Source organism: Comamonas sp. MYb396 (assembly GCF_037479555.1).
Lineage (GTDB): Bacteria > Pseudomonadota > Gammaproteobacteria > Burkholderiales > Burkholderiaceae_C > Comamonas.
Window position 1 is genome coordinate 425,970 of the sequence record NZ_JBBGYU010000004.1, and the last position, 55,962, is coordinate 481,931.

The following is a 55,962-nucleotide window of genomic DNA, read 5'->3' on the forward strand; positions in this document are numbered from 1 at the left end:
GGTCGTTGCCGGCCGCTGCCAACGGGTATTGCGCGGCAGCGGCGCAGCGGCTGGCCTCTGTAACGCCCTCGCGCAGGCCTGATTTTTAGGCCTCGAAATCCTCTCCCAGACCTTCCGGCGCCCCAGCGACAGGCGCTGCAAACGTCCGCTGGCAGCCCTGGCGCAGCCGGTAGCGGTTGCTATACTTCCCGCGATATATGCCGCCTTGTGCAGCGCTAATGCGGTGCATGCCTGGGCGGCAAAGTGCAGACCAAACAAAGCACAAGGGATGAGGGATGGGGGAAAAAAATCCGCGATGGGCTCTGGGCCTGTTGTTGGCGGTGGGGTGGCTGGGCGCTCACCGCTTTTATCTGGGACGCTATGCAAGCGCCGTGGCGCAACTGGGCTTAAGCCTACTGTGCGCGGTGCTGTGGCTATGGGGAGGCCCCCTTGCACGCTACGCGCCTTACCTGCTCGGGCCGGTGGTCTTTTGGCTGCTGCGGGACGGCTTTTGGCTGTTCGACTACTTTCGGGTCGAAGAAGACATGGATTCGCGCCTGTCCGCCTTTGCGCAGTCCCAGCTCGATGCGCAGGCATCGCAGCCAGCAGCCAGCGCGCAGGCTGCCGCAGCGCCGGCGCTTGCCCCTGTGGCCCAGGCCTTGGGAGCCGCAGCCGTCTTGCCGGACGCCAGGTCGCAGCCCGTAGTGGATCTGCAGGCCGACAAAAAGTCGCTGGCCATCCAGATGGCGCAAAAGCATATTGGCGATGCGCTGGCACACCGGGATGTGCAGACCGCGCATGCCGAGGCGGACACCTTGGTCAGGTACCTGGCCCAGCGCAGCCGCAAACCGCAAAGCGATCCCCATTTGGCAATGGCCTATCTGCTGCAGGGGATGACCTTCTACCAAACCGAACACCTCGATGCCGCTCGCAAAAAGCTGCAGATGGGTGTGCATCTGGGCGTGGCTTTTGCCGAGCTGGCGCAACCGGTGCAGCAGGCGCAAGCCTGCTTGCAGCGCCTGCGCTCGCCCAAGATGGCGCCGGGCGCCGCTGCCACCCCTGCACTGCAGCCAGGGCAGTACCCGCTGCTGATGCAAGCGCAGGACTGGGCCCAGGCATTGGCACTGTGTGAGCAGACCATTGCCTTGCAGGCCGCCCAGAGCGGCGATCTGACCGATCTGGCGCAGCACCACCTGCATGCGATGGAGATGGCCCAGCATCTGGGCGATACGGCGCGCCAACGTGGGCATGGCCAGGCCTTGCTGGCGCTGGCCGCGCGCGAGGGGGCTGCTGTGCCCGCCACGCTGCGGCGCCAGGCGCTGGAACGCCTGGGCGATGGATACCAGGCGGAGGCCGACCACCAGCGTGCTGTGCAGCACTATGCGCAAGCGCAGGCCCTGGTCGATGTGCGCAGCGGGGGCAACGCCGCAGCCCAGGCCCTGGCACTGTGCGCGCTGTTGCAGCGCATGGCCGCCAGCCATGCAGCGCTGGGCGAGACGGCGCAGGCGCTGCAATGCTGGCAGCGGCTGGCGCTGTACCTGGACAGCTTTGACCGGCTGGACCAGCAAGGCCAGCGCATGCCCGATCCGGAGGCGGTGTCTGTCATGCTGGCCGGCTACGCCGCGTTTGCCATCCGCCACCAGCCCGCGCGGGTCAAGCCCCTGGTGCAGCAGGCCTTGCGCATACAGCAGCGCAGTTGCCGGGGTTACTCGCTGGCAGCAGCGCGGGCCTATGAGGTGTTTGCCGCATTTCTGGCGGTGCATGGGCAGACCGATGCCCGCCGCAGCTACCTGAAAAAAGCGCTGCTGCTGGTGCAGATCTGTGACCCGGATAACGCCTTGCATCTGCAGCAGTTAAAAACAGCGATCAGGGAGGCGGTATGAGCGTGCAAGGACTTTTTTATGCGCTGCCGCGCCATGGCCTGCGGGGCTTGCTGGTCGAGCCTTCGGCGATGGATGACTACCTGCAGCGCAGTGCTGCGCAAGGCGGGCCGCTCGCCATGATGGACCAGGGCAGCCTGTGGCAGCAGGACATGCAGCGCCTGCCCGAGATCGAGCCCGGTGTGGCGGTGGAGGGCACCTTGGCCCAGCAGTGCTGGGCCTGGCCGGCCGACCTGGTGACGGACAGTGCGCAAAGGCTGGCCGCCATCAGCGCGGCCCAGCTGGTGCAGCGCATGCATGCCTGGCAAAAGGCGCAGGATGGCAGCGCGCCCGATCTGGAAGCCCTGCGGCTGTGGGTGCGCCGGCAGGCCGCGTTGCGCGGCTTTTGGCAGGCAGCGGCCCAGCGGCGTGATGCCGTGCTGCTGTATGTGGTGTAGCGCGGGCCGCGCTTAGCCCATCAGCGCCATCAAGTCGGCGGCTGCGGCCTCGGGCTTGTCCGCGTTGACGATGGCGCGCACCACGGCAATCGATCCAACACCGCTCTCGCGCACCTGCGCAAACTCCGCTGCCGAGATGCCGCCAATGGCGACCTGGGGGTAGCTGCGCGTCAAGGCGGCATAGCGCTCCAGGCGCGCCAAGCCTTGCGGGACGGTGGCCATTTTCTTCAAGGTGGTCGGAAAGACCGCCCCCATCGCGATATAGCTGGGCTGCGCCTGGCTGGCACGCACCATCTCGGCATAGCCATGGGTGCTGACACCCAGGCGCACGCCGCTGGCGCGCAGCTCGGCCAGCTCTGCTGCGCCGAGCGCATCCAGGTCTTCCTGGCCCAGGTGCACGCCATAGCTGCCCGCTGCAATCGCCTGGCGCCAGTGGTCGTTGATAAAGAGCAGGGCGCCGGTTCCGTCAACGGCGGCCACGGCAGCGGCGATCTCTGCAGCAATGGCCTGGGCATCGTCGGATTTGAAGCGCAGCTGCACCGTCGGCACGCCTGCGCGCGCCAGACGGCCCACCCATTCGGCCGTTGGCAGCACGGCATAGAGGCCCAGCCGCTGGGGGCAGGGTGCAAAGGCCTCGGGCCCGCCGCTGGTCAGCAGGCCAAAATCGGCGGCTTGCGTGGGCCAGGCTTGGGGATCGAACTGGCCGGTGCGGGCAGTCTGCGCGCTCCAGGCGCTGGCCAGACATTCAGCATCGATAGCGATAAAGCCCAGTGCGCTGCAAGCGGCCAAGGCGCCGGCATAGACGGCATCGTGCTGGCGGCCTGCGGGCAGCGCAGGCGTGGGTTGCTGCGGAAAGCTGGCAAAGGCGGCCTGGTGGGCCGCTGTGATGGCCTCTGCGATCTGGGCTGGGGTGGTGGCCGTGGTGGTGGGCTGCATGGGCATGGCCTTTTAGTTGCTCTGGTGCCAGAACGGCGTGCCCAGCACCGGGGTGCTGGGTTGGGCCATGTCCTGCGCCTGCATCGCGCCGGCGCGGAAGGCGGCGTGGCCGGCGGCGGTGGCATCGGCAAAGGCGCCGGCCATGGCAACCGGGTCTTGCGACAGCGCGACGGCCGTGTTGAGCAGCACGCCATCAAAGCCCCATTCCATCACCTGGCAGGCATGGCTGGGCAGGCCCAGGCCCGCGTCACAGATCAGCGGCACATCCAGGCGCTCGCGCAAGGTCTGCATCGCGTACGGGTTGACGGGGCCACGGCCCGTGCCAATGGGGGCAGCCCAGGGCATGACGGCCTGGCAGCCCACATCGACCAGGCGCTGGCAGAGCACCAGGTCCTCGGTGCAGTAGGGCAGCACCTGAAAACCGTCCTTGATCAGGATGGAGGCGGCCTCCACCAGATTCAAGGTATCGGGCTGCAAGGTGTAGTCGTCGCCAATCAGCTCCAGCTTGATCCAGGGCGTCTCGAACACCTCGCGCGCCATTTGCGCGGTGGTGATGGCCTCTTGCAGGCGCATGCATCCGGCGGTGTTGGGCAGCACCGGCACATTCAGGCGCTTGAGCAGCGCCCAGAAATCGCTGCCGGTCTCGGCGGCATTGCTGCCCTGGCGGCGCAGCGATGCGGTGACCATGGCCGGCTGGGCGCGGGCGACGGCTGCTTCCAGCACGGCGGGCGATGGATAGCGCGAGGTGCCCAGCAGCAAGCGGCTTTGAAAACGCTGGCCATAGAGCACCAGGGCGTTGTCGGAGGAGGGGGTGGCGTTCATGGCAAAGGCCTTGGGTAAATACGGGTCAGGGGCGCTGGCGAGGTAGCCCGGGCAGATGGCGCGCGAGCTCAGCCGCCGGTGACAGGCGAGATGACTTCGAGCTTGTCGCCTGCCTGCAGCTGGCGGCTGTCGTACTGTCCCTTGGGTACAAATTCGGTGTTGACGGCCACGGCAAAAGGCGGGCGCGGCTGCAGCTGGGCCAGCGCCACCGCAATGGTCGCGCCTTCGGGCAAAGCTGTGGCCTGGTTGTTCAAGAGGATCTGTATCGTCATCATTCAAGGCTCATCATAGGGCTGCGGGCCATCAGGCCGTCGCGAGCAGGCGCACATCCATGCCAAAGCGTGCTGCCAGGGGGGCCTCGCCCGTCAGCAGCAACTCGACCGCGCAGTCCAGCACGGCGGGCGAGATCATGAAGCCGTGGCGGTAGAGGCCATTGACCTCCAGCACCCGGGGCCGCACCTGGCGGATGGCTGGCAGATTATCGGGCAAAGTCGGGCGGCACTGGGCGTTGATCTCCAGGATGCGCGCCTCGGCAAAGCCGCTGTGCACGGTATAGGCGGCGCTCAGCAGCTCCATCGCCGAGCGCACGCTGGCCGGGGACATGTCGTCGGACTCGATCTCGGTGGCGCCAATGACAAAGTGGTGGTCCTGCTTGGGCGCGATATAGATCGGGTAGCGCGGGTGCATCAGGCGGGTGGGGCAGCGCAGCTGCACCTCGGGCGCATGTACGCGCAGCACTTCGCCACGTACGCCGCGCAGCTGGCTCCACTGCGGTTTGGCACCCAGGCCACGTGTGTCGATCAGCAGATCGGGCTGGCCCTGCGTGCCGGGCGCAAAGTCATTCAGCTCACGCGCTTGCTGCCAGTGCAGGCGCACGCCCCGCGCCTGCAGTGCAGGCACCAGCGCAGCCAGCAGCTGGCGGTTGTCCAGCTGGCCTTCGCCTGGCAGGTAGTAGGCGGCTTGAAAATGTCCGGCCAGCGCTGGCTCCAGCTCGGCGATCTGGGGGCCACTCAGCGTTTGCAAAGGCGGCAGCTCGGGGATGGCCGCCTGCGTGCGCTGCAAGATGCCATGGAAGCGCTGGGCTTCCGCCGCATCCTGGCGGTGCCAGACCACCATGGTGCCGGCCTGCTGCAAAAACACCGGCGCCTCCAGCTGCGCAAGCAACGCGGGCCAGCGCTGCAGCCCATACTGGCCCATGCGCACCACGCCATGCTCGGTCACGGCCGATTCGGCCAGCGGCGCGAGCATGGCGGCGGCCACACGTGCTGCGGCATGCTCGGCATCCGGCCCGCCCCGGTCATACAGATCGATGGAGAAGCCCCGGCCCGACAGCTCCAGCGCCATCAGCCGGCCCAGCAGGCCAGCGCCCAGAATGGTGATACGGGATTGGGGAGAAATGAAGGGCTGAGAGGGCATGTTTTGTAGTTGGCAATAGACAAAACAGTGCGCGCAGCTGCCGAAAACTCCCCACGCCAGCATGACCTGGATCGGGTTGCGGAGCGCTGCCACGGTGGCGCGCTCCAGGGTCTGATCTCAGTCGCGCTGCAGCCAAACTGCTGCAGGGACACCCCTGTTTCGTCTCAGGCTGCATTAAAGCACAGCGCTGCGCCGGGGGCATGGGGCTGCGTCAAGCCGTCTTCACAATCGTGGATAATTTTGCCCAGGCCGGGCCAGTGTTGCCCGGCATTGTTTTTGGACTGCAGCCATGGCCTTACTGAACCCCTCTTCTCCCGTCTCCTTGCCGCGCTATGCCCGGGTGCTGTCGATTGCCGGCTCCGACAGCGGCGGGGGGGCCGGTATCCAGGCCGATCTGAAGACCATGTCGGCGCTGGGCTGCTTTGGCATGACCGCGATCACGGCGCTGACCGCGCAAAACACGCAAGGGGTGCGCTCCATCCATGGCGTGCCACCGGTATTTCTGCAAGAGCAGCTCGATGCGGTGTTGGAGGACATCGGCTGCGATGCCGTCAAGATCGGCATGCTGCATGCGCCCGAGATTGTCGCCGTGGTGGCCTCGGCGATTGACCGCTATGCCTTGCCCCATGTGGTGCTGGACCCGGTGATGGTCGCCACCAGCGGTGACCGGCTGATTGCCGAGGCCACCGTGGCTGAGCTGGTGCGCGAGCTGTTTCCGCGCGCTGCGCTCATCACCCCGAACCTGGACGAAGCGGGTTTGCTGCTGGGCCGCAGCCTGGTGCATGCCGACCAGCTCGAGCAGGCCGCGCAGGATTTGCTGGCCCTGGGCGCCAAGGCCGTGCTGATCAAGGGCGGCCATCTGCCCGGCAATGAGGTGGTGGACCTGCTGGCCACTGCCGACGGCGCGCGCCTGCGCCTGGCTTCCACCCGCATCCACACCCATAACGGCCATGGCACGGGCTGCACCCTGTCATCGGCCATTGCCTGTCAGCTGGCCCTGGGGCAGCCGCTGCCGGCCGCCGTCAGCCTGGCACGGCAGTACATTCTGGGCGCCATTGAATCGGGCGCCGATGTGCATACCGGCCAGGGCCATGGCCCGCTGAACCATGGTTGGAACCCGCAAAAGCAGGTGATTGTGCGTTGAACACCTGCGTTTGGCGGGTTCTGTAAGCAGCGGTCAGGGTGGCTAGGTAGCCGATTTTTCGTCCGTATTTACGTCTAAATGGCTAGATAATTTTCTATTTGAAATCGAAATGACCTGAAATTTGTCGATGTTACGACGAAATGCAATATTTATTGAACATCAAATGGCGTTGCTGTTAATTTAAGTTACTTTCTACGTTTACGATTTAAGCCAATGATATATATCAATAACATGCGAAAAATGTAGCTTGATTCAAGCTTTTGATACATTTTCCAGTGTTGTTTTTCATGGGTCAAATATATCTAGGTAAACCAAGTGTAAACATGCAAATTTCTGGGGCCTGCTGTCAACCGCCTCGTCAGCCCCGGCGTTGAACAGGCATCTTTAGGAGATTGTTCACATGACCACCGCAAATGTTTTCAGCATCTGGCCAGAAGACGAACGTGATCGCAAGCGCTAAGCACTGGCGCCAGTAGCTCTTTTTTTCCTGCTTGCCGATACTGAAACCGGCAACCCACCCCAGTAGACGGCTCCTCCATGGAGCCGTTACTTGCGAATAGGGCGCGGAAGCTGCACATTCCCGCCCGGGATGGCCCAAAGACCGTCCATCCCCTCTCAACATGCACCTCGCTTTCGGGCCATCTGGCTGTAGAAAGGCGGGGTGTTTGTTTTTGTGCCGCAGTTTTGGGAGACCAGCCCTCAGACCAGCGCGCCTGGCGCGCTGGTTGGGCCTTTGCAATGGGGTTTATGCGGCAGAGCTGGCCCTGCTGCGGCTTGGCTGGCCCAGCAGGCTACGCGCTTCCTGGCCTGCATGGGCACGTGAGGCCGACAGGCGCAGCAGGCGCTCCAGCGCCCGGTCCTGGATACCCCGGCTTTTGAGGGCGGTGTAGGTGGACTCGGCGTAATCCAAGGTGGTGCCATAGATGCCGCAGGACTGGGCAAAGATGCGGCGGTAGTCTTCTTCGCTCAAGGTGCCCGTGCAGCGCGGGCTGGATTTGGACAGCGTAAAGGCCAGCGCCTTGACGGGGCCGTCTTCGGTCTGGCAATCGAGCCACTTGGGATCGTAGGAGTCGGTGGCCATTTCGCGCTGCCACAGGCGAGGCATCATCTCGGGCACATGCTGGCGGGCGATGCGAAAGGCCATGCCTCGGCAACTGCCACCCGAGAACATGCCAAACACCAGGCCGGGGCACTCGGGCGTGCCCCGGTTGATGTGGCTCCACATCTTGAGCGCGCGGTGCCAGCCAAAGACCCGCGCGTGGCGGCATTCCAGAAATTCGAACTCCGGGCGCCAGATCAGCGAGCCGTAGGCAAATACCCAGAGGTCCTCCGCTCCTCCCCATTCCTGCATGGTTTGCGCCAACATCTGTTGTGGGCAACGACTGCGGGATGGAGCGACCAAATTCGTCATAGTGCTATCAACCAACAAAGCAAAGTAACAAGCAATTGTTATAGCGCTCGGCGTGAGCCAGCGCTAGCGTTGCAGCGCCCCAGCATCTAAATTTGCGTTGAAAGCAACAGTCTGGCGGGCGCTGTACGCACAGTGCACAACGCAGGAGGCAGCCGGAGCGATGACAGCGGCCAGGCACGGGTCTGTGCAAAGATTTGCATAGCAGCCGGCGGCATCGATGGCCGCTGCCGCCAGGTGATCGCTGTTGCAGCCTTGTCGCCCGCTGGCGGGCATGGCAGAGTGCTGAGATTATTCAATGCTATGATGTTCATAGCTGATGCGGTACTCAGCGGTGCTCGGAAACCGGTTTTTCGGTGAATGTTGCCAGCGCGCGGCCGTGTACAGGGGGCTTGCGTGGGGCAAAGCCGCCTGGTTGGCGTTCGATGAGAATGGTCTTCCTATGAATATTGTGATCTTGGACGATTATCAGGATGCAGTGCGCAAACTGCAGTGTGCATCCGTTCTCGACGCCTATTCGGCCAAGGTCTATACCAATACGGTCAAGGGTCTGGGGCAGCTGTCGGTGCGTCTCAAGGATGCCGACATCATCGTGCTGATCCGCGAGCGCACCCATATCAACCGCCTGCTGCTCGACAAGCTCCCGCGTCTCAAACTGATTGCCCAAACCGGGCGCATCGGCTCCCATGTGGATTTGACAGCCTGCACCGAGCGCGGCGTGGCGGTGGCCGAGGGCGTGGGATCGCCCGTGGCGCCCGCCGAGCTGACCTGGGCGCTGATCATGGCCGCAGCGCGCCGCCTGCCGCAGTACATTGCCAACTTGAAGCATGGCGCCTGGCAGCAGTCGGGCTTCAAGGCGGCCAATATGCCGCCCAATTTTGGCCTGGGCACCGTGCTGCGCGGCCGCACTCTGGGTATCTGGGGCTATGGCCGCATTGGCCAGCTGATTGCCGGTTATGGCAAGGCCTTTGGCATGGAGGTGCTGGTCTGGGGCAGCGATGGCTCGCGCGCCAAGGCGCTGTCCGATGGCCACAAAGTGGCCTCGAGCAAGCAGTTTTTCTTTGCCAACAGCGATGTGCTGACCGTGCATTTACGCCTGAGCGAGCAGACCAAGGGCTGCATCAGCTTTGACGACCTGGCCCAGATGAAGCCCTCGGCCACCTTCGTCAACACCTCGCGGGCCGAGTTGGTGCAGCCCGATGCGCTGATTGCTGCGCTCAACCGGGGACGCCCCGGCATTGCGGCCGTCGATGTGTTCGAGAGCGAACCCATCCTGCAGGGCCATGCCTTGCTGCGGCTGGAGAACTGCATCTGCACGCCCCATATTGGCTATGTCGAGCAGGACAGCTACGAGCAGTACTTTGGCGTGGCCTTTGACAACGTGGTCAACTTCATCAGGGGCCGGCCGTCGAACATCGTCAACCCCGGCGCCTTGCAGGTGCGCCGCTGAAACTGTTTTAGTCACAGAAAAGGGCCCTGCGAGGGCCCTTGGTGTTGCAGCAGCGCGGGTATCACTCCAGCTGCAGTTTCTTTTTCGCAATCAAGGCGTTGTACATCTTGCGGTCGCTGCTGATGCGCGTTTGCAGCGCTGCGGGCGATGCGTCCTCCAAGGTCCAAGCCTGGCGCAGCAGCTGATCGCGGATATCGGCGGTGTTGAGCACCTTGAGCAAGGCCTCGCTCAGCTGGCTGCGGATGGCGGCAGGCATGCTGGCCGGGGCCATCAGCGCGTTCCAGACTTCGATATTCACATCCTGGGCGCCGATTTCGCGCATCGACGGCGTCTGCGGCATCAGCTGCGTACGCTGGGCCGAAGTGACGGCCAGGGCCGCCAGCTTGCCGCTTTGCACCAGCGGCAGCACCGACGAGATGGGCAGCAGCGCGCAGTCGAGCTGGCCGCCCATCAGCGCGCCGACAACACCGGGGGCACCGGTAAAGGGGATGTGCACGGCATCGAAATGCAGCGCATCTTTGAGCAGCTCCATGCCCAGATGGCCGCCCGAGCCCAGGCCGGTGGAGCCGTAGCTGGCGGCATTGCCTTTTTGGCGCAGGCTGGCGAGCGCCTTGTCGGTCTGCGCACCTGCACTGGCCGGCACCACCCAGGCCAGCGGCGATACGCCCACCAGGGCGAGCGGCGCAAAGTCCTTGACCGGGTCGTAGGGCAGCTTGGCATACAGCGCCTGCGACGAGGTCAGCGGGCCATTGCCCACAATGCCAAAGCTGTGGTCATCGCTCGCGCGGGCCACCTGGTCGGCGCCGATATTGCCGCTGGCACCAGGCCGGTTGTCGACCACCACGGGCTGGCCCAGGATCTGCGCCAGCGGCTGAGCGATCATGCGCGCCTGCATGTCGGGCGAGGAGCCCGCCGGGTACCCGACGATAAAGCGCAGGGGTTTGCTGGGCCAATGGGCTGGGGCAGCATGGGCGCTGGTCCAGCCCGCAGGCAGGGCGGCAGCAGCGGCAAATCCCGCCAGGGATTGCAGCAAATGGCGACGGTCGATGGTCATGAAAAACAGGGCAGGGTGATAACTGGCGGCCATCCTACCCCAGTCCAGCCCGCTCCCGGCAGCTCCCGCTGTCTGCCAGGCGGCTGCGGCCGGGCGCCCATGAAGCGCTACAAGCCCGCGCGCACAGGGCAGCGGCGTGGCCCGGGCCATGCCAGTATGATTTATGCTTTGTCACCGGCCGTCGCACAGTTTGCTTGCGTAGGCAAAAAATCCTGATCCATGAGCCGATTACGCACCCGACATCCAGATTCCTCCTCTTCAGCACAGCCCGCAGCTGCCGCGCCGCCGTCACCCTGGCCAGGCGCGCCACTGCCCGCTGGCGGCCCAGGGCCTGTGCGCTCGCCACCCGATGCCAGCCGGCGCACCACCTGGATGCTGCTCGCTCTCTGGATTGGCGTGATGTTCGCGATCTACCTGGTCACCGAGGTCTACCGCAAGCCCAGCGAAGGCAAGGTCATGGCCCATGGCGTGCTGGAGATTCCGCGCGACCGCGATGGCCATTTCCGTGTGGCGGGCTCGGTCAACGGCGTGCCGGTGCAGTTCATGGTGGATACCGGTGCCAGCCTGATCAGCATCACCGATGCGGTCGCCGAACGTGCCAACCTGGGCGAGGGCGTGCCCATCAGCTTTCAGACCGCCAATGGCGTGCGCCAGGGCATGATGAGCCGGGCCGAGCGTATCGAAGTGGGGCCGCTGGCCGTCAACGATTTGCGCGTCGGTACGGGCTATACCGGCGAGAGCGCGCGCGATGCGCTGCTGGGCCAGAACTTCTTGCGCTACTTTGATGTGAGCATCTCGGGTAACAGCATGGTGCTAAAGGCCCGCGACAGCGAGGCCATGCGCTAAATCCAGGGCGCTGGTTAGCCCATATCCGGCTTGCAGTCAAATGCGGCCTGCAGGCCATTGTTGCCATCGGGCAGGCGCACGGCGGCCGGTGATTCACTGGCCTCGTACAGGCCCACGCAGTGCTGGGCTGCCAGCGCACGCGCCAAGGCCAGCGCGGCCTTGGCCTGGGCCGGTTGCACGGCGACAAAAACAATATTGCGGCCAATGCTGTAGTCGGCCAGCAGGCTTTTGTCCTCGGGTGGGAGCTCTTCCCGGTAAGGGCCTGATCGGGGGGGAAAGCGCTGCATCATCTCCAGGCACCAGGCTTTGAGCGACAAGGTGGCAGCAGCCGGATCCTCGTAGTCGTGGTGCTCGGGCCATTCGGTCTGGGCCTGGAACCAGAGACCAAAGGCCGCCGCTTCCTTGGGCGCGGCGGAGGGCGCAAAAACCAGCAGATGGTAGCTCATGGTGTGGTCTCCCGGCAGTGATGCCCCGAAGGCCATTTAACCAAAGCTGCTGCATATTGGGTGTGCGATTTGTCCTACGCCCTTCCATGGGCCAGCCGCGGCGGCGTCGGACCTCGCATGCCCAGCGCGTGGTGGGCATGCGGTTTGGCTGGGCTTACTTGGTGCCGAAGATGCGGTCGCCCGCGTCGCCCAGGCCCGGCAGGATGTAGCCGTGGTCGTTGAGCTGGCGGTCCACGGCGGCCGTGTAGATGTCCACATCGGGGTGGGCGGCCTGCATGGTCTTGATGCCTTCAGGGGCTGCGAGCAGGCACATGAACTTGATCGACTTGGGCTGGCACTTGTCCTTGAGCTGCTGCACGGCGGCGGCGGCCGAGTTGCCGGTGGCCAGCATCGGGTCCACGACGATCACATCGCGCTCGCCCATATTGTCGGGCATCTTGAAGTAGTACTCGACGGGTTGCAGCGTTTCGGGGTCACGGTAGAGGCCGATGTGGCCGATACGGGCGCCGGGCACCACGTTGAGCATGCCGTCGAGAAAGCCATTGCCGGCGCGCAGGATGGAGACCAGGGCCAGTTTCTTGCCATCGATGACCTTGCCGACCATCTTTTCCATCGGGGTTTCGATCTCGAGATCCTGCAGCGGGAAGTCGCGCGTGATCTCATAGGCCATCAGGGTGGACAGTTCGCCGAGCATGCGGCGAAAGCTGTTGGTCGATGCCTCCTTGCGGCGCATCAGGGTGAGTTTGTGCTGGACCAGCGGGTGGTCGATGAGGTGAACGGTGCTCATGGTAGTTGCCAATGTCATTTTTGGCCGCAATGGTAGCAGTGCCGCCCTTTGGCCGTGCGCTGCTGGTGAATATATTTACCGAATGGTAGGCTTTAGCGCTGCAAATCGCCGCCCATTGCCGCTCAGGCGCTGCCCAGCAATTGCGCGTAGCGCCCCAGGTCCACATTGCCGCCGCTGATCAGCACGCCCACGCGGGCGCCCTGCAGATCAACGCCGCCAAATCGGGCCCCGGCCAGGCTTAGCGCGCCGGTGGGCTCGACCACCATCTTCATGCGCTCGGCATAAAAGCGCATGGAGTCCACCAGCTGCGGATCGCTGGCGGTGACGATATCGGTCACATCGCGGCGGATGATCGCATAGGTCAGATCGCCCAGTGCCTGGGTCTGCGCGCCATCGGCAATGGTGCGGGGCGTGGCGATCTTGACGATCTCACCCTTGCGCAGCGATTGCTGGGCATCATTGCCGGCCTCCGGCTCCACGCCATAGACCTTGCACTGGGGTGCCATGGCCTTGGCCGACAGCAGGCAGCCCGACAGCAGTCCGCCGCCGCCCAGGCAGACAAACAGGTAGTCGAGCTGGGGCACGTCCTGGAACAGTTCCATCGCGCTGGTGCCTTGGCCGGCAATCACATCGGCATGGTTGTAGGGCGGCACCAGGGTCATGCCGCGCTCCTGGGCAATGCGCTGGCTGATCGCCTCGCGGTCTTCGGTAAAACGGTCATAGGTGATGACCTCGGCGCCGTAGCCGCGCGTGGCATCAAGCTTGGCCGCCGGGGCATCTTCAGGCATCACGATGGCCGCAGGCATGCCCAGGATGCGGGCCGACAGCGCAATCGCCTGCGCATGGTTGCCTGACGAAAAGGCCAGCGCGCCGCGCTGCGCCTGCTGCGGCGAGAACTGGGCCAGCGCGTTGTAGCCGCCCCGGAACTTGAAGGCGCCCATGCGCTGGTAGTTCTCGCATTTGAAGAAGAACTCAGCCCCCGTCAATTTGTCGAGGGTGGACGAGCGCATCACTGGCGTGCGGTGGGCAACGCCTTGCAGGCGCTGGGCGGCGGCCTGCACATCATCGAAAGTGGGGAGCGGGGTGGCGGTGGCGGTGGCGGTGGCGTTCATGGTCGATCAGGGTGGCAGAGGCGTCGAGGGATTCATGGTAGTGGCTTTTTGGCGATTCGGTGTCGCTCTGGTGGTGCGCCTTGCGTGTGTTGCCTGCTGCGTTGCGGGTTGCTGCGCTGCCCGGCACCTGGCGGCTCAGGCTGGCTGACAAGCTTGTGCGCAATGCTTGCCGGGCGCTGGCGGGCTGGCTTTGACAGCTGTTGCCTATAGGCGTTTACGTATAATCGGCCGCTTGTATCGGCTTATGTTGCTAAAGGTTGGGGTATGTGGAACAAAAAATTTGCGCTGGCCATCGGTGCCGCAGCGGTCTCGGTGTTGGCAGCGGGCGCGGCGCAAGCGCAGGGCCGTGATCTGGTGGTGGCATCGAGCGCGACCTACGCACCTTTTGCGTTCGAGAACAAAGACAAGCAAATCGTCGGCTTTGACATCGACATCGTCAATGCCATCGCCAAGCAGCAGGGTATGAAGCTGCGCATCGTCAACACGCCGTTCAGCAGCATCTTTGCCTCGCTCAACAATGGCGATGTGGACTTTGTCATCTCCGGCGTCACCATCAACGACAAGCGCAAGCAGAGCTTTGATTTCTCCCAGCCTTACTTTGACGCCCGCCAGCTGATCGCCGTGCCCAAGGACAGCACGGTGGCCTCGCTCAAGGACCTCAAGGACAAGAAGGTGTCGGTGGTCAGCGGCTCCACCGGTGACGATGTGATGAGCCGCGAAGTGGGCAAGACCAGCGCCAATATCCGCCGCTTCGAGAGCACGCCGCTAATCATCTCCGAGCTGGCCACCGGTGGTGTCGATGCCGCCATTGGCGACAACGGTGTCATCGCCTACCGCGTCTCGCAGTACCCGGCGCTCAAGACCGTCGATGATGCGAGCTTCCCCAAGGAGCATTTCGGGATCGTCGTGCGCAAGGGCGACAAGGCCTTGCAAGACAAGATCAACGCCGGCTTGGCCGCCATCCGCGCCGATGGCAGCTACAACGTGATCTACAAGAAGTGGTTCAACCAGGACTACAAGCCCCAATAAGGCAAGGCTTTGCGCAGTTGCAATGACGGCCCTGTGGCCGTCATTTTGTTTGAAGGAATGGATTGATGGACAACAACACCCCCGTAGAGTGGTTCGGCTGGTTCCGGCCCGACATCCTCGTGGAATACAAGCAAATGTTCTGGCAGGGTGCCATGGTCACCGTCGGCATGACGGTGGCCTGCGTGATCATGGGTTGCGCGCTGGGCCTGATGCTGGCCCTGGCGCGCTTGGCCGACACGCGCCACCAGCCCTGGAAGGGCGTGTGCAAATACCTGCTGCGCTGGCCATCGACGGCGTATGTCAGCTTTTTCCGGGGCACGCCGCTCTTTGTGCAGATCTTGCTGATGCACTTTGCCGTGATGCCCTTGTTCGTGCACCCGGTCAACGGGCTGTTCATCAGCGGTGACCTGGCGCGCACGCTCAAGCAGGACCATGGCGCGCTGATGTCGGGGGTGGTGGCCTTGACGCTGAACTCGGCGGCCTATATCTCCGAAGTGTTCCGCGCCGGAATCCAGTCGATCGCGATGGGCCAGAAGCAGGCGGGCATGTCCCTGGGCATGACGCATGGCCAGATGATGCGCTATGTGGTGATTCCGCAAGCCTTTCGCCGCATGCTGCCGCCGCTGGGCAACAACATGATCTCGCTGCTCAAGGACACCTCGCTGGTCTCGGCCATCGGCCTGGCCGAGATGGCCTATGCCGCGCGCACCGTGGCCGGCGCCTATGGCCGCTACTGGGAGCCCTACCTGGCCGTGGCGCTCGCCTATTGGCTGATGACCTTTATGCTGACCCTGGGCCTGCGGGCGCTGGAAAACCATCTGGCACGCACCGATCGCACTTGATTGCGCAGTGCATAAGCGAAAAAGCCGGCAATTGAACTGCCGGCTTTTTCTTTGCGGTGCCTCTCAAGCTACTTCTTGCCGCCCATGATGCTGCCCAGCACGCCGCGCAGAATCTGGTTGCCCAGCTTGGTGCCAAAGGAGCGGGCCGTGGACTTGGCCATGGACTGCACGATGCCGTCCTTCTTGCCGCCACGCGGGCCGGTGGTGCCAAACAGGATGTCGTTGATGCTGCCCATCAGGCCGCCATCCTCAGGGGCTGCAGCGCCACCTGCAGCGCCCGCACCGGCCTTGCCGCCTTGTGCCTCGGTGGCCTGGCCGGCGCGCGCCTTCAGGATCTCGTAGGCCGACTCGCGGTCCACCGGCGTGTCATAGACGCCAGCGACCAGCGAGTTCTTCAGCAAGGCCTGGCGCTGCTCGGTGCTGATAGGGCCGATCTGGCTGCCGGGCGGCAGCACATAGACGCGTTCGGTCACGCTGGGGCGGCCTTTTTCGTCGAGAAAGCTGACAAGCGCCTCACCGACTGCCAGCTCGGTGATGGCCGCTTCGATGTTCAGGCCCGGGTTGGCACGCATCGTGGTCGCGGTCGCCTTGACGGCCTTCTGGTCGCGCGGCGTGAAGGCGCGCAGCGCATGCTGCACGCGGTTGCCCAACTGGGCGAGCACGCTGTCGGGAATATCCAGCGGGTTTTGCGTGACGAAATACACGCCCACGCCCTTGGAGCGCACCAGGCGCACGACCAGCTCAATGCGCTCTTGCAGCACCTTGGGCGCGTCATTGAACAAGAGGTGGGCCTCGTCAAAGAAGAAGACCAGCTTGGGCTTGTCCGGGTCGCCAATTTCCGGCAGTTTTTCGTACAGATCGGACAGCATCCACAGCAAAAAGGTGGAATACAGGCGCGGCGAATTCATCAGCTTGTCGGCCGCCAGGATGTTGATCACCCCTTGTGTGCCCACGGTCTGCATCATGTCCTCGATGTTGAGCATGGGCTCGCCAAAGAAGCTGCCGCCGCCTTGCTGCTCGATCTGCAGCAGGCCGCGCTGGATGGCGCCCACGCTGGCCGAGCTGATGTTGCCGTAATCGGTGGTGAACTGCTTGGCATTCTCGCCCACGTAGGACAGCATGGCGCGCAGGTCCTTCAAGTCCAGCAGCAGCATGCCGTTGTCATCGGCGATCTTGAAGACCAGGTTGAGCACGCCCATCTGCGTGTCGTTCAGGTCCAGCATGCGGCCCAGCAGCAGCGGGCCCATGTCCGAGATGGTGGCGCGCACCGCGTGGCCTTGTTCGCCAAACACATCCCACAAGGTGGTGGGGCAGGCCTTGGGCGTGGGCAGGTCAATACCACGGTCCTGCAAGGTGCCGGCCAGCTTGCCGCCAATCTGGCCCACCTGGCTGATGCCGGTCAAATCGCCCTTGATATCGGCCATGAACACCGGCACGCCAATGCCCGAGAATCCCTCGGCCAATGTCTGAAGGGTTACAGTCTTGCCCGTGCCGGTCGCGCCGGTGATCAGCCCGTGGCGGTTGGCGAGGCCAGGAAGTAAAAAACACTCCGTTGTGCCATTTTTGGCAACCAGTAGGGGTTCAGCCATCGTAGGTTTCCTCTCCAGCATCAAAGTCAAAAGTAAAATCGCAGTCTAGCTAGATAAAACAATAGCAAAGGAAATTCTGTGGCAGGACACAGCAAATGGGCCAATATTCAACACCGCAAGGGTCGTCAGGACGAAAAACGCGGCAAGGTATGGACCCGCATCATTCGTGAAATTATGGTCGCTGCGCGGCAGGGCGGGGCGGATTTGAGCGCCAACCCGCGTCTGCGTCTGGCGATTGACAAGGCCAAGGCGGCCAACATGCCGGCCGACAACATCAAGCGCAACATCGACAAGGCCACTGGCAACCTCGAAGGCGTGACCTACGAGGAAATCCGCTATGAAGGCTATGGCATCGGTGGCGCGGCCATCATTGTTGACACCATGACGGACAACCGCGTGCGCACGGTGGCCGATGTACGCCATGCGTTCAGCAAGCACGGCGGCAACATGGGCACCGAAGGCTCGGTGTCCTTCCAGTTCCGCAACCTGGGGCAGCTGGTGTTTGCCCCTGGCGCTGACGAGGACAAGATCATGGAAGTGGCGCTCGAAGCGGGCGCCGAGGATGTGATCACCGACGAGGAGGGCGCCGTCGAAGTGCTGACGCCCCCGTCAGAATTTGAAGCGGTGCGCAATGCGCTGGAGGCAGCGGGTTTCAAGCCCGAAGTGGCCGAGGTGACGATGCGCCCCGAAAATACCGTAGATCTGGATGAGGAAGGTGCGGCCAAGATGCAAAAGTTGCTGGACGCACTGGAAGATCTGGATGATGTTCAAGATGTTTACCATAACGCGGCGCTATGAAGGTACTTGTGATTGGTGGCGGCGGCCGTGAACACGCAATGGCCTGGAAGTTGGCGCAATCGCCCAAGGTCTCCAAGGTCTATGTAGCCCCGGGTAACGCAGGCACCGCACGCGACAAGCGTCTGGAAAACCTGCCGATCACCGATGTGGTCCAACTGCGCGAATGGGCGCAGGACAACAGTGTGCAGCTGTCCGTCGTGGGCCCCGAGGCGCCTTTGGCCGCCGGCGTGGTGGACGAGTTCCGCGCGCATGGCATGAAGATCTTTGGCCCGACCAAGGCTGCCGCGCAGCTGGAAAGCTCCAAGGCTTTCTCCAAGGATTTCATGGCACGCCATGGCATCCCGACGGCGCAGTACGAGACCTTCAGCGACCCGGTGGCGGCCCATGCCTACATCGACAAGCTGGGCGCGCCCATCGTCGTCAAGGCCGACGGCCTGGCTGCCGGCAAGGGCGTGGTGGTGGCCACCACCGCCCAGGAAGCGCACGATGCCGTGGACTTCATGCTGGTGGACAACAAGTACGGCGTTGCCCATAACGACGGCGGCGCCCGCGTGGTGATCGAGGAGTTCCTCGACGGCGAAGAGGCCAGCTTCATCGTGCTGTGCGATGGCAAGAGTGTGGCGGCCATGGCGACCAGCCAGGACCACAAGCGCCTCAAAGACGGCGACCAGGGCCCCAACACCGGCGGCATGGGTGCCTACTCGCCCGCCCCAGTGGTGACGGCTGATGTGCATGCCCGCGCGATGCGCGAGATCATTCTGCCCACCATCCGTGGCATGGAAAAAGACGGCATTCCCTACACCGGCTTCTTGTACGCGGGCCTGATGATCGACAAGGCGGGGCACCCCAAGACCTTGGAGTTCAACTGCCGCATGGGTGACCCGGAAACCCAGCCGATCATGATGCGCCTCAAGAGCGATCTGGTCGATGTGATGCAGGCTGCCACCGACGGCAAGCTCGACCAGATCGAGCTGCAGTGGGACCGCCGCACCGCGCTGGGCGTGGTGATGGCCGCCCATGGCTACCCGGACGCTCCCCGCAAGGGCGATGTGATCACCGGCCTGCCCGAGGACGAAGAAGAAGTGATGGTCTTCCACGCCGGCACCACAGTGCAGGATGGCAAGCCCGTCACCAGCGGTGGCCGCGTGCTGTGTGTGACCGCCTTGGCCGACAACGTCAAGCAGGCGCAGCAGCGCGTGTATGCCGCTGCAGCGCAAGTGCATTTCGATGGTGCGCAATACCGCCACGACATCGGCTACCGCGCGGTCAAGTGACTGCCCGCAAGCCCACAGAGAGCCAGGCCCGTGCTGTCCTCGTCCGTTGACCAACTGAACGCCGGGGCCCAGGCCCAGGCGGTGGCCGCCTACCTCCAGTCGCTGCAGGCCTCGATCACCGAGGCCGTTGAAGCACTGGAGCAGGGGGCGGGCAGCTCCGTGCGCTTTCTGGCCGATGCCTGGCACAAGGCGCCCGGTGAGAAGCTGCAAGGCCAGGGTCTGACCAAGATCCTCGAAGGCGGAGCGGTGTTTGAGCGCGCAGGCGTGGGCTTCTCGCAAGTGCGGGGCCCGCAGTTGCCACCCTCGGCCACCCAACACCGGCCCGAGCTGGCAGGTGCCCCTTTCACGGCCATGGGCGTGTCCTTGGTCTTCCATCCGCGCAACCCCTATGTGCCCACGGTGCACATGAATGTGCGCATGATTGCAGCAGGCCACCCCGGCCAGCCCGCCACCTGTTGGTTTGGTGGCGGTATGGACCTGACGCCGTTCTACCCGTTTGCGCAGGACGCGCAGCATTTTCACCAGGTTTGCCACGATGCGGTGGCGCCTTTTGGTGCTGACTTGTACCCGCGCTTCAAGCAGTGGTGCGACAGCTATTTTTTCCTCAAGCACCGCAATGAGGCGCGTGGCATCGGCGGCATCTTCTTTGATGATTTCTCCGAGCTGGGCTTTGAGGGCGGCTTTGCAATGCTGCAGTCGGTGGGCGATGCCTTTTTGCAGGCCTATCTGCCCATCGTGCAGCGCCGCAAGGACGAGGTCTATGGCGAGCGCGAGCGGGACTTTCAGCTCTACCGGCGCGGGCGCTATGTGGAGTTCAACCTGGTTTGGGACCGGGGCACCCACTTTGGTCTGCAGTCGGGTGGGCGAACGGAGTCGATCCTGCTGTCGATGCCGCCGCTGGCGAGCTGGAGCTACCAGCGCCAGGACCCTGAGGGCTCGCCCGAAGCGCGTTTGCTGGCGGACTTTTTGCAGCCGCGTGATTGGCTGTAAATACCGGGCCCCTCGGGCTGCCGGTGCCCTTGTGCTGCGGCTTGGCGAGGGCCTCCGTCTGCGCTGCAAGGCCCTACCGGGGCGCCATTTGGCGCAGCTTGCGTATAATTGACTTTCCGCTGACCGTATTCATGCCCCATCGCAGGCTGTGCGGCAGTATCTCTTGAAGGCCTTGCCCTTTTGCCACGGCGTGTTGACGCGATCAACAATAACTGCAACACGCGCTATAGTACAAACACTTTCATCCATCACCGACTGATGACCACCGCCAAAAAATCCGAATCCACTGCCAAGAAATCTGTGCAATTGCTGCAGCGTGCCATCGTTGATGGGCTGGAAGATGTGAAAGCACAAGATATCCAGGTTTTCAATACCGAGCACCTCTCGCCGCTGTTTGAGCGCGTGATCGTGGCCGCAGGTACCTCGAACCGCCAGACCAAGGCCTTGGCTGCCAGCGTCAAGGACGCCGTCAAGGAAGCGGGCTTTCCCAAGCCACGCACCGAAGGCGAAGACAACGGCGAATGGATCATTGTCGACTGCGGCCCGGTTGTGGCCCACATCATGCAGCCGATGATCCGCCAGTACTACCGCCTCGAAGAGATGTGGGGCGATACGCCCGTGCGCGTCAAGCTGGGCGCTGCCAAGCCCAAGGCCGCCAAGCCGGCCAAGGCCAAACCAGAAGCCGCTGCCGACACCGCTGCTGACAGCAAGAAGAAGCCCGCTGCACGCAAGCCTGCTGCTGCCAGCGCTGCCGATGCACCGGTGAAGAAGACCGCTGCGAAGAAGCCAGCGGTCAAGAAGATCTCGGGCACCGTGGCCAAAAAGCCTGCGGCCAAGAAGACCAGCGCTGCTGCCACCGTCAAGACCGTCGTGGTCAACAAGCCCAAGGCCAGCAAGCCCGCAGCCAAGTCGGCCGTCGCCAAGCCTGCAGCCAAGAAGCCAGCGGCTAAGCGCGCGACCAGCAAGGCCAAGTAACACCCCCCTCAACCTGCGGGTTGCAAAGAGCTGTACTGCCAGGCAGGACAGCTCTTTTTCATTGGAGATTTCAGATGAAGATTTTCATTGTTGCGGTGGGCCAGCATGTACCCGATTGGGCGCAGACCGCCTATGACGACTATGCCAAGCGCTTCCCGCCCGAGCTGAAGGTGGAGCTCAAGGCGGTCAAGACCGAGCCGCGCGGCTCCAAGACGGTGGAGACCCTGTACGCCGCCGAGCGCAAGCGCATCGAGGCGGCCATCCCGCGCGGCACACGCATTGTGGTGCTCGATGAGCGCGGCACCAACCTGACCACCAAGGCACTGGCCCAGCGGGTCAAGGGCTGGCAGCTCGAAGGTGACGATGTGGCGCTGATCATCGGTGGCCCCGACGGGCTGGACCCCGAGTTCAAGGCTGCTGCGCACGAGCGCATCCGCCTCTCGGACATGACCTTGCCCCATGCGATGGTGCGGGTGCTGCTGATCGAGCAGCTCTACCGCGCCTGGTCGGTCAATGCCGGCCACCCTTACCACCGCGAATAGGCCCAGAGCGCCTGCGCTCGGGTGGGCGAGAGCAGGGCAATATCCCCGCTTGCCAGCGGGCTGCCGGATGCGTTATGCTGCAAAAATAATAGCTGCTTGTGCTGGATTGATGGGCGCAGGCGCTTTTTTCAAATCTTGGCCTCGCTTCCCACCATGCATCCCTTCGTCTACCTGGCGTCACAGTCCCCGCGTCGCAGTCAACTGCTCGAGCAGATCGGTATCGCCCACCGCTTGCTGGTGGCCCAGGACGGCGATCCCGAGCCCCAGGACCCCGAAGCGCTGGAGCAGGTGCTGCCGCGTGAATCGGCTACCGACTATGTGCAGCGCGTGACCGGGCTGAAGCTCGATGCCGCACTGGCCCGCCTGCAGCGGCGCGGCTTGGACCCAGCACCGATTCTGTGCTCTGACACCACGGTGTCGCTGGGCCGGCATATTCTGGGCAAACCCGAGACGCCGCAGCAAGCGAGCGAGATGCTGCAGGCACTCAGCGGCAAGACGCACCGGGTATTGACCGCTGTGGCCCTGCAAAGCGGGCGCAAGCGTTTGACGGCCTTGTCCGTCTCTAGCGTGCAGTTTGCGCCTATCGATGCCGCGCAGATCGAAGCCTATGTTGCCAGTGGTGAGCCCATGGGCAAGGCGGGCGCCTATGGCGTGCAGGGGCGGGCGGCCGCATATATTGCCAAGATCAGCGGCAGTTATTCCGGCATCATGGGGCTGCCCGTGTTCGAGACAGCGAATGTGCTGCGGGCTGCAGGGTTTGCCATCTAAGGCCCTTTAAGAATGACTTCTATGCAAAATGATATTTTGATCAATTGGGCGCCGCAGGAGACGCGGGTGGCCATCATCGAGGGTGGCGCCGTGCAGGAGCTGCACCACGAGCGCACCCTGGAGCGAGGTCTCGTCGGCAATGTCTACCTGGGCAAGATATCGCGCGTGCTGCCCGGTATGCAGTCGGCCTTTATCGATATTGGTCTGGAGCGCGCCGCATTCCTGCATGTGGCCGATGTCTGGCAACGCCAGGAAGGTGGCCTGGCGCCGATGTTTGCGCGCAAGGGTGAGCCCCAGGTACCGATTGAAAAGCAGATCTTTGAAGGCCAGTCGATCATGGTGCAGGTCATCAAGGACCCGATCGGCACCAAGGGCGCGCGGCTGTCCACCCAGATCAGCGTGGCCGGGCGCTTGCTGGTGTTCCTGCCCCAGGACGACCATATCGGCGTCTCGCAAAAGATTCCCCAGAACGAACGTGATGCGCTGCGTGCGCGCCTGCAGGCATTGGTGGGCACGGCGCAAACGGGCGGTGGCGGCGGTTTTATCCTGCGCACCAATGGCGAGGACTCCAGCGATGAGGAACTGGCCGAGGACATCAGCTACCTGCGCAAGGTCTGGAAGCGCATCAAGGACAGCGCTGCCAAACAGGCCGCCAAGAGCTTGCTGCACCAGGACCTGAGCCTGATGCAGCGCGTGCTGCGCGACATGGTCACGGAAAACACCCAGTCGATCCGCATCGATTCGCGCGAGCAGTTTGTGCTGCTGCAGCAGTTTGGCCAGGAGTTCATGCCGGCAGCGCTCCCCAAGCTGCAGCTCTACAAGGGCGAACGCCCGATCTTCGACCTGTACTCGGTCGACGAGGAGATCGCCCGCGCGCTGGGCCGGCGTGTGGACCTCAAGTCGGGCGGCTACCTGATCGTGGACCAGACCGAGGCCCTGACCACCGTCGATGTGAACACCGGCGGCTATGTGGGTGCGCGCAATTTTGACGACACCATCTTTAAGACCAACCTGGAAGCGGCCCATGCCATTGCCCGCCAGCTGCGGCTGCGCAACCTGGGCGGCATCATCATCGTGGACTTCATCGACATGGTGCACGAGGACCACCAGGCGCAGGTGCTGCACGAGCTGCGCAAGCAGCTGCAGCGCGATCGCGTCAAAACCATGTGCGGCGAATTCTCCCAGCTGGGCCTGGTGGAGATGACACGCAAGCGCACGCGCGAATCGCTCGCGCACATGCTATGCACCTCGTGCCCGGTCTGCAATGGGGTTGGTGAGGTCAAGACCGTGCGCACCGTCTGCTACGACATCCTGCGCGAGATTCTGCGCGAGGCACGCCAGTTCAACCCCAAGGAGTTCCGCGTGCTCGCCGCCCCTCCGGTGATCGAGATGCTGCTGGACGAAGAGAGCCAGCACCTGGCCGGCCTGTCCGATTTCATCGGCAAACCGATCTCGCTGCAGGCCGAAGGGCGGGATGGTTCGGACCAGTACGACATCGTGCTGCTTTGATCTACCGCGTCTCTCGGACACTGTTTGATAAAAAAATGAAGTTATTTTTCACTTTTTTATCTATAAATATAAAAATATTGTCTCTTTTCCTAGGTGAAGCGGCATTGCTCCAGCGTTCGGGCTGGTAGATGTCCTTGAATAGTGCTAATATTATTTCATCGGTGATTGAAAAATGATGAAATATTAGCGCTATGGCGAAGAAGACTGCTCCCCTTTTGCCCGCTACCACCAAGCTCCTTGTCGAGTTTGGAGAGCGGCTCAAGCTTGCGCGCCTGCGCAGGAAGCTGACAGCCAAGCAGGTGGCTGAGCGTGCCGGCATGACCCCCATGACCTTGCGCTCCTTGGAAGCCGGTGGATCAGGCGTGACGATGGGGGCCTATTTGTCGGTAATGCAGGTCCTTGGACTTGCCAATGATTTGGCCATGCTTGCCACGGAGGACCAGCTGGGCCGCCAACTCCAGGATGCACGCTTGGTCAAAAGCGAGACTGCGCAGCACGTCGTTAGCGAGCCGGTGAAACGTCGGTCATCACGCAAATCACAGACGGCACCGGCCAGGAAAGACATGCCGACCACCGTTTTACCCTTGCCCCTCAGTGGCTCTGCAGCGGATGCTTTGGGGGAGGCCAAAAGCACAGCAGCGCTGAGCGCCCTGCTTAAAAAGAGCACAGAACCATGAGCAAGATAGCGGTCTATGCGGACTGGGAGGGGTTGCCGGGGCCTTGGCGCTTGGGTTTTCTGCACAGTCGCCGAACGCGCGCGACGGAGTTGTTTGAATTCGAATACGACACCAGGGCGCTGGCAGAGCCGCTTCTTGCCGGTGTGCACCTGGATCCGAACCTTCAGGCGTTCAGCGGGCCGCTGTATCCCCCTGCGCCCAGAGACAAGTTTGGCATCTTTGATGATTCAAGCCCGGATCGTTGGGGACGCAAGCTGATGGATCGGCGGTTCGAGCGTGAGAAGCGGGCAGGGCTGTGGCCGGCCGAGGCCCGCCTCTACGACTCCGATTACCTGTTGGGTGTGCATGACCAGTACCGCGTGGGGGCCTTGCGCTACCGGCTGGAGGACGAGGGCAGCTTCCTTGACGACCGTATCGACATGGCAGCGCCGCCTTTCACGGAAATTCGCGCGCTGGAGCAGGCCAGCCGTGGCTTGGAGCAAGACCCAGACAATATGGCGGCGCAGGGGCAGGACTGGCTGCGGATGTTGATCGCACCGGGTGGCTCGCTAGGCGGTGCCCGGCCAAAGACCAGCGTTGTGGACGATGCGGGGCGCCTGTACATCGCCAAGTTCCCCAGTATCAGAGACAGCTATGACGTTGGTGGCTGGGAAATGGTGGTGAATGCGCTCGCGCATGGCTGCGGCCTTCAGGTTGCTACGGCGCAGGCGCGTAAATTTGCCAGCGATTACCACTGCTTCATGGTGAGCCGCTTTGACCGGACGGACGGCGGGAGGCGGCTGCATTTTGCGTCGGCAATGACGATGACCGGCCGCAACGACGGCGATGATGCGTCCACGGGTGTGAGCTATCTGGAGCTCGCGGAAGTCATTATGCGCCAGGGCGCGCAGCCTAATCAGGATCTGAAAGAGCTCTGGTCGCGGATCGTCTTCAACCTGCTGGTCTCCAACACGGACGACCATCTCCGCAACCACGGCTTTATCCTCGTGCCTGGCAGGGGCTGGAAACTGTCACAGGCTTACGACATGAACCCGGTCGCCTATGCCGATGGCCTGAAGCTCAACATCACCGATGCAGACAATGCGCTGGATCTTGAACTGGCGCGGGAAGTTGCAGCTTATTTCCGTGTGAGCCTGAAAGACGCAGACAAGACCATTGACGCATTTCGAGGCATCGTCAGTCAGTGGCGGGTGGTCGCCACGCATGTCGGTCTGTCAGCCAGTGAACAGGGCCGAATGGCGGGCGCCTTTGCGCTTGCCGAGGAAGACTGAGGCCGACATGGCCATCTGTCAGCGCGCTCCGCGTCTGCAGACCGAGTCCAGCCAATATGCGGCTCAACATTGCTCGCGCTGATCGTCTGGAATGGCTGGGGTGCTGCAACTCCAGCTGCCCCAATCCAAACCAGATCAACCCTGCATTAGAGGGCGGTTAAAGCTTGCGCAGACGCTCCAGCGCCGCCAGCAAGGTCTCGTCCTTTTTGGCATAGCAAAAGCGCACCACCTGCTGGTCAAAGCCGTTGCCATAAAAGGCAGACAGCGGAATGGCTGCAACGCCCAGGTCCTTGACCAGTTGCTGGCAGAACTCGGCCTCGCTGGCATCGGTCACGGCCGAGATATCCACGCACTGGAAATAGGTGCCGGAGCTGGGCAGCAGCTTGAGGCGCGAGCCTTCGAGGCCGGCGCGGAACAGGTCGCGCTTCTTTTGGTAGAAGGCCGGCAGGTTCAGGTAGGGCGCGGGGTCCTTCAAATACTCGGCCAAACCCACCTGCATGGGGGTGTTGACCGTGAAGACATTGAACTGGTGCACCTTGCGGAATTCAGCAGTCAAGGGCGCCGGTGCGGCCACGGTGGCCACCTTCCAGCCAGTGACGTGGAAGGTCTTGCCAAAGCTGCTGACCACATAGGCGCGCGCGGCCAGGCCCGGGTAGCGTGATGCGCTTTCATGGCGCTCGCCGTCGAACACCATGTGTTCGTAAACCTCATCGGCCAGCAGCAGGATGTTGGTCGGGGCCAGCAGGTCTTGCAGCTGCTGCATCTCCTGCGCCGTCCAGGTGGTGCCGCTGGGGTTGTGCGGGGTGTTGATCAGCAGCAGGCGCGTCTTGGGCGTGATGGCTGCTGCGATCTTGCCAAAATCAGGGCGGAAGGTCTTGGGGGTCAGCGGCACGCGCACCGGCACGCCGCCGGCCAGCTCGATATTGGGCACATAGCTGTCGTAGCAGGGGTCCAGCACGATGACCTCGTCACCCGGGCTCACGCAGCTGAGGATGACGGTCAGGATCGCTTGGGTGGCACCGGCGGTGACGGTGATTTCGCTGTTGGCGTCATAGCGCTTGCCATAGAGCGCTTCGATTTTCTGGGCCACCACCTCGCGCAAGGCTGGCACACCGGTCATTGGCGGGTACTGGTTGTGGCCGGCCTGCATGGCGCGGCTGACGCTCTCGATCAAGGCCGGATCACAGCCAAAGTCCGGGAAGCCCTGGCCCAGATTGACGGCCTTGTGCTCGGTGGCGAGCGCCGACATGACGGTGAAAATGGTGGTGCCCACGTTGGGCAGGCGGCTGGGGAACGATGGGGTCAGGGCAGAAGCGGACATGGTGGACAGGGCGGGACACAAGACCCCTGCCGGCAAGCGGGGCGGTGGTCTATGCATCCGTCGATCAATAAGCGGTGTGGAAAGGGTTGCGGATCAGAGTTCGTAGTCAGCCACGTGGCCAACCATCGCTCGGCCGATCAGATCACGGTTCAAACGGTCGCTGATCAGCTCGGCAAATTTGTAGACAAAATTGCGCATATAAGCGCCGCGCTTGAAGGCCACGCGCGCCACGCTCTCGCCAAACAGATGGCCCATGGGCCGCACGGCCAGGTCCTTGATCGGGTCGTCGCGCATGGCCATCTCGGCCACAATGCCAATGCCCAGACCCAGGCGCACATAGGTCTTGATGACGTCGGAGTCAATGGCTTCGAGCACGATCTTGGGCGTGAGCTGGCGGGCTGCCATCGCCGAATCGATCTTGCCCCGGCCGGTGAAGGACGGGTGGTAGGTGATCAAGGGCTCGCCGGCGATGTCCTCCAGATTGATGCGTTCTTTTTGCGCCAGCGGGTGCTGGTGCGGCATGACCAGCACATGCTGCCATTCGTAGCAGGGCAGGGTCACCAGCTCGGGGTAGTCGGCCAGCGATTCGGTGGCCATGCCCAGGTCGGCCTGTTCATCGATCACCATGCGGGCCACTTCGGCGGGCGTGGCCTGGTGCAGGCTGACCGTCACCTTGGGGTAGTGCTCGCGCAGGCGTGCCACCGGGGTGGGCAGCACATAGCGCGCCTGGGTGTGGGTGGTGGCGATGGAGAGCGTGCCGCTGTCCTGCGCGCTGTACTGGTCGCCAATGCGCTTGAGGTTGCCGACCTCGCGCATGATGATCTCGATGCTGCGCAGCACCTGCTGGCCGGGCTCGGTGATGCGTTTGAGGCGCTTGCCGTGGCGCGCAAAGATGTCGATGCCCAGCTCCTCTTCCAGCTCGATGATGGCCTTGGAGACGCCGGGTTGCGAGGTGTGCAATGCCTTGGCCGCCTCGGTCAGGTTGAGGTTGCGGCGCGCGGCCTCTTGCACAAAGCGGAACTGATGCAGGTTCATACAATGATGCGGAATATGAATTTACATCATTATGCTTGATTGGAATATAAAAAGCAGCCCTTAGACAGAAACCCAAGTGGCGGGGCGGCATTTTGCGAAACAGCATTTGCCGAGCGCGGCCATAGGGTGGCGCCTGGGCTATAAGAACCTGTTCAAAGTCTCCTCGCGCCGCGACAGTGTCTTTGCGGGATGGGATGCTAGGCGCAGTGCGCAGCCAATAGCCAGCTATAGGCAAGCGCTGCAACGACGCAGACGGCCCGCAAAGCCACTGTCCCGAAGGGTTGGAGTGAAATCGGGCGATTTCTGCGCGCTGGCCCTTGCTTGCACCCCGGTGCAAGCCGCGTTCCACCCCTTCGAACTCATCCCGATTGCACTCCAACGCGGCTGCGTAGAGACTTTGAACAGGTTCTAAGAGATTCCGGCTATGCCATTTGCGCAGTCAGCCCTGCAGCTTGCCTTGCAGATAGCCGCCAGCCATGTCTGCCAAGAGCTGGATCACCCTTGCATCCTCGCCCATTGCCGGGGCGATGCGCAGCTGCACCTGGGGATAGCGCGGGGCGAGTTCCTCGACCAGCGCAGGAATGTCTTCGCTGGCATGCTTGCCCACGCCAAAGAGCAGGGGCCAGATGGTGATATGGGTCAGCTGCGGGTGCGACTGCAGCAGTTGGGCCACGGCCGGGCCCAGCGGCGGCTCGCACCAGTCCAGGTAGGCGCAAGCGACGGCAGCGTCAGGCCGTGCATGCTGTACCTGGGCGAGCAAATGCTCGGCATTGCGGCGCCAGACGGGGTCTTTGGAGCCGTGAGACAGCAGAATGAGACCAGTGGCAGAGGAGGGCGATGGCATGGGGCGATGGTGGTGGTCGAAGGTGGAGAGGTGTTTGCGGCTGTAAAGCTTGGAACCTTTGAACATTATCGCTTTCCCATAGATGGGCGCGATTCGGCGCCCGCGCTGATACCGCGTGTAGCAAAATGTACAGCTTGCGCGCCTAGGTGCGAAAAAGCAGCCCATCCTGTGCAACGCTTTACACTGCCTACATATTTAGCTGTAAAAATAGTAGTTTGCTCTACCTGAAGCCAAAACCGATGATGCCGGATGTTTCCAATTTTTCGCGCCAGTCTCTGGCAACGTTTCAATCTTTGGCAACTGTCGGAAAGCTTTCCCCTCCCTGTACGTTCAGCCAGCTCGCCCGGGTTGGAGCGGTGGTCGCGGCGCTGGGGCTGCTCGCCGCCTGCTCGGACAAACCCGCGCCCACGGCTGCTGCGCCACAGGCCCCGGAGGTGGGCATCATCACCGTGCAATCCGCATCGCAGCAGCTGACTGCCGAGCTGCCGGGCCGCACCAACGCCTTCATGATTGCCGAGATTCGCCCCCAGGCCAATGGCATTGTCGAAAAGCGCCTGTTTACCGAAGGCGCCTCGGTCAAGGCCGGCCAGGCGCTCTACCAGCTGGACGACCGGCCCGCGCGGGCGGCCGTCAACAGTGCCGAGGCTGCTTTGGCCAAGGCCAAGGCCACGGCGCAGACCGCCCGCAGCAATGCCGCGCGCAACAGCGAGCTGGTCAAGATCGATGCCATCAGCCGCCAGGTGTTTGATGACAGCCAGGCGCTGGTCGCACAGACCGCCTCCGATGTGGCCGTCGCGCAGGCTGCGCTGGACAATGCGCGCATCAATCTGCAGTACACCCGCATCAGCTCACCCATCAGTGGCAAGGTCAGCACCTCGGCGGTCACGCCCGGTGCGCTGGTCACCGCCAACCAGGCGACGGCGCTCACCACCGTGGTGCAGCTCGATCCGATGTATGTGGACTTCACCCAATCGAGCACCGAGATGCTGCAGCTGCAGCGCGACCTGAAGGCGGGGCGCTTTCAGCGCCTCGAAGGTGACCAGATTCCGGTGCGCATCCGCCTCGACGACGGCACTGAATACAGCCATGAGGCCAAGCTCAAGTTCTCTGGCGTGATTGTCAGCGCCACCACGGGCACCGTCACCTTGCGCGCCCAGGTGCCCAACCCCGATGGCGTGCTGATGCCCAATATGTATGTGCAGGCCTTGCTGCCCACGGCCGTCGCACCCGATGCGTTGCTGGTGCCACAGCAATCGGTGGTGCGCGATTTGACCGGTAAACCGACCATCTTGGTGGTTACCGCCGAGGACAAGGTGCAAAAGCGCACCTTGCAGCTCGACCGTGCGGTGGGCAGCCAGTGGCTGGTGGGCAGTGGGCTCAAGTCCGGTGAGCGCGTGGTGGTCGATGGCTTTCAGCGTGTGAAGGACGGTGACAAGGTGCGGGTGGCCGAGGTGGACCTGAAGGCGCAGGCCGAGCGTGTGCGCAGCCCGGGACGCGTGCCCGGCCAGGCCGCAGCGCCGGCAGCAGCCCAGTAAGTCACCCAGAACCCGAGGCTGCATCCATGGCACAGTTTTTTATCCAGCGCCCCATTTTTGCGTGGGTGATCGCCATCATCATCATGCTGGGCGGGGCCCTGTCCATCTCCAAGCTGCCGTTGGAGCAATACCCCGAGATTGCGCCACCGCGCGTCACCATCGGCACCCAGTACACCGGCGCATCGGCCGAGACGGTGGAGAACTCCGTCACCCAGATCATTGAGCAGCAGCTCAAGGGCATTGACAACATGCTCTACATGAGCGCGACCAGCAATGCCTCTGGCCAGGCCCGCATCACCTTGACCTTTGCGCCCGGCACCAATGTGGACGTGGCCCAGGTGCAGGTGCAAAACAAGATCCAGGGGGCGCTCAACCGCCTGCCCGAATCGGTCAAGAGCCGGGGCGTGTTCATCAACAAGGGCGGCCAGGATTTTCTGGTCACCTACAGCTTCTACTCGCAAGACCCGACGATGACCGAGGTCGACATTGGTGACTACATCAATGCCAGCCTGGTTGATGTGATCGGGCGCCTCGAGGGCGTGGGCGACATCAATGTGTTTGGTACGTCCTACGCCATGCGCATTTGGATGGACCCGGCCAAGATGGAGAAATTCGGCCTGATGCCGTCGGACCTGGCCAATGCGCTCAATGCGCAAAACGCCCAGGTCTCGGCCGGCCAACTGGGCGCGCTGCCAGCGGTGAACAACCAGCAGCTCAATGCCACGATCACCGCGCGCACCAAGCTCAAGACCGTCGACCAGTTCGAGGACATCGTGCTCAAGGCCGCGACCGATGGCTCGGTGGTCACCATCAAGGATGTCGCCCGGGTAGAGCTGGGCGCGGAAAACCTGAACGTGCAGGCCAAGCTCAATGGCATGCGCGGCGCGGGCATGGGCATCATCTTGGCCGATGGCGCCAATGCGATGGCGGTGTCCGATGCCGTTGCGGCCAAGCTGGCCGAGATGAAGCCCTATTTCCCCAACCAGATCGACTACTTCGTCAGCTCGGACTCCACCCCCTTTGTGCGCGCCTCCATCCATGAGGTGGTTGCCGCGCTGGGCGAGGCCATGGTGCTGGTGGTGATCGTGATGTTCGTGTTTTTGCAGAACCTGCGCGCGACCTTGATTCCGGCCATTGCCGTGCCGGTGGTGCTGCTGGGCACCTTTGGTGTGCTGTCGATTGCCGGTTACTCCATCAATACCTTGACGATGTTTGCGATGGTGCTGGCCATCGGCTTGTTGGTGGACGATGCCATTGTGGTGGTGGAAAACGTCGAGCGGGTGATGCACGAGACGGGCATGTCCGCCAAGGAAGCGACCAAGGTCTCGATGCGCGAGATCACGCCGGCGCTGGTCGGCATTGGCGTGACCTTGTCGGCGGTGTTTGTGCCCATGGCCTTTTTTGGCGGCTCCACCGGCGTCATCTACCGCCAGTTCTCGATCACCATCGTCGCGGCCATGGCGCTGTCGGTGTTTGTCGCGCTGACCTTGACCCCCGCGCTGTGCGCCACCATCCTGAAGGCGCCCGAGCATGCCGGCGGCCATGAGCGGGCCATTCGCAAGGGCCTGTTTGGCATCAGCGACCGCTTCTTCCGCTGGTTCAACCGCAATTTTGACCGCACTGCCAGCCGCTACCAGGGCATCGTCGCCCGCAGCCTGCGCCGCGCCAAGCGCATGATGCTGATCTTTATCGCGGTGCTGCTGGGCGTGTGGCTGCTGATGCACAAACTGCCGACCTCCTTCCTGCCGGACGAGGACCAGGGTTTTCTGTATGTGAACGTCAACCTGCCATCGGGCGCGTCGGACGCGCGCCTGCAGGATGTGCTCGACGAGGTGCGCGAATACCTGCTCCAGCAGCCCGACATCATCAGCTTCAACCAGGTCTCGGGCCTCAACGGCGACCAGAGCTCGGCGCGCGGCTTTATCCGCCTCAAGCCCTGGGATGAACGCAAGCTGGCGTCGCAGTCGTCGGCGGCTATTGCCAACAAGGCGACCAAGGACCTGTCGCGCATCCGCGATGCACGGGTGCTGGTGATTCTGCCGCCGGCCGTGCGCGGCCTGGGTGCCAGCTCGGGCTTCAACTTCATGGTCAAGGACATGAACAGCATCGGCCACGATGGCCTGCTGGCTGCCAGCAACCAGGTGCTCGCCGCGATGCGTGCCAACCCCAATCTGACCGCCGTGCGCACCACCAATCTGGACGATGCGGCCGAGCTGCGCGTCGATGTGGACGACCGCAAGGCCGCAGCGCTGGGCTTGTCCTATGCCGACATCAACAGCGTGCTGTCCAGCGCCATGGGCGGCACCTATGTGAACGACTTCTTGAACAACGGCCGGGTCAAGCGCGTCTACATCATGGGCGATGCGCCGCACCGCATGCTGCCGCAGGACATCGCGAAATGGACCGTTCGCAACAAGAACGGCGAGATGGTGCCCTTCGGCGCCTTCTCGGACAGCCACTGGGCCTATGGCTCGCCCCAGCTGCTGCGTTACAACGGCAGCCCGGCCTATGAGTTTGAAGGCCGCGCAGCGCCTGGCATCAGCTCGGGTGCGGCGATGCAGGAGGTCGAGGCCATCCTGGCCAAGCTGCCATCCGGCCTGGGCTATGAGTGGACCGGCGCCTCGCTGCAGGAGCGCCAGTCCGGTGCGCAAGCGCCCATGCTGTACGCCATATCGATCCTGTTTGTGTTCCTCTGCCTGGCTGCGCTGTACGAGAGCTGGACTGTGCCGCTGTCGGTGATGCTGGCCGTGCCGCTGGGTGTGATTGGCGCGCTGGCTGCCACCTATACCCGGGGCCTCACGAACGACGTCTACTTCCAGGTGGGCCTGCTCACCACGGTGGGCCTGGCGGCCAAGAATGCCATCTTGATTGTGGAGTTTGCCGTGCAATTGCAGGAGCAGGGCAAGAAGCTGTTCGATGCGACGGTCGAAGCCGTGCGCCTGCGCCTGCGCCCCATCCTGATGACCTCGCTGGCCTTTGGTTTTGGTGTGATTCCGCTGGCCATTGGCACCGGCGCAGGAGCGGGCGGGCGCAATGCCATCGGCACGGCGGTGCTGGGCGGTATGGTGGCCTCGACCGTGCTCGGCATTTTCATGGTGCCGGTCTTCTTTCTGCTGATCCGCAGCTGGTTCCGCTCCCACAGCCGCCATGACGAGGCGCCTGCGCAGCCTAGCCCCGCGCAGGAGACCGCGCCATGAGCCGTTTTGATACTTTCTCCATGACCCGTGCTTATCGTTTGCCGCTGTCGCTGTTGGCAGCGGGCCTGTTGTCCGCCTGCAACCTGGCGCCGCAATACCAGCGCCCTCCAGCCGCAGTGCCCGCCACGCTCGACGGCGTGGCGCAGACCTTGCCTGCCGACTTTGTCGTTGAACCCGTTGCCGCCGACAGTCTGCAGCTGCTGCCCTGGCAGCAGTGGGTGGAGAGCGCGGGCCTGCGCCAGTTGATCGAGCAGGGTCTGCAGAACAACCGCGACCTGCGCGTGGCCATCGCCAATATCGAAAAGGCGCGTGCGCAATACGGCGTGCAGCGCGCCGACCAACTACCCAGCCTGAACGCCAATGCCCAGGGCAGCCGCACCCGCACGGCAGATGATCTGCGCTCGTCGACGGCGCCATCCTCCGTCGCCAACCAGGTCAGCGTGCAGCTGGGCCTGGCCAGCTATGAGCTCGATTTTTGGGGCCGGGTGCGCAACCTGAGCGAGGCGGCCTTGCAGCAGTACCTGCTGGTCGAAGAAAACCGCCGCAGCGTGCAGCTGGGCCTGATCACCGATATCGCCAATGCCTGGGTGGCCCTGGCCAGCGACCAGCAGCGCCTGCAACTGGCACGCGATACGCTGGCCACGCGCGAGCAGGGCTTTGGCCTGGTGCAGCGCATGCACCAGCTGGGCGCCACCAATGGCCTGGTGCTGGCCCAGAACGAGACGGCGGTCGAGACCGCCCGCAACGATGTCGCTGCCTACGAGTCGCAGGTGGCGCGCGATCGCAATGCGCTGCAGCTGCTGGTGGGCGGACCGGTGTCGGGAGATATGCTGCCGCCGGCGCCCAGCGCATCGCTCAGCAGCAATGAGGTCAAGAGCGCGGGCTCGGGCCAGTTGCTCGACGGCGCAACGCCGCAGGTCAAGGCGCCTGGCGTCGCCACCGCGATGACCGTGGTTCCAACCGGCCTGTCGTCGCAGGTGCTGCTGGCCCGGCCCGATGTGGCCGCTGCCGAGCACAGCCTGCAGGCCCAGTACGCCAGCATTGGCGCGGCGCGTGCGGCCTTCTTCCCTACCATCAGCCTGACGGCCAATGCCGGCACTGCCAGTGATGCGCTCTCGGGTCTGTTCGATGGCGGCAACCGCGCCTGGAGCTTTGTGCCGCAGATCCGCTTGCCGATTTTTGACGGCGGCCGCAACCAGGCCAACCTTGATATCGCACAAGCCAACCGCGACGCGGCACTGGCCCAGTACGACAAGGCCATCCAGGTCGCATTCCGCGAGGTGAGCGATGCGCTGGCCGACCGCGCCACGATGCAGCGGCGCCTGAACTCGCAAGTGGCCTTGGTGCAGGCGGCCAGCCGCGTGCTGCAGCTGTCGCAGGCCCGCTTCAAGGCCGGGGCCGACGATTTTCTGACCGTGCTCGATGCGCAGCGCAGCCTCTACGCGGCCCAGCAAACCCAGATCACCTTGATGCAGGCCGAGCAGGTCAACCGCATCAGCCTGTACAAGGCGCTGGGCGGGGGTATCGACCGGGTCTAGTGAGATCACAGGCGCTAGCTTGAACGCCAACGCCAATGCAAACGCGCAATGCTGCGAGGGCAATGCGCGCTGCACTACCATGGCGGCATGACTGATACCTTGCCCACGCCTGCTGACAGCACTGCCTTTTCCGAGTTTGACGAATCCCAGGCGCAGGCGGTGGATGCGCTGATTGTGGGTGCAGGGCCCGTGGGCATGTTTGCCGCATTCCAGCTGGGTTTGCAGGGTGTGCAAGCCCAGTTGTGCGACAGCCTGCCGCAGATGGGCGGCCAGTGCATTGCGCTCTATGCCGACAAACCCATCTACGACATCCCCGGCATTGCTCTGTGCACCGGCCGCGAGCTGGCTGCGCAGCTGCAGCAACAGATCCAGCCCTTCCATCCCGTATTCCATGGCCAGACCCAGGTCGCGCAACTGCTGCCCCATGGCGATGGCCGTTGGCGTGTGCAGCTGCAGGCCATCGATGGGCTGCAGACCCGCTGGCTGCTGGCCCGTACCGTGGTGGTGACCGCCGGTGTCGGGGCCTTTGTGCCCAAGCAGCTGCGCCTGCCCGGGCTGGAGGCCTGGTTGGGCAGCCAGCTCTTCTACCATCCCGCTTTCGATGATGCCTGGCTGGAGCCGGTACTGGCGCGCCACCCCGCGCCGCGCATTGTGATCCATGGTGGCGATGAGCCGGCTGTCGAGGCCGTGCTGGCCGCCGCAGACCATGCCGGGCTGCAAGCCGCGCAGCTGGTGCTGATGCACCGGCGCGACCAGTTCAACGCCCCTGATGCGCTGCTGCAGCGCCTGGCGCAGCTGCGGGCCAGCGGCAGGGTCGAGGTGGTCATTGGCATGCCGCAGGCCATCGAGGCCGCCGAGCGCCTGCAGGGCATTGGCTACGTTGATGCTGACGGTGCTGACCAGCGCCTGGCCTGTGACCAGCTCTGGGTGTTCCAGGGCCTGTCGCCCAAGCTCGGGCCCTTGCTGGACTGGAACCTGGCACTGGAGAAAAAGCAGCTGCAAGTGGCTACCGATACCTTCCAGACCAGCGCCGTCGGTATCTATGCCGCAGGGGATATCGTCAGCTACCCAGGCAAGCGCAAGCTGATTCTGAGCGGCTTTTACGAAGCGACGATGGCCGCGATGGCCGCCATAGAGTACCTGCGCGGTGAAAAACTGCTGCTGGAGTACACGACCACCAGCAAACGCCTGCATGAACGCCTGGGTGTGTCGCACCCGGACTGAGACCTGACTTGTTGATACCAATCCCGACCGATGCCTGATCTAGCCATTCGCCACGCCCGTTTTCCTGAAGATCTGCAGGCGGTGCTGGCCATCTTTCGCGAGTACATTGCCAGCCCCCAGGCCGACCTGGGTTTCCAGAACTATGAGCCCGAGCTGGCGGCACTGCCCGGCAAATATGCAGCGCCTCAGGGGCGCTTGCTGCTGGCCTGGCAAGGCGATGCGGTGGTGGGCTGCGCGGCGTTGCGCGATGTCGATGGCCAATGCTGTGAGCTCAAACGCGTCTATGTGCGGCCAGCGGCGCGCGGCCTCAAGCTGGGCCGGCGTCTGGTCGAGCAGATGCTGCAGGAGGCCCGCGCCGCCGGTTACCAGCGCATGGCGCTCGATGTGCTGCCGGAATTTGTCGCGGCCCAAGCGCTGTACCGGGATCTGGGCTTTGTCGATGCGCCGCCGGTGAGCATCAACCCGGTGCCGGGCACAGCTTTTCTAGCGCGTGTGCTGTAGCGCGGCATTGAGCGGCCCGCACCCTGCATGCGTCCTCTGGATTCCCGGCGGTTTGGGCAAGGCGCCCCTGGGCGACGATGCCGGCGCGGTGCAGCGGCGATAATCGCCGCCGGGTGTGATCAACAAAGGGCGATGCAGCAATGGCGGTGATGGTGTCTTTGATTCCCGTGGTGCTGTTCATTGCACTGGGGTATGGCGCAGGGCGCATGGGCTGGGTCAAGGCGGCATCGGTGCGCGATCTGTCCAATATCGTTTTTCTGATTCTCACGCCGGCCTTGCTGTTTCGCACGATGAGCACGGTGCGTGTGCAAGAGCTCAACCTGCAGACCATTGCGGTCTATTTCAGCGCCGCGGGCCTGCTGTTTGTCAGCACCTTGCTGCTGCAGGGCTTCACCACCTTGGGCGCGGCGCGGGCGCTGGCCCACTGTTTCAGCAACAACATCATGATCGGCGTGCCGCTGGTGGGCATGGTGTTTGGGCAAGAAGGCCTGGTGACCTTGTTCACCATCGTCTCGGTCCATGCGCTGATCCTGATGACCTCGGCCACCATCGTGTTCGAGCTGGCCGTCATGCACCAGCAGCAGGCGGCGCAAGGCGGCGCGCGCAGCTACCGCGCAATGGCGATTACCGTGGGCCGGGCGCTGAAAAACGGCATCATCCACCCGATTCCCTTGCCCATCCTCTGCGGTCTGCTGTTTGCGCAGACGGGGCTGGAGATGCCCGAGGTGATCGATACCTCGCTGCAGATGCTGGCCCAGGCGCTGGGCCCGATCGCGCTGATGCTCGTGGGCATCACCTTGTTCTACAGCGCAGTGGGCCGCTACTGGCTGCCTGCCAGCCGCATCGCAGCCGTCAAACTGCTGCTGCACCCGGTGCTGCTGCTGGCCATTGGCTGGCTGTGGGGGCTGCGCGGCCTGCCGCTGGTGGTGCTGGCCACGGCCGCATCGCTGCCGGTGGGGGCCAATGTGTTTTTGTTCACGCAGCGCTATGAAGTGGGGCGCGAGGAGGTCACGGCCAGCATCGCGGTATCGACCAGCCTGGCCCTGGTGACGATACCGCTGATCTTGCTGGGCCTGGCCCAGCTGCTGCATACGGCTTAGGCCACAGGCCATGCGGCAGGATGCAAGCGGTGCTGCATCAGCAGCTCATCGTGCAGCGCGCCATCGACCAGCAAGGCCGCTGGCTCGGTGCCATAGGCTTGGAAGCCCGCCTGTTCGTAAAGGCGAATCGCGCTGGCATTGGCGGCGTTGACGCTCAGGTGGATCTGCACCGCACCGGGCACCTGGCGGGCAAAGGCAACGGCTTGCGCCAACAAGGCCTGCGCAATGCCCTGGCCGCGAAAGGCCGGCTCTACATACACGCCCCACAGGGCCATGCGGTGCCGGGTCTTGAGGCCATCTTGGCGGCGAATGCCCAGCATGCCCACCAGATGGGCGCCGGCAAAGGCCCCCAGCACGCCCTGGTCAGCACTGGGCGCCAGGCGCGCCTCAATCAGCGCCAAAGCTCGGTGCTTTTCTTCTTCGTAGCTGGAGCCAAAGGCGCTGGGCGATGCGCGCAGGCCCGCCAGGCGCAGGGTCTGGAATGCACTGGCATCGGACGGGTTCATCCAACGGATCTCATAGGCAGCAGCAGCCATCAGTATCAGGGCGCCAGGCGTTCGCGGATCCAGTCGGCGCTGTTGGGCGCTGCCTGGCGGTAGCGCAGGCGGTCATGCAGCCGGCTCTTGCGGCCCTGCCAGAACTCCCAGGTGTCGGGCACCAGGCGAAAGCCACCCCAGTGCGGCGGGCGGGGGGGCTTGAGCAGGAACTGCGCGCCATACTTGGCGGCATTGGTCACCAGCACGGTGCGGCTGTCGATCACCTGGCTTTGCGGGCTGGCCCAGGCACCAATGCGCGAGTCGAGCGGGCGGCTGTTGAAGTAGGCATCGCTCTCCTCGTCCGAGACCTTCTCCACGCGCCCCTCGATGCGCACCACGCGCTCGAGCTCCACCCAGTGGAACATCAACGCGGCAAACGGGTTGCCGGCAATCTCGCGGCCCTTGCGGCTGTCGTAATTGGTGTACCAGACGATGCCGCGCGCGTCATAGCCCTTGATCAGCACGATGCGGGTGCTGGGCCGGGCATCGGCCCCCACGGTGGCCACCGTCATCGCATTGGGCTCGGGCAGCTGCGCGGCAACGGCCTCGTTCATCCAGCGGTCGAACTGGTCGATGGGTGCGGCGCAGGAGGCTGCATCGTTCAGCTCGGCGCGTTCATAGCTTTTGCGCAAATCGGCAATGGAGTGGGAGAGTTCGCTCATGGCCCGATTGTGCATCGCTTTGGCGCGCTGCAGCGACAAAAAAGCCTGTGGGCCGCTGGGCGCCACAGGCTGGGGGGGAGCGCAGGGGGCTTACTGGATCACGCCGCAGCCCAGACGCGCGCCGGAGTTGCCGGTGGGTTGGGTGGTGTAGTCGTCCTTGTCCTTGTGCACCACCACGGCGCGGCCCTTGATGTCGCTGGGCTTGCCTGTGCCAATCGACAGGTCCTTGGTCTCCCAGACCAGGAAGGCGGTGCCCGCGGCATCGGCCATCAGGCTGGGCAGATCGCCGACATGCGCTTGTGGGCCGGCCTTGCCATGCTGGTGGCCGTTCGGGTTGTAGTGGCCGCCAGCGCTCATCGCATCGGGCGAGGAGCAGTTGCCGTTCTCATGCACATGGAAGCCATGCTCGCTGCCCGGTGCCAGGCCCTTGACCTGGGCCATCACGCGCACGGTGTCGCGGTTGACCTCGTAGACGCGGAAATAGCCGCTGATGTTGTTGCCTTCGGTCGGGTTGATCGTCGCCTCGGCAATCGGGGTGGCGCGGTCGGTGGTGGCGCAGGCGCTCAAAACGGCGGCCACGGCAGCAGCGGCCGCGAGTTTGGCGATAGATGGGATGCGTTGAATCATGCAAACTCTCCTGGTGCCTTGGAATAAGGGGTTGTTGTCACAAGCCACCGTTTTTAGCATGCATGCGGGGCCTGTTTTGTAGTCTGATTGCCAGCAATCGAGGCGGCATGCTTAGAACCTGTTCAAAGTCTCCTCGCGCCGCGACAGTGTCTTTGCGAGATGGGATGCGAGGGGGGCGCCCAGCCGCGCAATACCGCAGCAATAGCCCAGCTATTGCGAGGATTTGCAACGACGCAGACCGCTCCCTTCCCGGGCAGCGCAAAGCCACTGTCCCTGTGGGTTGGAGTGAAATCGGGCGATTTCTGCGCGCTGGCCCTTGCTTGCACCCCGGTGCAAGCTGCGGACCATCGCTTCGAACTCATCCCGATTGCACTCCAACGCGGCTGCGTAGTGACTTTGAACAGGTTCTTACTGCGGGGGCAGCGTGGTCAGACGCTTGGCGACCAAATCCCAGACCGCTTGCGCAGCAGCGGGCAGGCTGCGCTGGCGGCGCCGCACCAGCATGATGGCCCTTTGCACCTGGGGCCGCAGATCGCGCACCTGCAGGCTGCTCAAGCCATGGGCCGGAATGGCCAGGCCCGGCATGATGCTGATGCCAATGCCGGCCTCGACCATGCGAAAGGCGGTGGTCACATGGCCGACCTCTTGCACGACGGGGCTGTGCTCGGGGCCGCAACCGCTGGCCAGCAGCGCAGCGTCCATCAATCGGCGGCTGCCCGATGCGTGGTCGAGCAGCACCAGCGCTTCGCCGCGCAGCTGGTCCCAGCGCAGGCTGGTGGCGTCCTGCGCCTGCTGCACCAGCGCATGGCCTGGCGGCAGCACGGCGACAAAGGGATCCAGCTGCAGATTGATGCAGTCCAGGTCACCCAGCTCGGGCGGCTCCACGACCAGCCCAAAATGCACATCACCGCTGCGCACCTGGGCCAGCACCTCTTGCTGCAGGCGGTCGACCAGCTGCAGCTGGACCTGCGGCAGCTCGCGGTTGCAGGCGGCAATGCAGGCGGGCATCAGCGCGGCAGACAAGGTGGGGCTGCTGGCCATGCGCACCTGGCCGCGCGCCGCATGACCGACATCGGCCACTTCGGCCAAGGTATCGGCCAGCTCTTGCAGCAAGGGTGCGGCTTTTTGGGCCAGCAGCTGGCCGGCATCGGTCAGCAGCACTTCGCGCGTGGTGCGGTCCAGCAGCCGCACATGGAGCTGGCCCTCCAGCTCGACCATCGCGCGGCTCACGGCCGACTGGGTCAGGCCCAGGGTCTGGCCGGTCTGGCTGAAGCTGCGGCACTGGGCAACGCAGAGGAACACCTGGAGCTGGCGGAGGCTGACATGCATGGCTGGACGGATGATTGGGAGATATATGACTTTAAATCATTAATCAATCTTATAAATTAATTTTACTTTCGCTTGAGAACGGCGTCCAATGGCGCTCATGAAATTCCGTCCCGACAACTTCACCCTGATGCTGGTGGCCACTGTGCTGCTGGCCAGTTTTTTACCTGCCACCGGCCAGGTGGCGAGTGCCTTTGAGACCTTGACGACCGCGGCCGTGGCCTTGCTGTTCTTTCTGCATGGCGCCAAGCTCTCGCGCCAGGCGATTCTCGCGGGCATCATGCACTGGCGGCTGCACCTCTTTATCGTGGGCAGCACCTTTGTCGTGTTTCCGTTCCTGGGCTGGGCGCTCAAGCCGCTGCTCACACCCCTGGTCTCGCCCGAGCTATATGTGGGCGTGATGTTCCTGTGCGTGCTGCCGTCCACCGTGCAGTCCTCGATCGCCTTTGTGTCGATGGCGCGGGGCAATATCCCGGCGGCCATTTGCAGCGCGTCGGCCTCGACCTTGCTGGGGGTGTTCATCACGCCGCTGCTGGTGAGCGTGTTCGTCACCGCCCATGGTGCCAGCGGCTCCTTTGTCGATGCGGTGGTCAAGATCCTGCTGCAGCTGATGCTGCCCTTTGCGGTCGGCCATCTGCTGCAGCGCTGGGTGGGCCCGTTCATCAAAAAGCACGGCAAGCTCACCAAGGTGGTGGACCAGGGCTCCATCCTGCTGGTGGTCTACACCGCTTTCAGTGCCGCCGTTGTGCAGGGCATCTGGCGCCAGGTGTCGCTCAGCACCTTGGTCGGACTCTTGGTGGTCAGCGCCATCATCCTGGCACTGGCGCTGTTCCTCACCACGTTCCTGTCGCGCCGCCTGGGCTTTAGCAAGGAGGACGAAATCACCGCCGTGTTCTGCGGCAGCAAGAAGAGCCTGGTCAGTGGCGTGCCCATGGCCAAGGTGCTGTTTGCCAGCAGCACGGTGGGCATGATGGTGCTGCCGCTGATGCTGTTCCACCAGATGCAGCTGATGGTCTGCGGGGTGTTGGCCGCCAAGTACGCCAAGCGCGCGCAGCAGCTCGAGGGCGACAAGGCGCTGGGCACAGCGGCTGCGGGCAAGTAGGCCACAGCGACAGGCATCAAAAACGGGCCGGGCGCATCAAGCCCCGGCCCGCATCACTTGAGCGCCGGGCTGAAGCGGATGCTGTATTTCTCCAGTGCCGGGCCCACTTCGAGCTGCATTGTGCGGCGCTTGGCCGCGGGCTTGCCGCCGGTGACCTGGGCCGTAATCACAATGCCTTTGCCATGGGCCTTGCAGCGCAACTCCTGCAAGCCCAGATCGGCGTTGTCGTCATTGATCTCGGCAAAGCCCTGGGTATGGGCGGCCACCCCGCGCCAATGGGGCGTTTCTTCGGGCTGGTTCATCCACTGCACAAACAAATAGGCCTGGCCGTTTTGCTCGCCCTGCACCACGCGGTAGGGCTGCTCCGCCTTGTTGCTGCCCTGGTTGCGGTTGCCACACAGCTGCACGCTGGTGACGCTGTCGCTCACGGTGAAACGGTTGGCACGGGTCTCCGCCGCCTGGGCGCTGAGAGAAGAGGCCAGTCCGGCACAAACGGCTGCCAGGCTGGCAAATTGGCACAAAGTGCGGTAACGCATGGGTTCCATCGCTAAAGGGGGAGTGGGTGCGGCGGTCGCCCGGAATGGCACTGCGCTGCGCACCCGCAGGGCAACCATCATAGGCCTGCACCAGACTGCTTAGGCGCAGATAACGGGGCGGCAGCGGCAAATTTGCGCAAAACATCGCAAGCGATTGCAATCAGGCCGGGCTGGGGTTTTCAGATTTTTTCAGTGCGGCAATCGCCTCTGCCAGCCGCACAATGCTGAGCGGGCCGCAGCCCTCGGCCTCGTTGCTGACGGTGACATAGGCGGGCTGCCCCTTGCCGCAGACGCCAGCCAAGGTGCTCGCCAGCAGGGCCAGCGTCGCGGGGTCGGGCTGCTGGATGCGGTCAAACGGCGCCAATTGCTTTTCGGCATCGGCATAGCCATAGGGGCCAAAGACGGGGTTCACATTCCAGCGGCAGACCAGCGGGCCGGGCCACAGGGCACGCAGCAGCGGCAGCTGCTCGGGCATGCGCGGCATCTTGGCGTGCAGGCCCAGGCAGTAGGTGGCACCGGCCTGGCGCAGAATCTGGGCCAGTTGCGGGGCGATGTCGGGGCGCAGCCAATCGGCATCGCGCACTTCAAAAGCCACAATCGGCCGGCGCTCTGCAGGCAATCCGGCCAGCTCGGTCTGCACGGCCAGCGCCAGTTGCGCAAGCGCTGCCAAGGTGGGCTGCAGGTTCAGCAGCCGGCCCAGCGGCAGGGGACTGAGCTGGAACAGCAGCACGCCCAGCTTGTCCAGCAGGCCTTCGCAGGCGGGCCGTACATAGCTGCTGAGGGCCAGCTCCACATTCAAAAAGGCCGGGTTGGGCTCTTTGCCGCGGCCTTCTTCACTGCGCACCTGGGCATCGCAGACGAGCGCCGGCGCCTTGACGACAAAGCGAAAATCAGGCGGCACCTGGGCGGCATAGACCGCGTACTCGGACGCTGCCAGCGGACGGTAAAAGCTGCGGTCAATGCTGACGGTGCGCAGCAACGGGTGCTCGGCATAGGCGTTCAGGCCGCGCTGCGCAAGAATGCGCTCGCTGTAGGCCTTGTCCCAGACCAGGCCCTGCCAGCCGGGGTAGGACCAGGATGAGCCGCCCATGCGCAGCAGCGCGGGCATGGCCGGGGCCAAGTCCTCACCCAGCAAGGGGTAGGCCGCGCCTACGGCCTGCGCACGGCTGCGCGCTTTGGCGGCAGGAGCGGGTGGCGTGGAGGGTGGAGGAGGGGAGACTTCGCTGTCTGGCGCGTGAGCGGGCGGCGCAGCCGGGCCGGGCGCAGCAGCAGCAGCCGGCGCGGGCTCGGTGCCAAACAAATCCAAATTCGAATCGGGCTCTGGGGACATCGCGGCCCAGTATGCCATCGCTCGCGCTGCGATTCGCATTGTTTGACGATTGGCGCCGAAGGCCGCCTGCGACACGCATCCCCCGTGTAGAGGCACTACCGATCGCTATAAAAATTACATTTTTCAAATCCGGCAACTGTTCAAATCCCCAGTGGCTGCCAGCAGCTATGGCACACTGGCTCTTTTGCCAGAGAAGCATTGGAGCGAGCGTAGAGCATGCAAAAAATCATTGCGCAGATTGCAGCTGAGCTGAAGGTTGCCGAATCGCAGGTGACATCGGCCGTGGAATTGCTGGACAGCGGGGCGACGGTGCCCTTTATTGCCCGCTACCGCAAGGAAGCCACCGGTGGTCTCGATGACACCCAGCTGCGGGATTTGGCAGAGCGCCTGACGTATCTGCGGGAGCTGCAGGACCGGCGCGAGACAGTGCTCAAGGCCATCGACGAGCAGGGCAAGCTGACCGATGCGCTGCGCCTGGCCATTGCCCGCGCGCCGACCAAGCAGGAGCTTGAAGACATTTACCTGCCCTTCAAGCAAAAGCGCCGCACCAAGGGCCAGATCGCCAAGGAGTTTGGCATTGAGCCGCTGGCCGACAAGCTGTTTGCCGACCCGAGCCTCGATCCGCAGCAAGAGGCCCAGGCCTTTTGCAAGCCCGCCACGGTGCTCGACGATGGCAAGCCCGGTCCGGATTTCTCCACCCCGCTGGCCGTGCTTGATGGCGTGCGCGACATCCTCTCCGAGCGCTGGGCCGAAGACCCGGCGCTGGTGCAAAAGCTGCGTGAATGGCTCTGGGCCGAAGGCCTGCTGCGCTCCAAGAAGGTGGACGCCAAAAACGAAAACGACCCCGAGGTCGCCAAGTTCCGCGATTACTTTGACTATGACGAGCCGATTGGCCGCGCGCCATCGCACCGTGCGCTGGCCGTGTTCCGCGGCCGCGCGCTCGAAGTGCTCGAAGCCAAGCTGGTGCAGCCCGAGCTGCAGCCTGGCGTGGCGCCCGAGCCGGGCCAGCCGAGCCTCGCCGAGGGCAAGATTGCGCTGCACCTGGGCTGGAGCCATGCCAAGCGCGCCAGCGACGACCTGATCCGCAAGTGCGTGGCCTGGACCTGGAGGGTCAAGCTCAGCCTGTCCACCGAGCGCGACCTGTTCTCCCGCCTGCGCGAAGACGCCGAAAAAGTGGCGATCAAGGTGTTTGGCGACAACCTGCGCGACCTGCTGCTGGCAGCGCCTGCCGGCCAGCGCGCCGTGCTGGGACTGGACCCGGGCATCCGCACTGGCGTGAAAGTGGCCGTGGTGGACCATACCGGCAAGCTGGTGGACACCACCACCGTCTACCCCCATGAGCCGCGCCGCGACTGGGAGGGCTCGCTGGCCGTGCTGGCACGCCTGGTGGAAAAGCACCAGATCAACCTGATCGCAATCGGCAACGGTACCGCCAGCCGCGAGACCGACAAGCTGGCCGCCGACCTGATCCGCATTGCTGAAAAAGCAGACAAGAAGATCGAGAAGGTGGTGGTGAGCGAGGCAGGCGCCTCGGTCTACTCGGCCAGCGAATTTGCGGCGCTTGAGATGCCCGATGTCGATGTCAGCCTGCGCGGAGCGGCATCGATTGCCCGCCGCCTGCAGGATCCGCTGGCCGAGCTGGTCAAGATCGACCCCAAGAGCATTGGCGTGGGCCAGTACCAGCATGATGTGAACCAAAGCGAGCTGGCCCGCCAGCTCGACGCTGTGGTGGAAGACTGCGTGAACTCGGTGGGCGTGGACCTGAATACGGCCTCTGCGCCACTGCTCAGCCGTGTCTCCGGCCTGTCGGGCACGGTGGCCAAGTCGGTGGTGCGTTGGCGCGATGCCAATGGCTCGTTCAAGAACCGCAAGCAGCTGATGGATGTGGCCGGCCTGGGCGCCAAGACCTTTGAGCAGGCAGCAGGCTTTTTGCGCATCCGGGGTGGTGACAACCCGCTGGACATGACCGGCGTGCACCCGGAAACCTATGCGGTGGTCGAGCAGATCATTGCGACGACCGGCAAGCCGGTGGACCAGCTGATGGGCCGGGGCGAGGTGCTCAAGAGCCTCAAGGCCGAGCGCTTTGTCAGCGAAAAGTTTGGCGCGCTCACGATCTCCGACATTCTGGGCGAGCTGGAAAAGCCCGGCCGTGACCCGCGCCCGGACTTTGTCGTGGCCCGCTTCAACGAAGGCGTGGAAGACATCAAGGACCTGCGCGAAGGCATGACCTTGGAAGGCACCGTGAGCAACGTCGCCCAGTTTGGCGCCTTTGTCGACCTGGGCGTGCACCAGGATGGCCTGGTCCATGTCAGCCAGATGAGCTACAAGTTCATCGAAGATGCCCGCGAAGCCGTCAAGACCGGCCAGATCGTCAAGGTCAAGGTGCTGGAAGTGGATGTGGAGCGCAAGCGCATCAGCCTGACGATGAAGCTGGACGCCGCGCCCCCGCGCCGCGACGGCCCGCGTGACAACCGCTTTGAAGCGGCTGGCCGGGGCCAGGGCGGTGGCGGCCGGGGCGGCTACACCCAGCCCGCGCGCGCCAACCAACCTGCGCAGCAAAACGCAATGGCCTCGGCCTTTGCCAAGCTGCAGGGCCTCAAAAAATAAGCACGGGCTGATGGCCTGCGCGGACCGCAAGTGCCATTCGGCCTTGCGGTTTTTTATTGAGCGCGGCCAGCGCTCCAAAAATCGGCCAAAGATGACATCCGCCCGCCCGGAAATTGGATGTAATAGCAGCTGCGTAGTCCCTCCCCTCTGAGCCCTTGCCCCCATGCCACCCGACCACCCCGCGCCCGACGATGAGCCTGTAGCCCAGCCTGTTCCTGGGCCCAAGCGCCCGCTGGGCGAGACAGAACGCAGCGGCAGGCGCGCTGCCGGGCGCCGCCGCGCCGGGCTGTCCACCCAGGACACCCTGGCGCCGCTGTTGGCAATCGTGCCCGGCTTGCGTCTGATGGTGGGCATGGTCATCGCGGCGGTGGTGATTCTGGGCCTGTATGTGGGCCGGGATGTGCTGCTGCCGGTGGCCTTGGCAGCGCTGCTGGGCTTTTTGCTGGACCCGGCGGTCAGCCGGCTCAAGCGCTGGGGCATGCCCCGGGTGCTGTCGGTGGCGCTGGTGATGGTGCTGGCCTTGGGCGCGCTGGGCGCAGGCGCTATCTATGTGGGCGGCCAGGTCACCAGCCTCAGCGCCGAGCTGCCCACCTACCAAAACACCATTCGCCAGAAGCTGCGCCATGTCAAACCCTATTTCAATGGCCCGGGTGTTTGGGATGGCGCCGTCAAGGTGCTCAACACCGTGGAGACAGAGATCGGGCAGGGCGATGCGCGCACGCGCCGGGTGCAGAAAGTGGAAGTGCAGGAGCCTGCCGTCAAGCCCATCCAAAAGGCGCTGGAGCTGCTGAGCAAGGTGGCCGAGCCGCTGGCCACCACCGGCATCGTGTTCCTGTTTGTCGTCTTGATCCTGCTGGACCGCAGCGGCCTGCAGGACCGGCTGCTGCGCCTGATGGGCCCCAACACCCATATGGCGTCGGACGCGCTCGACGATGCCGCCACGCGCATTGGCCAGTATCTGCGCATGCAGCTTTTTGTGAACCTGAGCTATGGTGTGCCGATGGCTTTGGGGCTGTGGTGGATTGGCGTGCCTGGCGCGATTCTCTGGGGCATTTTGGCTGCGGTGCTGCGCTTTGTGCCCTATATCGGCCCGATGGCGTCGGCGGTGTTCCCGCTCACCCTGGCCTTTGCGGTCGACCCGGGCTGGAGCCTGCTGCTGTGGACCTTGGCCTTGATTCTGCTGTTGGAGCTGCTGAGCAACAACATCATCGAGCCCTGGCTGTATGGGGCCAGCACGGGCCTGTCGACCTTGTCCATCATTTTGGCAGCGACCTTCTGGACCGCGCTGTGGGGGCCTGTCGGCCTGATCTTGTCGACGCCGCTGACAGTCTGCCTGCTGGTGCTGGGCCGCTATATCCCGGGGATGGGCTTTTTGGAGATCTTGCTGGGCAGCCAGGCCGTGTTTGACCCGCCCGAGAAGCTGCTGCAGCGCCTGTGGCGCGGCGATGTGGACCAGGCCATTGATGTGGCTTCGGAAAACATCGACCAGGCGCTGTCCCCCAAGCCCAGCCAGCATGAACAGGCCTTGGCCGTCACCCAGTTCTATGACCAGGTGGCCGTGCCCGCGCTGCTGATTGCCGCGCAGCAGTACCGCCACGCCGCCAGCCCACCGCAACGCCAGCGCCTCTCTGAGGCCGTGGCCATGCTGCTCAGTGGCCTGCAGCGCCACTACCGGCCCACCGCGCTGCAGCCGGTAACCGAGGGCCAGCCACCGGCACAGACCGTGGTCTGCGTGGGCATGCAGTGGGATATTGACCGGCATGCCGCCACCATGGCCGCCCATGCGCTGCGTCTGCACGGCGTGGACAGCAGCACGCGCGCAGTGTCGATCGAGACGGTTCTGCGCCAGGGCGATCTGTCCCTCTATGACGGGGTGCGCCACCTGTGCATCTGCAGCTTTCACTCCAATCCGCTGGGCAAGCTCAGCCAGATGTGCGAGAGCCTACGCTTGCGCTGCCCGCAGTTGCACATCACCGTGATGCTGTTGGGTGCCCCGGGCCGCGGCCCTTTGCGGCCTGCAACGCTGGACAGCATGCAGGCCGATAGCGCCGTCTACCAGATCAGCGGGCTGACGGCGCTGTTGGTGGGCCAAGGCCCATCGAATGAGGAGGCTCACTGATGGGTGCGCCCCAGCCAGGCAGAGCAGGGCAGCGCTGCAAAACTGGGGTCGCGCAGCTCAGTCGCTAAAGGGCTGCGCTCCCAGCGCGCCAATCACATGGTCGACAAAGCAGGTGATGCGCGAGGCCAGTGCCGTATTGCGGTAGTACACCGCATGGATGGACTGGCGCACATCGAGCAGCTGGTCGCCGAACAAGGGGACCAGCTGGCCGCTGTCGCGGTCCTCCCGGGTCATGAAATCCGACAGGCAGACGATGCCGAAGCCCGCCAAGGCCATATGGCGTAGGGTCTCGCCGCTTGATGAGGCAATGGCTGGCTGGATGCGCAGCAGCTCGCCGCTGGCATCACGCAGCGGCCATTCATTGAGGGAATCGGGTTGGGTAAAGCCCAGCAATACATGCTGCGCCAACTGCTGGGTGTCGGCAGGGGTGCCATGGCGCGCCAGGTAGGCGGGGCTGGCCAGCACCCGGATGCGGCTGATGCCGACGGGCCGCGCATGCATGCTCGAATCCTTGAGCGCCCCAATGCGAAAGGCCACATCGCTGCGCTTTTCGATCAGGTCCACAATCCCTTCGTGCGAGTGCAGCTCCAGCTCCACCTCCGGGTACTTGGCGCGAAAGCTGTCGACCAGGGGCACCAGCACATGCAGCATAAAGGGCGTGGCTGCATCCACGCGCAGGCGCCCAGCGGGCCGTACACGCCGGGCGGCCATCAGCTCTTCGGCCTCATCCACCGACACCAGAATCGCGCGTGCCCGCTGCAAGAAGGCGCTGCCTTCTTCGGTCAGCTCCAGGCGGCGTGTCGTGCGGCGCAGCAGGGTGGTTTGCAGCTTTTCTTCCAACCGGCCCAGGGTGCGGCTGGTGGCGGACACCGTTTGGTCCAGCAACTCGGACGCTGCGGTGATCGAGCCGGTATCGACCACGGCCACAAAGGCCTGCAATTCATCGAGCGTGGTCTTCATTGTTGCCCTGGCGTCAAAAGATTTTGGTGGCGATCGTACTTAATCTGCAAATATTAGCAGGGCACACTAGAGGCTATGAAGTCTTCCGCTGTTTTGTTCGCCTTGGCCATTGGCGCTTTCGCCATTGGCACGACCGAGTTTGCCCCGATGGGGCTTTTGCCCGTCATCGCCCAGGGCGTTGATGTCAGTATCCCGACTGCGGGCATGCTGGTGTCGGCCTATGCCGTGGGCGTGATGCTGGGCGCGCCGGTGATGACCTTGCTGTTCAGCCGCTTTGGCCGGCGCGCTGCGCTGGTCACCCTGATGCTGATTTTCACCGTGGGCAATCTGCTCTCGGCATTGGCCCCCGGCTACACGACCTTGCTGCTGTCGCGCCTGGTGACCAGCCTCAACCATGGTGCTTTCTTTGGCATTGGTGCCGTAGTGGCGGCCAGCGTGGTGCCCAAGGACAAGCAGGCCAGCGCCATTGCGGCCATGTTCATGGGCCTGACGGTGGCCAATATTGGCGGTGTGCCCGCTGCCACCTGGATCGGCCAGCAAGTGGGCTGGCGGCTGGCCTTTGCCGGCACCGCTGCGCTGGGCCTGATCACCATTGCCGCACTGTGGATGGTGCTGCCCAAGGGCGAGGCCGGCACACGCCCTGATGTGCGCCGCGAGCTCAAGGTGCTGACCCGCCCCGAGGTGCTGCTGGCCATGGGCACCACGGTGCTGGGTGCCGGCTCGATGTTCACGCTCTACACCTATGTGGCCCCGGTGCTGACCGAGATCACCCATGCCAGCCCCGGCTTCATCGCCTTTGCGCTGGTGCTGATTGGTGTGGGTTTCACCATCGGCAACAGCCTGGGCGGGCGCCTGGCCGACTGGTCGCTCGATGGCGCCACGCGCCTGATTCTGCTCGCCCTGGCCCTCATCATGCTGGTGCTGCCCTGGGCGCTCGGCAGTCATCTGGGCGCAGGCATTGGTCTGGTGGTGTGGGGTGCAGCCGCTTTTGGCATGGTTCCTCCGGTGCAGATGCGGGTGATGCAGGCAGCCGCCGAGGCGCCGGGCCTGGCCTCGTCCGTCAATGTGGGCGCCTTCAACCTGGGCAATGCCGTGGGCGCCGCCTTGGGTGGCGCTGTGATCGGCCAAGGTCTGGGCTATGCAGCGGTGGCCTGGGCAGGCGCGGCGCTGGCGGCTGGCGGGCTGGGCCTGGTGTTGATCCAGGGCCGCATGCGCCGTGGGCAGACTGGTGCTGCAGCGGCGGCGGGCCATATCTAAACATTGCTATGTGGGCCTACGGCTCCTCGTGCAGACCACAGGCTGCGCGAGGAGCTTTTTTGCTTTCTAGGCCTGGTGAAGCCGCGCAAGGAGCAGGAGAGGGCTTGATAGTTGATATTTCTTCAAAAGAATATTGTTGATCCAGGGCTTTATCTGCAAGGATGAAAAGCGCAAACTGGCTGCCAATGCGATCAAGACCTGGTTGCTGATCCAAGCGCTGCAGGTCTGCCGTACCTCTCTGTCTGTATTTTTCCCAAGGAGTTTTTTTATGTCTATTCCTCGATTTGGCGTTGGTACTTTCCGTCTGCAAGGGCAGGTAGTCGTCGATTCCGTGCGCAATGCGCTGGAGCTGGGTTACCGGGCGGTCGATACCGCGCAGATCTACGGCAACGAAGCCGAAGTGGGCCAGGCTATGGCCGACAGCGGAATTGCGCGCGAAGCGCTGTTTGTCACCACCAAGATCTGGACCGACAACTACAGCCAGGCCAAGCTGATCCCTAGCCTCAAGGACAGCCTTAAAAAGCTGCGCAGCGACTATGTGGACCTGACCCTGATCCACTGGCCCGCCCCCGGCAATGGTGTGGAATTGCAAGAGTTCATGACCGCGCTGGCCGAAGCCAAGGCCCTGGGCCTCACCCGCCAGATCGGTATTTCCAACTTCAATATCGACCTGACCCGCCAGGCCATTGCCGCCGTGGGAGCAGGGGAGATCGCCACCAACCAGATCGAGCTCAGCCCCTACCTGCAAAGCCACAAGTTGACCGCTTTCCTCCAGGAGCAAGGCATTGCCGTGACCTCGTACATGACCCTGGCCTACGGCAAGGTGCTGAAGGACCAGCTGCTGGCCGAGATCGCCAACAAGCACCAAGCCACCGTCGCCCAGGTCGCCCTGGCCTGGGCGCTGCAACTGGGTTACGCCGTCATCCCGTCTTCCACCAAGCGCGAGAACCTGGCCAGCAACCTGCTCGCCCAGCAACTGGTGCTCGATGCCGAGGACATGGCCCGCATCGCGCAGCTGGAGCGCAATGGCCGTGAGGTGAATCCTGAGGGACTGGCGCCGATATGGGATTGAAGTGGTAATAGCGTTGATGGTCAAAGGCCTGCCTCGCGGCAGGCCTTCTTCATGCCGAAGAGCAGGGCGACCCGCTAGTATTCGCGCAGAGAATACGTAAGGAAATGTATGCGATTTCTGATGGCCCTGGGCCTGCTGCTGGCAGGCTCAGCCGGTGCCCAAGAGGTCTACCGCTGCGGCAATAGCTATAGCTCCGAGCCCTGCAAAAATGCCAAAACCATTGATGTCACGCCCGCAGTCAGCAACCCGGATGGACCTCTGACCCGGCTGATCTACCTCTGTAAACGACCCGACAAAACCGAGCTGTGGTGGATCGACCGGCCATGTTCGCAAGAGCGATGGGACTTGGTCGAGAGCGTCAGAGTGCCGAGCAATGTGGACTGGAAGACCCAAATGGCCATCGCCCAACGAAAACGGGCGGACGATGCGCGGCGAGCCAGCCAGGCCCGTCATCACTACCATTCGGCTTCGCCTGGCAGCGGACGATCCAACGAAGCGCGTTGCGAGGAATTCAAGCAAAGGGTGGAATATCTGGATTCCGCCGCCAGAGTTGGCGGTACCGCGCGCAAGATGGAATGGATCCGAGAGGAACGGCAAAGTGCGCGGGACCAGCAGTTTCGGGCGGGGTGCTGAGGTTCCTGTTACAGCGCTTGCATGCGCTGAAGGGTTTCAGACCCGCACGCAGCTACACTGCGCGGCAGGAGGAACGGCCATGGATTGGGCAAGACTGCAGATGGAGATAGACCGACAGCTCGCTTGGATGCTTTTCTGGTCGTTGATCGCTACCGTTATCTCGTTATGGGTCGGTTATGAGCTGTTGAAGGCAGCGATCAAGAACGGCATCAATGCCTCAAACCTGGGCGACCGCCGCAGGTTGATGCAAACAGCGCAGCCGCCGGTGGCACCGGCAGGTTATCGCTGGGTGTTGGTGAAGGATGACAAGTCGGGGGCTGACATACGTCCAGAGCGCTGAGACACAGAGTTTGCGCGTGTCCAGGCAATGGTGCTGGTGTTGCTGCCACGATGCCTTCTCATCAATACTTAGATAATTGATACGATGTATATTATGTTAAGTCGCATTTCTACCTAGCCAACAGACCAGCACCGAACCAGGAACCTCTCGCCCGCCCCGCCTGGGCAAGGCGGTCAATTTGTTGCCAAACCGAGGGTTAACCACGGCTTATACAGCCTTTCGATGATTCGTTTTGCTAAGACAATTTCCTGTCAATTGATCCAAGGAAAAGTTATATGAAAAACGAAAAATCGCTGGGAGCCGTACCTGCGCGCTACAGCATGGCTGCATTGGCAGCGATCGTCGCGCTGACGATGACCGCCTGCGGCGGCTCCAGCCATAACGACCAAGACGATCTGGTGAGCACGGCTTGCGAGGCTGGCACGTCGGACGGCTCGGTAGTGGTGGGCTCCGGTCTGCCTGGCGATCCTTCGTTCCCCGAGCTGGCTTCGGGCTACCGCACCGGCAAAAAGGTCGTTGAAGGCCATAAGTACATGGTGGTGACGGCCAACCCACTGGCCTCCAAGGCCGGCTGTGAGGTGCTGAAGTCTGGTGGCTCGGCGGTGGATGCAGCGGTGGCTGTGCAGATGGTGCTGGGTCTGGTCGAGCCCCAGTCCAGCGGTATTGGCGGCGGCGCCTTCATGCTGTACTACGATGCAGCGACCAAGAAGGTAACGGCCTACGACGGCCGCGAAACCGCACCTGCTGCCGCGACACCCGATTACCTGCGCTATATCGACAGCGGCACGCAGACCACGCCGCTGCCCAGCGCCCGTGCCAGCGGCCGCTCCATCGGCACGCCTGGCGCCGTGCGCATGCTGGACCTGGCCCACAAGGACCACGGCGCCAAGCCCTGGAAGGACCTGATCCAGCCGGGTATCGACCTGGCCACCAATGGCTTCAAGATCAGCGGCCGCATGTCCGATGCTCTGGCCGGTGCCAAGACCGCGCTGCAGGCCGATGCCGATGCGCTGGCCCTGTATTTCAACGCCGACGGCTCGACCAAGGGCCTGGGTGAGACCTTCAAGAACCCCGCTTACGCAGCTACGTTGACCAAGATGGCGACCGGCGGTGCGGATGCGTTCTACACCGGATCGGTGGCACAAGGCATTGTCGACAAGATCGCCGTGACCCAGAACGTGACCACGGGCGCGCCTATCACCCCTGGCGTGACCACGATGGCTGACCTGGCTGGCTACCAGGCCAAGAAGCGCGATGCCGTCTGCACCACCTACCGCGCCAAGTACGTGATCTGCGGCATGCCGCCTCCCTCGTCCGGCGGTATTGCCGTGGCACAAGCCATGGGTGTGCTGGAGAACTTTGACCTGGCCCCCCACAAGCCCACCGCGCTGGATCTGGAAGGCGGCAAGCCGACTGCCATGGGCGTGCACCTGGTGAGCGAAGCCGAGCGCATGGCCTATGCCGACCGCGACATGTATGTGGCAGACACCGATTTCACCCCCCTGCCCGGCCCGCTCTACAGCACCTTGCTGGACAAGAGCTACCTGAAGTCGCGCGCCGCGCTGATCTCTACGACCCAGAGCATGGGCACCGCGACTGCCGGCCAGTTTGGCAACACCCGCCTGGGCGTGGGCAAGGTGACCGAAGCGGGCACCACGCACATGACCATTGTCGATGGCAAGGGCAACGTGGTCAGCATGACCACGACGGTGGAGGCCGGCATGGGCTCCTACCACATGACCCAGGGCTTTGTGCTGAACAACCAGCTGACCGACTTCTCCGCCGCGCCAACCTCGGCCGATGGTCTGCCGATCGCCAACAAGGTGGAAGCGGGCAAGCGCCCACGCAGCTCGATGGCGCCCACGCTGGTGTTTGACGCCACGACGGACGGCCAACCTGGCGCCTTCAAGATGGCCACCGGCTCGCCTGGCGGCGCCACCATCATCCAGTTCGTGACCAAGACCCTGGTCGGCGCACTGGACTGGGGCCTGGATGCCCAGCAAGCCACCAACCTGGTGAACTTTGGCGCCTCCAACAGCCGCACCACCAACCTGGGCGGCGAGCACCCCAACATCAATGCCACCAACAGCGGTGACAACGATCCGCTGGTGCTGGCACTGCGCGCCATGGGTCACACCGTGTCGGTCAATGCGCAATCCAGCGGTGTGGGCACGGTTATCCGTACCGCCAATGCGGCAGGCGAAGCCCGCCTGAGCGGTGGCGCCGATCCACGCCGTGAAGGTGTGGTGCTGGGCGATACCTACAAGACCAAGTAAGCCTCGGCTTCAGCAACGTCAAAGAGCCGCTGCGGGTTGATGCCTGCAGCGGCTTTTTTGCTGGTCGGCGCCCTGCTCTTGGCGCTTATCTGTTTAGCGCATCAAGCAGTAGCTTGGGCGGGCAGCTCCTGGCGCTGCAGGTGCTGGTTGATCTGCTCGATCACCGGCAGCAGGTCGGCCACGCTGTCGATCACAAAATGGGCGCCGGCGCTGCGCAGCTGTTCGCTGGCGGTGCTGCGGATGTCGGCTTGCTCATCCGAGCCGAGCGCCTGCCATTCGGGCAAGGACAGGCCATTGGCATTG

52 protein-coding genes and 1 pseudogene (1 of these 53 cut by a window edge) are annotated in these 55,962 nt (G+C 63.7%); 31 read left to right on the top strand and 22 right to left on the bottom strand.

Annotated features, from left to right (window positions below; genetic code table 11):
• Positions 1-275: 275 nt before the first annotated feature.
• From WH265_RS24240 to WH265_RS12270, 3 genes and pseudogenes are all read left to right on the top strand, one after another.
• Positions 276-404: pseudogene (locus WH265_RS24240) on the top strand (NINE protein); the annotation flags it as partial.
• Between the two features lie 57 nt (positions 405-461).
• Positions 462-1,862 (top strand): hypothetical protein, encoded by a 1,401-nt coding sequence (locus tag WH265_RS12265; protein ID WP_339558461.1) that lies wholly within the window; start codon positions 462-464, stop codon positions 1,860-1,862.
• A complete protein-coding gene (locus tag WH265_RS12270) occupies positions 1,859-2,296 on the top strand; it encodes a hypothetical protein (protein WP_021028445.1) in 438 nt (145 codons plus the stop codon). The genes WH265_RS12265 and WH265_RS12270 overlap by 4 nt, the downstream gene beginning before the upstream one ends.
• Positions 2,297-2,308: 12 nt before the next feature.
• Here the strand turns inward: WH265_RS12270 and WH265_RS12275 are convergent, their stop codons facing one another.
• The 4 genes from WH265_RS12275 to WH265_RS12290 all read right to left on the bottom strand — a co-directional run bounded on the left by WH265_RS12275 (position 2,309) and on the right by WH265_RS12290 (position 5,470).
• A complete protein-coding gene (locus WH265_RS12275) occupies positions 2,309-3,232 on the bottom strand; it encodes a thiamine phosphate synthase (RefSeq protein ID WP_339558462.1) in 924 nt (307 codons plus the stop codon).
• A 12-nt stretch (positions 3,233-3,244) separates the two neighbouring features.
• Entirely contained in the window at positions 3,245-4,054 is an 810-nt protein-coding gene (locus tag WH265_RS12280; RefSeq protein WP_339558463.1) for a thiazole synthase, read from the bottom strand.
• 68 nt (positions 4,055-4,122) lie between these two features.
• Positions 4,123-4,320, bottom strand: a complete 198-nt coding sequence (thiS, locus tag WH265_RS12285) for a sulfur carrier protein ThiS (RefSeq protein ID WP_027011261.1) — start codon at positions 4,318-4,320, stop codon at positions 4,123-4,125.
• Positions 4,321-4,357: 37 nt separating this feature from the next.
• Positions 4,358-5,470, bottom strand: coding sequence for an FAD-dependent oxidoreductase (locus WH265_RS12290; RefSeq protein ID WP_339558464.1), 1,113 nt, complete (start codon positions 5,468-5,470; stop codon positions 4,358-4,360).
• Positions 5,471-5,759: 289 nt separating this feature from the next.
• On the opposite strand from WH265_RS12290, the gene thiD reads away from it, so the two are divergent.
• On the top strand, positions 5,760-6,614 hold the full coding sequence (gene thiD / locus WH265_RS12295) for a bifunctional hydroxymethylpyrimidine kinase/phosphomethylpyrimidine kinase (RefSeq protein ID WP_339558465.1): 855 nt from the start codon (positions 5,760-5,762) through the stop codon (positions 6,612-6,614).
• Between the two features lie 745 nt (positions 6,615-7,359).
• Here the strand turns inward: thiD and WH265_RS12300 are convergent.
• Positions 7,360-8,025, bottom strand: coding sequence for a gamma-glutamylcyclotransferase (locus tag WH265_RS12300; protein WP_339518063.1), 666 nt, complete (start codon positions 8,023-8,025; stop codon positions 7,360-7,362).
• Positions 8,026-8,464: 439 nt separating this feature from the next.
• Here WH265_RS12300 and WH265_RS12305 point away from each other — a divergent pair, with 439 nt between their 5' ends.
• Positions 8,465-9,472 (top strand): D-2-hydroxyacid dehydrogenase family protein, encoded by a 1,008-nt coding sequence (locus WH265_RS12305; RefSeq protein ID WP_339558467.1) that lies wholly within the window; start codon positions 8,465-8,467, stop codon positions 9,470-9,472.
• A 61-nt stretch (positions 9,473-9,533) separates the two neighbouring features.
• On the opposite strand, the gene WH265_RS12310 is transcribed toward WH265_RS12305, so the two are convergent.
• Entirely contained in the window at positions 9,534-10,526 is a 993-nt protein-coding gene (locus WH265_RS12310; protein ID WP_339518065.1) for a Bug family tripartite tricarboxylate transporter substrate binding protein, read from the bottom strand.
• A gap of 333 nt (positions 10,527-10,859) precedes the next feature.
• On the opposite strand from WH265_RS12310, the gene WH265_RS12315 reads away from it, so the two are divergent.
• Entirely contained in the window at positions 10,860-11,372 is a 513-nt protein-coding gene (locus WH265_RS12315; RefSeq protein WP_339558468.1) for a retropepsin-like aspartic protease family protein, read from the top strand.
• A 14-nt stretch (positions 11,373-11,386) separates the two neighbouring features.
• On the opposite strand, the gene WH265_RS12320 is transcribed toward WH265_RS12315, so the two are convergent.
• From WH265_RS12320 to WH265_RS12335, 4 genes are all read right to left on the bottom strand, one after another.
• A complete protein-coding gene (locus tag WH265_RS12320; protein WP_339558469.1) occupies positions 11,387-11,818 on the bottom strand; it encodes a hypothetical protein in 432 nt (143 codons plus the stop codon).
• Between the two features lie 154 nt (positions 11,819-11,972).
• Positions 11,973-12,605 (bottom strand): uracil phosphoribosyltransferase, encoded by a 633-nt coding sequence (upp, locus tag WH265_RS12325; RefSeq protein ID WP_021028434.1) that lies wholly within the window; start codon positions 12,603-12,605, stop codon positions 11,973-11,975.
• A gap of 122 nt (positions 12,606-12,727) precedes the next feature.
• Positions 12,728-13,717, bottom strand: a complete 990-nt coding sequence (locus tag WH265_RS12330) for a threo-3-hydroxy-L-aspartate ammonia-lyase (RefSeq protein ID WP_339558470.1) — start codon at positions 13,715-13,717, stop codon at positions 12,728-12,730.
• The gene (locus WH265_RS12335; protein WP_339558471.1) at positions 13,668-13,868 is read right to left on the bottom strand and encodes a hypothetical protein; all 201 of its coding nucleotides are present in this window, start codon (positions 13,866-13,868) and stop codon (positions 13,668-13,670) included. The genes WH265_RS12330 and WH265_RS12335 overlap by 50 nt, the downstream gene beginning before the upstream one ends.
• Before the next feature lie 113 nt (positions 13,869-13,981).
• Here WH265_RS12335 and WH265_RS12340 point away from each other — a divergent pair, with 113 nt between their 5' ends.
• Both WH265_RS12340 and WH265_RS12345 read left to right on the top strand, forming a co-directional pair.
• Positions 13,982-14,746 (top strand): basic amino acid ABC transporter substrate-binding protein, encoded by a 765-nt coding sequence (locus WH265_RS12340; protein WP_339558472.1) that lies wholly within the window; start codon positions 13,982-13,984, stop codon positions 14,744-14,746.
• A 65-nt stretch (positions 14,747-14,811) separates the two neighbouring features.
• Positions 14,812-15,588 carry an amino acid ABC transporter permease gene (locus WH265_RS12345; protein ID WP_339558473.1) on the top strand — a complete coding sequence of 259 codons (777 nt, stop codon included), beginning with the start codon at positions 14,812-14,814 and terminating at the stop codon, positions 15,586-15,588.
• 68 nt (positions 15,589-15,656) lie between these two features.
• Here WH265_RS12345 and WH265_RS12350 read toward each other — a convergent pair whose 3' ends face one another.
• Entirely contained in the window at positions 15,657-17,177 is a 1,521-nt protein-coding gene (locus tag WH265_RS12350) for a helicase HerA-like C-terminal domain-containing protein (protein ID WP_339558474.1), read from the bottom strand.
• Between the two features lie 78 nt (positions 17,178-17,255).
• On the opposite strand from WH265_RS12350, the gene WH265_RS12355 reads away from it, so the two are divergent.
• The 9 genes from WH265_RS12355 to WH265_RS12395 all read left to right on the top strand — a co-directional run bounded on the left by WH265_RS12355 (position 17,256) and on the right by WH265_RS12395 (position 25,981).
• Complete coding sequence (locus WH265_RS12355) at positions 17,256-17,975, top strand: YebC/PmpR family DNA-binding transcriptional regulator (RefSeq protein ID WP_021028429.1); 720 nt, start codon at positions 17,256-17,258, stop codon at positions 17,973-17,975.
• Complete coding sequence (purD, locus tag WH265_RS12360) at positions 17,972-19,249, top strand: phosphoribosylamine--glycine ligase (protein ID WP_339518074.1); 1,278 nt, start codon at positions 17,972-17,974, stop codon at positions 19,247-19,249. The genes WH265_RS12355 and purD overlap by 4 nt, the downstream gene beginning before the upstream one ends.
• A gap of 30 nt (positions 19,250-19,279) precedes the next feature.
• Positions 19,280-20,239, top strand: a complete 960-nt coding sequence (gene hemF, locus WH265_RS12365) for an oxygen-dependent coproporphyrinogen oxidase (RefSeq protein WP_339558475.1) — start codon at positions 19,280-19,282, stop codon at positions 20,237-20,239.
• A 258-nt stretch (positions 20,240-20,497) separates the two neighbouring features.
• Positions 20,498-21,214, top strand: a complete 717-nt coding sequence (gene rsfS / locus WH265_RS12370) for a ribosome silencing factor (protein WP_021028426.1) — start codon at positions 20,498-20,500, stop codon at positions 21,212-21,214.
• A gap of 74 nt (positions 21,215-21,288) precedes the next feature.
• Positions 21,289-21,756: a 23S rRNA (pseudouridine(1915)-N(3))-methyltransferase RlmH gene (gene rlmH / locus WH265_RS12375; protein WP_116925617.1), complete on the top strand. Its 468-nt coding sequence runs from the start codon at positions 21,289-21,291 to the stop codon at positions 21,754-21,756.
• A 153-nt stretch (positions 21,757-21,909) separates the two neighbouring features.
• Positions 21,910-22,524, top strand: coding sequence for a Maf family protein (locus WH265_RS12380; protein WP_339535215.1), 615 nt, complete (start codon positions 21,910-21,912; stop codon positions 22,522-22,524).
• Positions 22,525-22,545: 21 nt separating this feature from the next.
• Positions 22,546-24,033: a ribonuclease G gene (rng, locus tag WH265_RS12385; RefSeq protein ID WP_021028423.1), complete on the top strand. Its 1,488-nt coding sequence runs from the start codon at positions 22,546-22,548 to the stop codon at positions 24,031-24,033.
• Positions 24,034-24,224: 191 nt separating this feature from the next.
• A complete protein-coding gene (locus WH265_RS12390; protein ID WP_339535217.1) occupies positions 24,225-24,710 on the top strand; it encodes a helix-turn-helix domain-containing protein in 486 nt (161 codons plus the stop codon).
• Positions 24,707-25,981 (top strand): type II toxin-antitoxin system HipA family toxin, encoded by a 1,275-nt coding sequence (locus tag WH265_RS12395; protein WP_339535218.1) that lies wholly within the window; start codon positions 24,707-24,709, stop codon positions 25,979-25,981. Before WH265_RS12390 ends, WH265_RS12395 begins: the two co-directional genes overlap by 4 nt.
• 157 nt (positions 25,982-26,138) lie before the next feature.
• On the opposite strand, the gene WH265_RS12400 is transcribed toward WH265_RS12395, so the two are convergent.
• The 3 genes from WH265_RS12400 to WH265_RS12410 all read right to left on the bottom strand — a co-directional run bounded on the left by WH265_RS12400 (position 26,139) and on the right by WH265_RS12410 (position 29,181).
• Positions 26,139-27,302, bottom strand: a complete 1,164-nt coding sequence (locus tag WH265_RS12400; protein ID WP_339558476.1) for a pyridoxal phosphate-dependent aminotransferase — start codon at positions 27,300-27,302, stop codon at positions 26,139-26,141.
• A 93-nt stretch (positions 27,303-27,395) separates the two neighbouring features.
• Positions 27,396-28,337 carry a CysB family HTH-type transcriptional regulator gene (locus WH265_RS12405; protein WP_021028419.1) on the bottom strand — a complete coding sequence of 314 codons (942 nt, stop codon included), beginning with the start codon at positions 28,335-28,337 and terminating at the stop codon, positions 27,396-27,398.
• 439 nt (positions 28,338-28,776) lie between these two features.
• On the bottom strand, positions 28,777-29,181 hold the full coding sequence (locus WH265_RS12410) for a sirohydrochlorin chelatase (RefSeq protein WP_339535222.1): 405 nt from the start codon (positions 29,179-29,181) through the stop codon (positions 28,777-28,779).
• A gap of 293 nt (positions 29,182-29,474) precedes the next feature.
• On the opposite strand from WH265_RS12410, the gene WH265_RS12415 reads away from it, so the two are divergent.
• From WH265_RS12415 to WH265_RS12440, 6 genes are all read left to right on the top strand, one after another.
• Complete coding sequence (locus WH265_RS12415; RefSeq protein WP_339535224.1) at positions 29,475-30,716, top strand: efflux RND transporter periplasmic adaptor subunit; 1,242 nt, start codon at positions 29,475-29,477, stop codon at positions 30,714-30,716.
• 26 nt (positions 30,717-30,742) lie between these two features.
• Complete coding sequence (locus WH265_RS12420) at positions 30,743-33,913, top strand: efflux RND transporter permease subunit (protein WP_339558477.1); 3,171 nt, start codon at positions 30,743-30,745, stop codon at positions 33,911-33,913.
• Between the two features lie 20 nt (positions 33,914-33,933).
• Entirely contained in the window at positions 33,934-35,451 is a 1,518-nt protein-coding gene (locus WH265_RS12425) for an efflux transporter outer membrane subunit (protein WP_339558500.1), read from the top strand.
• An 87-nt stretch (positions 35,452-35,538) separates the two neighbouring features.
• Positions 35,539-36,675: an NAD(P)/FAD-dependent oxidoreductase gene (locus tag WH265_RS12430; protein ID WP_339558478.1), complete on the top strand. Its 1,137-nt coding sequence runs from the start codon at positions 35,539-35,541 to the stop codon at positions 36,673-36,675.
• A gap of 30 nt (positions 36,676-36,705) precedes the next feature.
• Positions 36,706-37,176: a GNAT family N-acetyltransferase gene (locus WH265_RS12435; RefSeq protein ID WP_339535229.1), complete on the top strand. Its 471-nt coding sequence runs from the start codon at positions 36,706-36,708 to the stop codon at positions 37,174-37,176.
• Between the two features lie 140 nt (positions 37,177-37,316).
• Entirely contained in the window at positions 37,317-38,276 is a 960-nt protein-coding gene (locus WH265_RS12440) for an AEC family transporter (RefSeq protein ID WP_445228521.1), read from the top strand.
• On the opposite strand, the gene WH265_RS12445 is transcribed toward WH265_RS12440, so the two are convergent.
• The 4 genes from WH265_RS12445 to WH265_RS12460 form a co-directional block, all read right to left on the bottom strand.
• Positions 38,273-38,782, bottom strand: coding sequence for a GNAT family N-acetyltransferase (locus tag WH265_RS12445; RefSeq protein WP_339535233.1), 510 nt, complete (start codon positions 38,780-38,782; stop codon positions 38,273-38,275). The two genes, WH265_RS12440 and WH265_RS12445, sit on opposite strands and share 4 nt — an antisense overlap.
• Positions 38,783-38,817: 35 nt before the next feature.
• A complete protein-coding gene (gene pdxH, locus WH265_RS12450; protein WP_192817000.1) occupies positions 38,818-39,489 on the bottom strand; it encodes a pyridoxamine 5'-phosphate oxidase in 672 nt (223 codons plus the stop codon).
• Positions 39,490-39,564: 75 nt separating this feature from the next.
• A complete protein-coding gene (locus WH265_RS12455; RefSeq protein WP_021028409.1) occupies positions 39,565-40,101 on the bottom strand; it encodes a superoxide dismutase family protein in 537 nt (178 codons plus the stop codon).
• 408 nt (positions 40,102-40,509) lie between these two features.
• A complete protein-coding gene (locus WH265_RS12460) occupies positions 40,510-41,430 on the bottom strand; it encodes a LysR family transcriptional regulator (protein ID WP_021028408.1) in 921 nt (306 codons plus the stop codon).
• Between the two features lie 88 nt (positions 41,431-41,518).
• Between WH265_RS12460 and WH265_RS12465 the strand changes: the two genes are divergently transcribed.
• Entirely contained in the window at positions 41,519-42,529 is a 1,011-nt protein-coding gene (locus WH265_RS12465; RefSeq protein ID WP_339558480.1) for a bile acid:sodium symporter family protein, read from the top strand.
• 53 nt (positions 42,530-42,582) lie between these two features.
• On the opposite strand, the gene WH265_RS12470 is transcribed toward WH265_RS12465, so the two are convergent.
• Both WH265_RS12470 and WH265_RS12475 read right to left on the bottom strand, forming a co-directional pair.
• Positions 42,583-43,074, bottom strand: a complete 492-nt coding sequence (locus WH265_RS12470) for a hypothetical protein (protein WP_021028406.1) — start codon at positions 43,072-43,074, stop codon at positions 42,583-42,585.
• Positions 43,075-43,225: 151 nt separating this feature from the next.
• Positions 43,226-44,395 carry a DUF72 domain-containing protein gene (locus tag WH265_RS12475; protein ID WP_339558481.1) on the bottom strand — a complete coding sequence of 390 codons (1,170 nt, stop codon included), beginning with the start codon at positions 44,393-44,395 and terminating at the stop codon, positions 43,226-43,228.
• A gap of 216 nt (positions 44,396-44,611) precedes the next feature.
• Between WH265_RS12475 and WH265_RS12480 the strand changes: the two genes are divergently transcribed.
• Together WH265_RS12480 and WH265_RS12485 are read left to right on the top strand one after the other, a co-directional pair.
• Positions 44,612-47,002, top strand: coding sequence for a Tex family protein (locus WH265_RS12480; RefSeq protein WP_339558482.1), 2,391 nt, complete (start codon positions 44,612-44,614; stop codon positions 47,000-47,002).
• A 163-nt stretch (positions 47,003-47,165) separates the two neighbouring features.
• Positions 47,166-49,121: an AI-2E family transporter gene (locus tag WH265_RS12485; protein WP_339558483.1), complete on the top strand. Its 1,956-nt coding sequence runs from the start codon at positions 47,166-47,168 to the stop codon at positions 49,119-49,121.
• A gap of 57 nt (positions 49,122-49,178) precedes the next feature.
• Here the strand turns inward: WH265_RS12485 and WH265_RS12490 are convergent, their stop codons facing one another.
• Positions 49,179-50,081, bottom strand: a complete 903-nt coding sequence (locus WH265_RS12490) for a LysR family transcriptional regulator (protein ID WP_339558484.1) — start codon at positions 50,079-50,081, stop codon at positions 49,179-49,181.
• Between the two features lie 75 nt (positions 50,082-50,156).
• Between WH265_RS12490 and WH265_RS12495 the strand changes: the two genes are divergently transcribed.
• The 5 genes from WH265_RS12495 to ggt all read left to right on the top strand — a co-directional run bounded on the left by WH265_RS12495 (position 50,157) and on the right by ggt (position 55,659).
• On the top strand, positions 50,157-51,338 hold the full coding sequence (locus WH265_RS12495) for an MFS transporter (protein WP_021028401.1): 1,182 nt from the start codon (positions 50,157-50,159) through the stop codon (positions 51,336-51,338).
• A 268-nt stretch (positions 51,339-51,606) separates the two neighbouring features.
• Complete coding sequence (dkgB, locus tag WH265_RS12500; protein WP_339535245.1) at positions 51,607-52,410, top strand: 2,5-didehydrogluconate reductase DkgB; 804 nt, start codon at positions 51,607-51,609, stop codon at positions 52,408-52,410.
• Between the two features lie 108 nt (positions 52,411-52,518).
• A complete protein-coding gene (locus tag WH265_RS12505; protein WP_339558485.1) occupies positions 52,519-53,043 on the top strand; it encodes a hypothetical protein in 525 nt (174 codons plus the stop codon).
• 79 nt (positions 53,044-53,122) lie between these two features.
• Positions 53,123-53,383, top strand: a complete 261-nt coding sequence (locus tag WH265_RS12510) for a hypothetical protein (protein ID WP_043341505.1) — start codon at positions 53,123-53,125, stop codon at positions 53,381-53,383.
• Positions 53,384-53,658: 275 nt separating this feature from the next.
• Positions 53,659-55,659 (top strand): gamma-glutamyltransferase, encoded by a 2,001-nt coding sequence (gene ggt / locus WH265_RS12515; RefSeq protein ID WP_339558486.1) that lies wholly within the window; start codon positions 53,659-53,661, stop codon positions 55,657-55,659.
• Positions 55,660-55,760: 101 nt separating this feature from the next.
• On the opposite strand, the gene phnX is transcribed toward ggt, so the two are convergent.
• On the bottom strand, positions 55,761-55,962 hold the end of the coding sequence (gene phnX / locus WH265_RS12520) for a phosphonoacetaldehyde hydrolase (RefSeq protein WP_339558487.1). The gene runs 635 nt beyond the window's last position; 202 of the gene's 837 nt are visible here — the last part of the coding sequence; the start codon falls outside the window, past its right edge; it ends in the stop codon at positions 55,761-55,763.

What these genes read in the sequence shown, in the direction of transcription:
- WH265_RS12480 (WP_339558482.1), top strand. Translation starts at nt 44,612, where the DNA reads ATGCAAAAAATCATTGCGCAGATTGCAGCTGAGCTGAAGGTTGCCGAA.
- WH265_RS12445 (WP_339535233.1), bottom strand. Translation starts at nt 38,782, where the DNA reads ATGAACCCGTCCGATGCCAGTGCATTCCAGACCCTGCGCCTGGCGGGC.
- WH265_RS12455 (WP_021028409.1), bottom strand. Translation starts at nt 40,101, where the DNA reads ATGATTCAACGCATCCCATCTATCGCCAAACTCGCGGCCGCTGCTGCC.
- purD (WP_339518074.1), top strand. Translation starts at nt 17,972, where the DNA reads ATGAAGGTACTTGTGATTGGTGGCGGCGGCCGTGAACACGCAATGGCC.
- WH265_RS12345 (WP_339558473.1), top strand. Translation starts at nt 14,812, where the DNA reads ATGGACAACAACACCCCCGTAGAGTGGTTCGGCTGGTTCCGGCCCGAC.
- WH265_RS12270 (WP_021028445.1), top strand. Translation starts at nt 1,859, where the DNA reads ATGAGCGTGCAAGGACTTTTTTATGCGCTGCCGCGCCATGGCCTGCGG.
- WH265_RS12275 (WP_339558462.1), bottom strand. Translation starts at nt 3,232, where the DNA reads ATGCAGCCCACCACCACGGCCACCACCCCAGCCCAGATCGCAGAGGCC.
- WH265_RS12290 (WP_339558464.1), bottom strand. Translation starts at nt 5,470, where the DNA reads ATGCCCTCTCAGCCCTTCATTTCTCCCCAATCCCGTATCACCATTCTG.
- WH265_RS12410 (WP_339535222.1), bottom strand. Translation starts at nt 29,181, where the DNA reads ATGCCATCGCCCTCCTCTGCCACTGGTCTCATTCTGCTGTCTCACGGC.
- WH265_RS12380 (WP_339535215.1), top strand. Translation starts at nt 21,910, where the DNA reads ATGCATCCCTTCGTCTACCTGGCGTCACAGTCCCCGCGTCGCAGTCAA.
- WH265_RS12305 (WP_339558467.1), top strand. Translation starts at nt 8,465, where the DNA reads ATGAATATTGTGATCTTGGACGATTATCAGGATGCAGTGCGCAAACTG.
- WH265_RS12460 (WP_021028408.1), bottom strand. Translation starts at nt 41,430, where the DNA reads ATGCATGTCAGCCTCCGCCAGCTCCAGGTGTTCCTCTGCGTTGCCCAG.
- WH265_RS12440 (WP_445228521.1), top strand. Translation starts at nt 37,317, where the DNA reads ATGGCGGTGATGGTGTCTTTGATTCCCGTGGTGCTGTTCATTGCACTG.
- WH265_RS12300 (WP_339518063.1), bottom strand. Translation starts at nt 8,025, where the DNA reads ATGACGAATTTGGTCGCTCCATCCCGCAGTCGTTGCCCACAACAGATG.
- WH265_RS12340 (WP_339558472.1), top strand. Translation starts at nt 13,982, where the DNA reads ATGTGGAACAAAAAATTTGCGCTGGCCATCGGTGCCGCAGCGGTCTCG.
- WH265_RS12465 (WP_339558480.1), top strand. Translation starts at nt 41,519, where the DNA reads ATGGCGCTCATGAAATTCCGTCCCGACAACTTCACCCTGATGCTGGTG.
- WH265_RS12350 (WP_339558474.1), bottom strand. Translation starts at nt 17,177, where the DNA reads ATGGCTGAACCCCTACTGGTTGCCAAAAATGGCACAACGGAGTGTTTT.
- upp (WP_021028434.1), bottom strand. Translation starts at nt 12,605, where the DNA reads ATGAGCACCGTTCACCTCATCGACCACCCGCTGGTCCAGCACAAACTC.
- WH265_RS12425 (WP_339558500.1), top strand. Translation starts at nt 33,934, where the DNA reads ATGACCCGTGCTTATCGTTTGCCGCTGTCGCTGTTGGCAGCGGGCCTG.
- WH265_RS12490 (WP_339558484.1), bottom strand. Translation starts at nt 50,081, where the DNA reads ATGAAGACCACGCTCGATGAATTGCAGGCCTTTGTGGCCGTGGTCGAT.
- pdxH (WP_192817000.1), bottom strand. Translation starts at nt 39,489, where the DNA reads ATGCACAATCGGGCCATGAGCGAACTCTCCCACTCCATTGCCGATTTG.
- WH265_RS12505 (WP_339558485.1), top strand. Translation starts at nt 52,519, where the DNA reads ATGCGATTTCTGATGGCCCTGGGCCTGCTGCTGGCAGGCTCAGCCGGT.
- WH265_RS12475 (WP_339558481.1), bottom strand. Translation starts at nt 44,395, where the DNA reads ATGTCCCCAGAGCCCGATTCGAATTTGGATTTGTTTGGCACCGAGCCC.
- WH265_RS12320 (WP_339558469.1), bottom strand. Translation starts at nt 11,818, where the DNA reads ATGAGCTACCATCTGCTGGTTTTTGCGCCCTCCGCCGCGCCCAAGGAA.
- WH265_RS12435 (WP_339535229.1), top strand. Translation starts at nt 36,706, where the DNA reads ATGCCTGATCTAGCCATTCGCCACGCCCGTTTTCCTGAAGATCTGCAG.
- thiD (WP_339558465.1), top strand. Translation starts at nt 5,760, where the DNA reads ATGGCCTTACTGAACCCCTCTTCTCCCGTCTCCTTGCCGCGCTATGCC.
- WH265_RS12400 (WP_339558476.1), bottom strand. Translation starts at nt 27,302, where the DNA reads ATGTCCGCTTCTGCCCTGACCCCATCGTTCCCCAGCCGCCTGCCCAAC.
- WH265_RS12430 (WP_339558478.1), top strand. Translation starts at nt 35,539, where the DNA reads ATGACTGATACCTTGCCCACGCCTGCTGACAGCACTGCCTTTTCCGAG.
- WH265_RS12390 (WP_339535217.1), top strand. Translation starts at nt 24,225, where the DNA reads ATGGCGAAGAAGACTGCTCCCCTTTTGCCCGCTACCACCAAGCTCCTT.
- WH265_RS12405 (WP_021028419.1), bottom strand. Translation starts at nt 28,337, where the DNA reads ATGAACCTGCATCAGTTCCGCTTTGTGCAAGAGGCCGCGCGCCGCAAC.
- rlmH (WP_116925617.1), top strand. Translation starts at nt 21,289, where the DNA reads ATGAAGATTTTCATTGTTGCGGTGGGCCAGCATGTACCCGATTGGGCG.
- ggt (WP_339558486.1), top strand. Translation starts at nt 53,659, where the DNA reads ATGAAAAACGAAAAATCGCTGGGAGCCGTACCTGCGCGCTACAGCATG.
- WH265_RS12310 (WP_339518065.1), bottom strand. Translation starts at nt 10,526, where the DNA reads ATGACCATCGACCGTCGCCATTTGCTGCAATCCCTGGCGGGATTTGCC.
- rsfS (WP_021028426.1), top strand. Translation starts at nt 20,498, where the DNA reads ATGACCACCGCCAAAAAATCCGAATCCACTGCCAAGAAATCTGTGCAA.
- rng (WP_021028423.1), top strand. Translation starts at nt 22,546, where the DNA reads ATGCAAAATGATATTTTGATCAATTGGGCGCCGCAGGAGACGCGGGTG.
- WH265_RS12510 (WP_043341505.1), top strand. Translation starts at nt 53,123, where the DNA reads ATGGATTGGGCAAGACTGCAGATGGAGATAGACCGACAGCTCGCTTGG.
- WH265_RS12470 (WP_021028406.1), bottom strand. Translation starts at nt 43,074, where the DNA reads ATGGAACCCATGCGTTACCGCACTTTGTGCCAATTTGCCAGCCTGGCA.
- WH265_RS12330 (WP_339558470.1), bottom strand. Translation starts at nt 13,717, where the DNA reads ATGAACGCCACCGCCACCGCCACCGCCACCCCGCTCCCCACTTTCGAT.
- WH265_RS12395 (WP_339535218.1), top strand. Translation starts at nt 24,707, where the DNA reads ATGAGCAAGATAGCGGTCTATGCGGACTGGGAGGGGTTGCCGGGGCCT.
- WH265_RS12280 (WP_339558463.1), bottom strand. Translation starts at nt 4,054, where the DNA reads ATGAACGCCACCCCCTCCTCCGACAACGCCCTGGTGCTCTATGGCCAG.
- WH265_RS12420 (WP_339558477.1), top strand. Translation starts at nt 30,743, where the DNA reads ATGGCACAGTTTTTTATCCAGCGCCCCATTTTTGCGTGGGTGATCGCC.
- dkgB (WP_339535245.1), top strand. Translation starts at nt 51,607, where the DNA reads ATGTCTATTCCTCGATTTGGCGTTGGTACTTTCCGTCTGCAAGGGCAG.
- WH265_RS12495 (WP_021028401.1), top strand. Translation starts at nt 50,157, where the DNA reads ATGAAGTCTTCCGCTGTTTTGTTCGCCTTGGCCATTGGCGCTTTCGCC.
- WH265_RS12485 (WP_339558483.1), top strand. Translation starts at nt 47,166, where the DNA reads ATGCCACCCGACCACCCCGCGCCCGACGATGAGCCTGTAGCCCAGCCT.